Genomic DNA, 57,671 nt, shown 5'->3' with positions numbered 1-57,671 from the left:
ATTCGTAAACCATGGTTGTTCATTTTAACGATTGGACTTGGAACACTGCTCAATCCGTTAAACTCATCGATGATTTCAGTGGCATTAACACGATTACAGAATGAATTTACATTAACCTTCGCGGATGCTTCCTGGCTAATTTCTATCTTTTACCTCGCAAGCGCAGCCGGGCAGCCTGTCATGGGCAAATTGAGTGATATGTTTGGTCCGAAAAAGCTGTTTATGGCCGGGCTCATTATCGTAGCAGCCGCATCGATATTAGCTTCCTTTTCACCAAACTACCCGTTTTTATTGGGTTGCCGTGCCTTGCAGGCGATTGGGAGTTCCACTTTATTCCCCAGCGGCATGAGTATGGTTCGGACACATATTACAAAAGGACAAGGAAAAGCATTGGCTGTATTATCGATCTTTGCTTCCACATCTGCCGCTTTCGGTCCTTCTATTGGCGGATTTTTAGTCGCTTCTTGGGATTGGCATTCCATTTTCCTGATTAATTTTCCGTTTATTATTTTATCCTTTTTACTGGCTCTTTTTATTTTACCGAATACAGGACAAGGAGAATTTGAAGCAAAACGGATTGATTTCAGCGGTATCCTTCTTTTTATTATCGCGATTGTAGGATTAATTCTGTTCTTGCTTTCGCTGGATCAGAATATTCGCTGGTGGGCATTGTTGCTCTTTTTATCTGCTGCTGTCGGCTTTTACTTTTTCGAGCTTAAGCAGGAAGAACCCTTTATTGATGTCAAAGGGTTAACGAAAAATCGCTATGTTTCTTTTATTTACTTACAATTCATGAGTATTAACCTGATACATTATTGTTTCTTTTTTGGGTTTCCAACTTATCTGCAGCAGGTTCGTGAATATAGCGAGCAGCATACGGGCGTAATTATGTTGTCCCTGGCAGGATTCGGTGTCATTGTTTCGCCCTTAGCCGGCCGTCTGATTGATAAATACGGTTCTAAACTGCCGATGGTCATCGGTGCTTTCTTGCTTTTAGGCGGTACCGGTCTGCTATTAACATATAATGATGGCTCTCCTTTGATCTGGCTGGTTATTATTATGGCTGTCCTTGGCATGAGTAACGGCTTTAATAATATCTCTGCACAAACAGCACTTTATGAACATGTGGACCCAGAGGATACGGGATCCGCTTCCGGATTATTTCAAACCAGCCGCTATTTGGGTTCAATTTTATCCTCCAGCCTCCTTGGTTTAACATTTAATCGTCATTTAGATACAGAGCACCTGCATCTCGTTGCAATGGTTTGTTTTGTCTTTTGTATAGTTGTTGTGGCTCTGGCGTTTAAGCTTCCGGGGAAATTGCGGGGTAAAGACGCATAGGAAAAACAGCAATCCTCTATTTTAAAATAATGGAGGATTGCTGTTTTTAACCTTATCTGCTTCATTCACAGCGAATGTGCAGGCTTCTTTCTTTAATCATTCTGCTTAGGAAGTAATTGATAAAAATAGTAATATGCCAATTTTAAATGCACTTCCTCTGATATCTTTTGATTTCTTTTCCTTGTTTTTTGGTGACACTACGAACGTTACGAGACTTGAATAAACCTGCACTTTGTGTATAATGGAAATTAACTTCATTATATGAGAATGTTTTCTAGGGTTCCGCAATACAAATTGGTCTGGTCCGAGAGAAAACTCACAGCCTGAGCTGTGCCACGGAAGGATAAAAGCCTGGGAGAGACTGTTTATACAGTTATCTCTCAGGTTTTTTTGTTTTTTATTGGAAAGAATAAACGCGGAGGTGTTATCTACATGAATATGGTGTGGTTACAAGTAATTATCGCAGCAGTTATTGAAGTTTTTTGGGTAATCGGGCTAAAGCATGCCGATGATTTTTGGACTTGGACAGGAACAATTATCGCGATCATTCTTAGTTTCTATTTAATGATCATGGCTGGGAAGAAGCTTCCTGTTGGAACGGTTTATGCTGTTTTTGTCGGACTGGGAACAGCAGGAACAACGTTTGCAGATATTGCTTTCTTCGGCGAGCCGTTTCAGTTTATAAAGATTCTTTTGATCGCCATTTTATTAGCCGGTGTTATTGGTTTGAAGTTAGTAACGAAAGACAAAGAGACAGAAGGAGCTGAATCGTAATGGCCTGGACTTCATTAATTATCGCTGGATTATTCGAAGTAGTTGGTGTAACGATGATAAACAAGCTGCATAAAGATCGTAATTGGCAGGCATTGGTCTTACTCGTTCTTGGTTTTGGAGCCAGCTTCTTTTTCCTTTCGTACGCTATGGAAACATTGCCTATGGGGACTGCTTATGCGGTATGGACTGGTATCGGCGCCTCTGGGGGGGCAATAGCAGGAATGCTTTTTTATAATGAACCAAAGGAATGGAAGCGAATGGTGTGTATCGCCATGGTTTTAGGAGCGGCTGTCGGGTTAAAATTATTTTCGTAATGCATCTCTAAAAAATAATTTTCACTGCTTATATCAATTTATTGGTTATTAAATCTATATTCAAACTAAAATAATGCAGCCTCACTGCTTGCTCAAATATCAAAGAAGGAAGTAGTGAGGCTTTCGTTTTATCAACAAATTTAAAACCAATTAAATTTGTTGATACACCTCCCTTTTTTGATTAACTTCTTTCTCCCTTTTTTCCTGTCTTCTAAAGTGAATAAAAGAAATTGAACAAGCCAGAAAGCATGTCCCCGCTAAAAAAATAAATGCATGCTTCATGGATAAATGCTCATAAATACTCCCGCTAATTATTGGAAAAATTGTCATTCCCAGCGCATAGACAGCTTGAAAGAAGCCCATTGCAGTAGAACGCTTTTGGTCAGGAATCGACTGCATAGCACTGGAGGTCAGGAGAGAGAACAAAATTCCAGTACCTAATCCCGGTATCAGTTGTAAAAGGCAAACAAGCAAGATAGAATTTGTCTGGGGAACCAGTACACAGTAAATGCCGAGGAAGAGAAAGCTGAAACAAATCCATAACTTCATAGACATCATTGCCAGGAATTTAGTCGAAGCCAATCTGGCAAAAACGACTGCTGACAGCATATAAATAATAGACGACATACCAATAACTAGATTGGAGCCGCCCAGCTCCTGAACAATCTGGTTTGTAAAGGACATGGTGGTAGACATTTGCACACCCTGCTGCACTAATGCCAAGAAGGAAAAAAGAACTAAGCTTTTATTTGCAGTCACCTTTATTAATTCCCTGAAGGAAACGTTATTTGTGTGATGAGATGGTTTGGTTGATTGAAGAAAGAAAGCGAGTACAAAACCAATCAGTCCTGCAGCTAAACTGAAGGCACAAATCATCATCATGCCGACTTTATCATAGAGAAGCGTACTGGTTACAAAACCAAGCAGCATGCCGGCATTGTTAGCCATAATAATTCTGCTGGTGGCGCGTATCTGATCCTTTTGGTTAAAAAAGCTCATATAAAGAATCATAAAAGAAATCCAGGTGGCGCTTGCAGTTCCTGATAAAATATTCCCAAGGAAAAAGCCAATATCATCCGGCAGTAAAATCCTGCTTAGCGAGGCGCCGCCCGCAAATAAAGATCCAAGTATGATAAACAGCTTGTGATTGCTGCTAAGATCAGCCAAAATACCTACTGGCAGCCGGAGCATAAGCTGTGAAATGCCATATGCACCAATAATCATACCTACCAGATTACTAGAAATATTTACCATAATTAAGTAGGTCGTTTGATAGGGAATGTAAACATATTGCGCGAACCAGAAACAGACAACAACCCATAAAATTAACGATGCCTGCTTTTTTTGTGCATTATTCATCTTTTCATTACTCCTTCTATTTTCCAGTGAAATGTTGGGGAATTAGGTTTACGCAGCATATAATCAGGCCTTTTTCTCCTGTTTTTTAGCGGTTTCCCGATTCGTTTCCCCTGCTTTTCTAACTGCTTTAAAACAAAGATTTTTCAGTACAATCTCTATTTTCAAAGTTCTAATGCAGTATCATATCCTAAGATTAAAATTTGCACAAGCATCATTTATTTCTTCATTTTTTCCAGAAAAAAAGATTTAAAAATCGCTTGCATCGAAAATGAAAGCGTGTTAGTATATTTGCAAAGCTTCATACTGGAATACATTTGACGTGTTACTGATAATGCAGGCAAGATCAAGTGTACACTTTAATAATCATGGGAAAGCTGTGTTTTCCCCTTGAGATTATTTGTGTGCGTTTGGTCTTTTTTTGTGTCAATATGTGTTCTTCATATTTTATCCGTTGGCCAGTGGATTAATTTTTAGCGAGGGAGAAATAACATGAACTATCAACAGGTGGCACAGGACATTTTAAACAACGTGGGTGGAAAGGAAAACGTTTCTGGATTAACCCACTGCTATACACGTTTGCGTTTTACGTTATATGACACAAAAAAAGCAAACAAGGCGAATTTAGAAAAGATGGACGAGGTTATCTCGGTTGTCGAGAATAGCGGGCAGTATCAGGTTGTGATTGGAAATAAGGTGGCGGAAGTACATGATCAAATTCAACTTCTTCTGGGTGATTTAAATAAAGCGGAAAATAAAGAAGAGAATAAAGGGTCTATCGGAAGCCGAATCTTAAATACATTTACATCCATATTTATTCCGATTATCCCGGCAATTGCTGCATCCGGCATGCTGAAAGGAATTCTGGCTCTTGCGGTTATGATCGCAGCTTATTATTGGAATGTGGATATTAAAGAATACAATACGTACCGGATATTAGATGCCACCTCCAATGCTTTATTTTACTTCTTCCCGATTATGATTGGTTATGTAGCGGCGAAAGTATTTAAGGCAAATGAATTAATTGCAATGGTACTGGCAGCAACGCTATGCTACCCGGATCTGGTTGATTTAATGACAAGCGGTTCAGCCGTTACGTTTTTAGGAGTTAATGTCACATTAGCAGACTACACCTCAACGGTTATCCCGATCATTATTGCTGTATTTATCATGGCATATGTTCAGCGCTTTTTTGAACGCATCACCCCCGAGGTTTTAAAAATTATTATGGTGCCAACCTTCACGCTATTAGTGATGGTACCAGCGACATTAATTATTTTTGGACCTATCGGCATTCACTTAGGTAACTTCATCAATTGGCTATACTATATCATTATGGATATCAGTCCAACCTTATTAGGTGCTTTTATTGGCGGAATCTGGTGTGTGCTTGTTATATTCGGTGCTCACAAAGCCATTCTGCCAATTGGAATTAATGATGTGGCACAAACTGGTCAGCAGAATCTTTTAGCATTTGCAGGTGCTGCTAACTTTTCTCAGGCAGGAGCTGCTGCAGGTGTATTTTTAAAAACGAGAAATAAGAAATTAAAAACGTTATCTGCAACGGCAACCGTAACAGCACTTTTCGGAATTACCGAGCCAGCCATTTACGGGGTTAATCTTCGTCTGAAAAAACCGATGATTTATGCAGTAATCAGCGGAGCGATAGGCGGCGGTCTGATGGGCTGGGGCGGATCCTATGGCACAGCCTTTGCCAACCAGGGTTTTTTAACCATCCCGGTCTATATTGAAGCAGGGACAAAAGCATTCTTATGTTATATTATTGGTATTGCGATTGCCTTCTTTGGGGCTGCAGCGATGACGATGTTATTTGGTTTTAAGGATATTCCTGAAGAAGAGGATGCTTCGGATGAAGGCCTTGGAGACAGCGAGGAGGAAGCTCCAAGGACAGGAACAGACACAGAAGTAACTATTCCTTCGCCAGTCCAGGGAAAGCTGATTCCATTATCTGAAGTAAAAGATGAAGTTTTCTCATCAGGCGCATTAGGAGAAGGAGCAGCAGTTTATCCAACAACCGGTGAAGTGGCAGCGCCAGCCGACTGTAAAGTATCTGTTCTCTACCCGACATTGCACGCTATCGGGCTGCAGCTGGAAAATGGCGCTGAATTATTAATTCATATCGGCTTTAATACCGTGGAATTAAATGGAGATGGATTTGAAGCCCATGTGAGCGCCGGTGATGAGATACGCAAAGGGACCAAAATTGTCTCGTTTAATATAGAAGAAATTGAAGCAAAAGGCTATGATCTCACCACCCCAATGGTTGTCACCAATTCTTCGCAGTTGCAAGGTGTTTTCATTGTAGAAAGCAATACGGATAGAACTGTTTGATAAAAAATAATTAAATAATATATAGGAGTGACGATAATGAAAAATTATTTCAGCAAAGATTTCTGGTGGGGAGCCTCCTCCTCCGCCTTCCAAATTGAAGGAGCATGGGACAAAGATGGCAAAGGTAAAACGGTAGCGGATTACAATGCATTCCAAAAATCAGATGTACAAGCAGATACCAGAGTTGCCAGTGATTTCTACCATAACTATAAAGAAGATATTCTTTTAATGAAGGAACTTGGTTTAAAAGCTTACCGTTTCTCTATTTCCTGGGCGAGAATTATTCCAGATGGAGATGGAGAAGTGAATCAAAAGGGGATTGATTTCTACAACAATGTGATTGATTTCTTATTAGAGAATGATATTATTCCATTTGTGACGCTGTACCACTTTGATCTGCCATTTGCTCTGGTTGAAAAGTACAATGGCTGGGAAAGCCGTGATTGTGCTTTTGCTTTTGAAAAGTATGCAAAAACCTGTTTTGAAGCTTTCGGCGATCGTGTAAAGCATTGGCAGGTGCATAATGAACAAAATCTAATGATTCGTGTTAATATTCGCATGAATATGTATGATGTGCCAAGTGAACAGGCTGAAAAAGTGAGAGCACAAATGGATTATCATATGTTTCTAGCGCATGCGCTTGCTACGAACGCTTGCCGTGAAATGCTTCCAGATGGACAAATCGGACCGGCTGTATCCTCCACCATGACATATCCAAGCTCCAATCGGCCGGAAGATGTGTGGGCAGCCAGAATGAACGATAATTTCAAAACCAATTATGCCTTAGAAATGTATTGTTTCGGAGAGTATCCGGGATACTATAAAGAATATCTGAAGAAATGTGATATTTATCCAGAAACACAGCCAGAGGACGAAGAAATTCTCAAAGCATCAAAGCCGGATTATATCGCCGTAAACTATTACCGTACGCTGGTAGCCAGCTATCTGCCTGCCGATGATGCTCATCCATTCGGAACAAAGGAAAATGATATTGATTTCGACTTATATGGATACTTTAAAATTGAAAAGAACCCAAATCTCGAAGTAACAGATTATGGGATTCAAGTAGATCCAACCGGCTTAAGACTTTTACTAAATGATTATTATGAAAAGTATCGTTTACCGATGATTATCACAGAAAACGGCTTAGGAACTGGCGATCAGCTAACAGAAGATGGTAAAATACATGATGATTACCGGATTGAATACTTAAAAGATCATATTGCCGCATGTAATGATGCCATTTCAGATGGTGTCGAGCTGTTTGGGTATTCCCCATGGTCTGTAATGGACTTGCTAAGCTCCCGTCAAGGCTTTATGAAGCGTTATGGTCTGGTTTATATAGACAGAGAAGATTTTGATCTCAAAGAATTGCGTCGAATTAAGAAGGACAGTTTTTACTGGTATCAAGATGTTATTAAAAACAATGGATTAAATTAATCAGCAAAGGAATAGGAACGTAGCCATGCAGATCGTAAAAGTGATGAACAATTCCTTAGTATTAGCAATCAATGATTCAGGAAATGAATACATCTTAATGGGCAAGGGAATCGGATATAAGAAATCAATTGGCTGCCAGATTCAAGATTCTGAAATAGAGAAAACATTTATCCTAAAAGACAAAACCATTTTGAAGAACTTTATACAGCTGGCAAGTGAGCTGGATGATAGGTATTTTAATCTTGTAAAAGAAATCATTGAATTTGCCACAAAAGAATACGATATGGAAGTGATGGATTATTTATACCTGTCACTGTCTGACCATATTTCTTTTGTTGTCCGCAGATTTCATGAAGGAAACCTTGGAGAGAAATTTACCTATGTGGAGGTTGTGAAATATTATCCAAAGGAATATGCAGTTGGCAGATTCGCCGTAAACCTGATCAATCAAACAATGGGAATAGATCTTCCTGAAAGTGAAGCCTCTGCCATTGGAATGCATTTTGTCAATGCACGTTTAAATTCAGAATCCTATCATGAGGAAGCGCAAATTGCCAAGCTGATCGATCATATTGAAGCAATCGTTCAAAGAAAAGCGAATGCCCATTTCGATAAAGCAAGCCTTTCTTATACAAGATTTATTACGCATCTAAAGTTTTTTGCTGAGAGAATCATCAAAAATCAAATTTTTAAAGACACCGATACTGACATCCTGTTTGATCAATTGAGCCAATCAATGCAGCTGGAGAATAAGATTATTGAAAGCATTACACATTTTGTAAGACAAAAATATGCGATTGATCTGACTAGGCAGGAGAAGCTTTACTTAATCATTCATATTAATCGGATACTAAGAGATGATCCCAATAAATCATAACTGCTGTTATTAAAATCTCCTCGAGGCTTCTGCCTTGAGGAGATTTTAATATTATGGGATGAATATTAACAGGTATCGAGAACCCTTTTCTTGAATTTAACTATTTATAAATTCCCCTAAATTCATGCTAAAATCGCCTTTAACACCAGCTTATACTTATCCTTATTTACTTTACACACACTTATTTTTTACAATGGCAATGATTCCGCTCGTAACTTCTTTAATTGCCTCTATTCCCACTCTTTCCTCATCCGTGTGTGCATAAATCGAATTTCCTGGACCGAAATACAATGTATCTGTCGCATATTTAGCAAGCGTACCGCCTTCTCCCCAGCCTCCAAATACGTCAACTTTTAGTTTTCTATCCAGCTCTTTCTCAAGTATCGCCTTAAGTTGAAGAAATTTTTCTGAACTGCTATCTATTTCCATCGGCGTGCAATCCACTAAGATGTTCGTTTGATAACGGAATGCCGGATAAGTATCCTTTAGCCTTTTGGCTACAATATCAATTTCTTCTTGAAAATCATTTATGGTTTCATTGGGCAAGTATCTTTTATCAATCACAATCCTGCAATTCGCTGGTACACTATTCGCTTGTTTACCAGCTTCTATCACCCCAACATTCATTTTTGCTTCCCCTAACAGCGGATGGGAATTCTTTTTGAATTTTTCCTCTGTATACTTTTGAAATGCCTGTATAAATGCAGATGCCATGTAGATTGCATTTTCACCGAGCTCAGGCATGCTGGAATGAGCGCTTTTACCAATAAATTCTACTTCTATCCAAGCATTACCCTTTTGCGCAACCATCAGGGCTTGATCCGTTGGTTCAGATATAACACCCAAATCACAGCTTGGCAACAAGCCTCTTTCAAAAGCGGATACGGTTTGCTGTGCGTATGTCTCCTCATCCGTAGAATACATTAAGTAAACATTGCCTTTAACCTGATGGTCACAGGCATACTTAAATGCAGCGTAATTGCTTGCACTTCCTGCCTTCATATCACATGAGCCGCGGCCATATATTTCACCATCTTTTTCAATTGGGTTTAAGGGGTCTTGTAGTCCATCTAAAGATACGGTATCCAGATGCCCTTGCAATAATAAATGATACCCTTCTCCATTTTTATGATGTGCGATCAAATATGGATTTTCCGTATGGCCATCTACTATTTGAATCTCTGCGTCAGTCTCTTCTTTAATTTTATGATACATAAACGCTATTATTTTCTGTTTTCCTTCTACGGAAAAGGATTCCATGCGAATAAATTCCTTTGTTAATTCAACAGCTACGTCCTCGTACACCCTTATCCCTCCTATCCTTTTTATATTACAGGTAAATGCACCTTATATTTTCAGCTTATTATTTTTATAATCTGTTTTAATAGCTTTTACTGCTGACCAAATCAGAATAACATTAACAAAAAATAATGGCACGCCAAATAAGGAGGTCATCGATTGCATGATGCCTAATATATTCAGCTCTTCCACCGCATTTTCTAAATATAGTATGGTCACAGGCAATACCATAAAAATACATCCCCATAGTACTTTAAACCATTTATTCGGTTCCTCATTTACTTGCAGATTTTTAGATGTAATCATTGCTACCATTGTTGATACACTCGTTGCACTGGTCGCAAGGTTAAAAAAGACTAATACGATAAATACAATGATTGCTACCGTTGAAACAGGCATCGTTTTTAGTACAGCAAGGGTAGCTGCATTATTGCCCTCTGTTACTGCAATCTCTGAGAAATTCGCAATATTATTTACTTCTAATCCCATACCGTAATTCCCTAATATACCAAATGACAACCAGCAGGCTAACGGTAAACAGACGGTAACCCCTATTGCTATCTGTCTAAATGTTCTTCCATAAGATATTCTTGCTACCCATAAACCGATAGAAATGGATAAACTTAAATACCACGCCCAATAAAAGATTGTCCAATTCTGAATAAACCCTGTCTGGGCAACTGCATCCGTATAAAAACTCATCTTAACAAAGTTTGTAATATTCGTACCTACAGCCATCACAACATTATTTAAAATAAATGACTTCGGGCCTACGATAAAGACAAACAAGAAAAACGCAAGCGCTAAATAAATATTAAAATTACTTATTTTCGCCATACCTTTAGCAATTGATTTTGATGTAGCGGCAATAAAAAATGCGCAAAATGCAAAGATAATCGTAATTCTTAATGTAAGTGTATTATCTACGTTAAATAAGTCACCAATAAGCTCTCCTATAACAGAAGTTCCAAGTCCTACAGTTATTAATAAACCACCTACAAAACAAAATGTTACGACTCCATCAATGATGAGCTTGAAGAAGGAATTTTTCGTCTTTTCTTTACCCAGTACTTCCGAGCATGCTTCTGAAATTTTCATGGATTTACCCTTACGATTCCAGAGCATATACCCAATTGCTAACGATGCCGGCAAGTAAAATGCAGAGGCTGAAAAACCCCAGTGGAACATCCCATAGGCAGATGCCATTTCATATGCTTCCACAGATCTGGGCTCTATCCCAAATGGAGTAGATTCGACATAAAACATCCACTCTACAATACCGAAAATAAGTATTCCTGCGGCTAATGCAGAAGTAATAATCATTGATATCCAAGTAAAACCTTTATAATGAGGTTTCGCATCTTCTCCGCCTAATCGGATATTTCCGTATTTTGAAATTATTATAAATATAACAAATATCGTACATCCAAATCCGATTAACAAAAATGCCCATGCAAAATCTGTTGTCATCATATGAAAAAAATCATTAATTATCTTGGATGTTCCATCTGGCCAAAATACAATGGGCACGACAACACACATTAACAAGGTAATCGTTAAAGCTATTAATTTAATATCTACCTTCTTACTCAAAAGCAATTCCTCCATATTTTCTTCGTTATGTTACAGGAAGACTCTCTAAAAAAGACTAACCCTAGAAGACAATCATTTTCTGTAATTGTTTGTCGTTAAACAATTCTTATAAGCTCTAAGCGTATACCTCTATTCTGGGATCATTACTGTGTCTCATCACTATATAGTTAGATACAGATAATAAAAAGATATCCTCCTTATTATGCGGTTGAGCTTAATCCGCATTATGTAAAAATCATTCAGCCGGATGATAAGCATTAAATCTATTTTTCATTGTGAAAAATAACATTAATTGACGTTATTCAGCTGCTTTTATATAAAAACGCCCATTTGGAGAAATTGTCCAAATGGGCGTAACTCTTGATATAGTTGGTTATTAACGTTTTGAGAACTGAGGAGCACGACGGGCTTTCTTAAGACCGTATTTCTTACGCTCTTTCGCTCTAGGATCACGTGTAAGAAATCCTTCTGTTTTTAATGAAGCACGGTATTCTGGATCTGCTTGCAGTAAAGCACGTGCGATTCCGTGACGGATTGCACCTGCTTGACCAGTAAATCCTCCGCCATGTACATTTACAAGAACATCATATGTTCCTTGAGTTTCTGTAGTAGCAAGCGGCTGGTTCAAGATTAAAAGTTGTGTTTCATATGGAAAATAGTCTCTAGCATCGCGACCATTGATTGTAACGTTTCCTGTACCTGGTACTAGACGTACGCGGGCAGTTGACTTTTTACGGCGACCTGTGCCATAGTATTGTACTTGTGCCAATTCATTTACCTCCCTTTAATTATCCGCGAAGTTCGTAAACTTCTGGTTTTTGAGCTTGATGGCTATGCTCAGCGCCTCTGTATACGTGCAATTTCTTCTTCATTTTACGTCCTAAAGGTCCTTTTGGAAGCATTCCTTTGATTGCAACTTCAAGCATTTCTTCAGGATATTTTGTACGCATTTCGTATGCGTTACGTGCTCTTAATCCACCTGGATGCTGGGAATGATTATAGTACATTTTGTCATTCATTTTGTTTCCAGATAGTTCAATTTTGTCTGCATTGATGATAATTACATAATCACCTGTGTCTGCATGTGGTGTGTACGTAGGTTTATGTTTACCGCGTAAGATAGCAGCTACTTCGCTTGCTAAACGTCCTAAACGTTGTCCTTCCGCATCCACAACCAACCATTTGCGTTCGATGTTCGCTTCATTTGCCATGAAAGTTGTGCGCATGATTTTTTCCCTCCATATATCGTTCATTCTTTATTCTTCGTAATCATATTTTTATTCTTAACATAATTAGATTCCGGGGCTAATCATGGTTTAGAAATAAAATGCCATATATCATCTTATACTTTTCCAAACCAAAAGTCAAGCCTCGTATGAAAGTAATTGAAAAAATTCTTCTCTTTTTTGTGTCTATTCTTTTAATCTCCGGAATCCTTCTCTTTTTTGTGTCTATTCTTTTAATCTCCGGAATCCTTCTCTTTTTCCTGCTCATGATAGCTTACTTCCCATAAATACAGTCCATTCGGTGAAATCGTCTTTCCCAGCTGGCCTCTCTCTTTTGCAGCTAAGAGGGCTGGTATTTCCTCTGGACGCCGCTTGCCAATTCCCACGTCCAAAAGTGCACTGACCATTATCCGCACCATATTGTATAAAAATCCACTTCCACGGAAAACAAATTCAATATCGTCTTCTTTCTTCCTGCAGGATGCATGGAACAATGTACGTATTTTAGAGCCTTTTACAGACGACTTTGCAGAAGAAAAGGTGGTAAAGTCATGTGTCCCCTCTAAATGCTTACAGGCAGCTTGTATGGCTTCTATATCAAGACATTTAGGAAAGTGCAATGCATAGTTCCGGCGAAATACATCGGGGTCTTCCCGGTTCAAGACGACATAATGATATTCTTTCTGCTTAACACTGTAGCGGGCGTGAAAGGCATCATTCACTCTCTCCACATGCACTATCCGGACATCATCCGGCAGAAGTGTATTCATAGCTTGTTTCCAGTTCCGTTCAGGTATCGTTAAAGGGGTATCAAAATGAATAACCTGTCCGACTGCATGGACACCTGTATCGGTTCGACCCGAGGCCTGGATACGTATCGTTTCCCCTTTATGGATTTTAGCTAAGACTTTTTCCAGCGCCCCCTGAACAGTCCGGTGATCAGGCTGTACCTGAAAACCCGCAAATCCTGAACCATCATAAGTAATGGTGCATTTTATCCGTTCCATTTACACAGTCCCTTTCCTTTCCTTACTGTCTTAATACAAACAAGGCCGCCAGCATTAGTACAAAAGCAATCAATACCAGAATATCCTTTGTACCTACGTGCAATTCACGGAGCTTGCTTCTCCCTTCCCCGCCTTGATAACCGCGCGCTTCCATCGCCATTGCCAGGTCCTCGGCCCGTTTAAATGCACTCACAAACAAAGGAACCAATAAAGGAATAACTGCCATAATCCGATCCTTCACCGGACCTGTACGAAAATCAACACCGCGTGCCGCCTGCGCCCGGGATATTTTATCTGTTTCCTGCATCAATGTCGGAATAAACCGCAGAGAAATAGACATCATCAACGCCAGCTCATGAACAGGAAACTTAATTTTTTTCAATGGGTGAAGCATTTCCTCCATGGCATCCGTTATTTCAATCGGTGTGGTTGTCAACGTTAATAAAGAAGTCGTCAGGATAAGCAGGAAAAAGCGTAAGGAAATCGCAAAGCCTTGGATGATCCCCCCGCTGTAAATCTTAAAAAATCCCCAATCGACTACGACATTTCCTTCGTTTGTAATAATCAGATGCAGAATAAATGTGAAAATAATTAAAAACCAGACGGGCAGCAATCCTTTTAATATAAACTGTAACGGTACTTTGGAATTCAGTACACAAAGCAAAGAAAAAGCAGTTAATAGACTGTACGTCGGTACATTGTTTGCAAAAAAGACAACAATCACAAAGAAAAACACAACTGTGATTTTGGTTCTTGGGTCTAACCGGTGGATAAAGGAGTTTCCAGGAACATACTGACCAATAATTAATGCATTATTCATCCGATTCCACCTCCAGCTGCCTTTTTATCTCATTTGCTAATTCCTGCAAGGTTTGGTGCTGATAGTTTAAAGAAGTACCGAATCGTTCATTATACTGATTCAGAAAATGAATGACCTCCGGCGTATCTAATTGGACCTCCTGCAGCTTGTCTGTTTGTTTAAATACCTCAAGCGGCGGACCTTCCATATATTTTTGACCGCCATTTAAAATAATCACTTTATCCGCATAAGCGAGCGCATCCTCCATGCTATGTGTTACCAATACCGTCGTCAGTTGGCGCTCCTGATGCAGCTGATAAAACATATCCATGATTTCACGCTGTCCGCGCGGATCCAGTCCGGCAGTCGGCTCGTCCAATACAAGCACTTCTGGAGCCATCGCTAAGACGCCTGCAATGGCCACACGCCGCTTCTGTCCGCCGCTTAAATCAAACGGAGAACGCTCTAATATTTCTGCTGGCAGCCCGACGGCAGGGAGAAGCCGATCTATTCTGCGGTCAATTTCCTCCTGCTCCACATCAAAATTTTTCGGACCAAAAGCAATATCCTTCGCAACGGTTTCTTCAAATAGCTGATGCTCCGGATATTGAAACACCACACCAACTTTTCTTCTTAAATCACGGATATTCTTAGGCTTTCCTTCTGAACTCAGCAGGAAATCACCAATCGTTATCTCTCCCCTGCTCGGCAGGCTTAAACCATTTAAATGCTGGATGAGTGTTGATTTCCCAGAGCCTGTATGACCAATCACAGCAACAAACGAACCATCTTCTACTGTGAAAGAAATGTCTTCAAGGGCTTTGTGGGCAAAGGGACTATTCTCTTGATAAATATAACTTACATCTTTGAATTGAATTTCCATAATTCCTCCAACAACTCTTCGTGGTTTAATGCTGCTTCTTTTAATTCGACGCCCTGCTTCATCAGCTCATCAGTTAATTGTGCAACAAAGGGCACGTCCAAGCCAATTTCACGCAAGCTTTCCCGCTGCAGGAATAACTCTCTTGGTGTGGTTTCTTCCCAGATTTCTCCCTTATTCATCACAATCACACGATCTGCTTGAACAATCTCCTGCAAGTCATGTGTAATGGTAATCAGAGAAAGTCCTTCTGATTCCTGAATATCATTCACGGTATGCATAATTTCTTTTCTGCCTGTCGGATCAAGCATCGCCGTTGCCTCATCTAAAATCAATACTTTTGGAGCAATCGCTAAGACGCTGGCAATCGCCACTCGCTGTTTTTGCCCGCCAGACAGCCGGTGGGGTTCAGTGATTAAATAATCCTGCATACGAACGGCAGATAAGGTGCGCTGGATTCTCTCTCTCATCTCTTCTCTGGGGATTCCTCTGTTTTCCATTCCAAATGCCACATCATCTTGAACGGTTGCCCCAACAAATTGATTATCTGGATTTTGAAAGACCATCCCTACGTCTTTACGTATATCCCAGACGGTATCATCATCTACTTTTTGACCATCGACAACGATTTCCCCGTCTTTTGGCATTAATAATCCATTAAGCAGCTTGGCGATGGTTGATTTTCCAGAGCCATTGTGTCCAATAATCGCAACCCATTCGCCTTCATAAATCTCAAAGGAGACCTGATTTAACACAAGCGCTCCCTCTTCCTCATATTGAAAGGAAACATTCTTAAACTCTACTAGCTTTTTTCTGTCCATCCAGACACCCCCTTCTCCTATTGTTTATTATGTAATTTGTTTTTTCTATTATGGTTATTATTTTACCCATACCATCTGATGAAAGAAAGTATTTGTTCAAAAACTCTGGCTAATGAAGTTTGATAGCAGTTCTAGCCAACGCTCCAGAAATACACTACGCTTTCCTGTGGGCTTGTCCTCAGCCTCCTTTAAAGAAGACTTGCTGATTGGCAAACCGTCAGGCGTAGACAGAAGCAAAGTCGCGCTTATGCCCCGCAGGTAGAAAAGAAAACCGCTTTTCTGCGGGGGCTTCACACTGCGCATTCCCACGGGAGTCTCCGTGTATTTCTTCCGCTGGGTATTGACTAAAGTATTATTTAAGTTCTCTTTATCACTCAAAACTATAGCAATATTTGCAGATTTCTTTAAAGAAAAAATAAATTTATTAGCTAATTAATGGACCTAAACCAGAATTAATGATTAAGATTAAAGATAAAATATGGATTAAAACTATCTAGCGAAGGAAAAACACGGAGACTCCTATGGGAAAGCGCAATGGTTTTCGGTGGGGCGAGTAATCGCAGTCCCAGTGGGAAGACCCCGCAGGAAAAAAGTGATCTTCTTTTTTTCGAGGAGGCTGAGCGCAAGCCCATGGAAAGCGTAGTGTTTTTCCGTAGCGGTCACCACTATCAAATTTACCTCTAATTTCTCAATCATATATTTTGGTCAAGAGCCATTAATAATCATTTTCCAATACAAAAAAAGGGCTTGGATAACCTCTGAGAGAGATTGAGTCCTGCCCCTTGCCGTTTGTAGTAATTAAACCAACTCAATGATTGCCATTTTAGCGCCATCGCCTTGGCGTTCACCAAGTTTAAGAACGCGTGTATATCCACCTTGTCTATCTTCATAGCGCGCAGCAACATCATCAAATAGTTTTTGAATTACATTATTTTCTTCATCCGCTTCTTTGTTGTATAAAAATGCTGCAGCTTGACGGCGTGCATGTAAATCCCCACGCTTACCAAGAGTAATCATTTTATCTACAATCGATCTTAACTCTTTCGCTTTTGCTTCTGTTGTTTCAATGCGTTCATGAATGATTACATCAGCTGCAAGGTTGCGAAGAAGAGCCATACGACTATCTGTTGAACGTCCTAATTTTCTAGCCACGGACTATCCCTCCCTTTTTTGAAACTAGTCAGGTGACTGTTATATCAGTCATCATCTCGAAGACCTAATCCTAGATCCTCTAATTTTACTTTTACTTCTTCTAATGATTTACGTCCTAAATTACGAACCTTCATCATATCTTCTTCAGATTTATTTGCAAGCTCTTGTACAGTGTTGATGCCAGCACGTTTCAAACAGTTGTAAGAACGAACAGAAAGATCAAGCTCTTCAATAGTCATTTCCATTACTTTTTCTTTTTGATCTTCTTCTTTTTCAACCATAATTTCTACGTTCTGTGCTTCATCTGTCAAGCCGACAAAAATATTCAAATGCTCCGTAATGATTTTTGCACCTAGAGAAACTGCTTCTTCCGGGCGAATACTACCGTCAGTCGAAACATCCAATGTCAGTTTATCATAATTAGCGATTTGACCTACACGTGTGTTCTCTACTTGATACGTAACACGTGATACTGGTGTAAAAATGGAATCAATTGGAATGACACCAATTGGCTGATCATCAAAATTGTTTTCATCTGCCGGGCGATACCCGCGGCCTCTTTCAGCAGTTAACTTCATATGAAGGTTAGCTTTACTGTTTAATGTCGCAATATGAAGATCTGGGTTCATCACTTCCACATCACTATCATATGTTAAGTCTGCAGCAGTTACTGCTCCTTCTCCCTGAACATCAATTTCTAATGTCTTCGGTTCATCAGAGTAGATTTTAAGTGCAAGCTTTTTCAAATTAAGAATGATAGTAGTAACGTCCTCCACAACCCCATCAATCGTTGAAAATTCATGCAGTGCTCCATCGATATGAACAGTTGTTACAGCAGCACCTGGTAGTGAGGATAGTAAGATACGACGCAAGGAGTTTCCAAGTGTGGCACCATATCCACGTTCTAGCGGTTCAACTACAAATTTACCAAACATAGCATCATCGCTAATTTCAATCGTTTCAATTTTTGGCTTTTCTATCTCGATCATTTAACAAACCCTCCTTTAAAACGTCGAAACCCCGGCTAGACAACAAAGTCTAACCGAAATTCCTCAAATAGGCAGTTGGCGTTTCTGCTCTACCTAATAATCTTTTGTACAAACTGTCTTTGGAATCTGTTTATCTACACATGTAGATAACCGTATGTTTTATCAACCAGTATGACCAAGTTGATAAAATTCTATACGGTTAAATTAAACACGACGACGTTTTGGCGGGCGGCAACCATTATGAGGAACTGGAGTTACGTCAACAATTGCAGTAACTTCTAATCCAGCAGCCTGTAAAGAACGGATTGCAGCTTCACGACCAGCGCCAGGTCCTTTAACAGTAACTTCTAATGTTTTCATGCCGTTTTCGGTTGCAGACTTCGCAGCTGTTTCAGCAGCCATTTGTGCAGCAAACGGAGTTGATTTTTTAGATCCTTTAAAACCTAGAGCACCAGCAGAGCTCCAGCCGATAGCATTACCTTGTGTATCCGTGATTGTAACAATTGTATTGTTAAAAGTAGAACGGATATGAGCAATACCAGATTCTATATTCTTTTTCACACGACGTTTACGCGTATTTGTTTTACGTGCCATTTGTAAGCTTACCTCCTTACATTACTTTTTCTTGTTAGCCATTGTCTTACGTGGGCCTTTACGTGTACGAGAGTTATTCTTTGTCTTCTGTCCGCGAACTGGTAATCCGCGACGATGACGAATACCTCTGTAAGCACCGATTTCGATCAAACGTTTGATGTTCAAGGATACTTCACGACGAAGATCTCCTTCTGTAGTGTAGCTATCAATCGCTTGACGGATTCTTGTTAATTCGTCTTCCGTTAAATCACGGACACGAGTATCTTCAGAAACGCCTGCTTCTTTAAGGACTTCCTGTGCAGTAGTTTTTCCAATACCATAAACATATGTTAAGGAAATTACTACTCTTTTATCACGTGGAATATCAATACCTGCAATACGTGCCATAGAATGCTAGCACCTCCTATTTTTTAGCCTTGTTTTTGTTTGTGTTTTGGATTTTCACAAATTACCATTACTTTACCTTTGCGTTTGATGACTTTGCATTTCTCGCAAATTGGTTTTACAGATGCTCTTACCTTCATCATCATTACCTCCTTTTAGATCGGAGCTCGTTTATTTATAACGGTACGTAATTCGTCCTTTGGTTAAATCATACGGAGAAAGCTCAACCGTAACTTTATCGCCCGGTAAAATGCGGATAAAGTGCATACGGATTTTACCAGATACATGCGCCAATACGGTATGGCCGTTTTCAAGCTCCACTTTAAACATCGCATTTGGCAATGTATCTGTCACTGTACCTTCTACTTCAATAACATCGTCTTTCGCCATTGTGTGTGATCTCCCTTCTTCAAATCAGTTACAACCTTATCTTAATCTAGGATAAAGCTTTCGTTTCCTTTCGTGATAAGCCAGACTTGATATACTGCTCGCTTATCTTCCGGGAAACATTGAACGTACATCTGGCGCTCTATCATCAGAAGATGATTTATAAACGCACTGCTTGCTTCTTCCATTGGCCAGCGTAGGACAACCGGCCGTTCACAACCGAGATATCAATTGTACTGACCTGAATCACTATCCTGCATCATACGTACAAATTGACCCTAGCTTTTAGAAAATCAATTTGGTAACGTATATCAGCTCTCACCATCACCTAGGCAATTGTTTATTTTATATCAAAAGGTTGATGAACCAATTTTTTATCGCGTTTGATAAAAGCATTACACATTATCTCACCTATTATAACTCGCAGACCTAAGTTTTGCACCTATTCTGTCTGCTAAAAGGGGTGACTTATTTATCCAAAATGGATTCTATATCGGAGAAGACATCGTTAATATCACGATCGCCGTCCACCTTCAAAAGATATCCTTTTTCTTGATAAAAATCAAGTAATGGCTGTGTTTGCTCTACGTTAACGGCTAACCGTTTTTTCACCGTTTCAGGTTGATCATCATCTCGCTGAATTAACTGGGAGCCATCTTTATCACAAATACCTTCTGTTTTAGGAGGGTTATAAACAACGTGATAAGTTGTTCCGCAAGTCGGACAAATTCTCCGTCCAGTTAAACGCTCTACCAATTTTTCTTCTGGTACATCCACATGTATACAATAGTCGATGGTTCTATTCAAATCAGCTGTCAATTCTTCAAGTGCTTCCGCTTGAGCAATTGTGCGCGGGAATCCATCTAATAGGAAACCTTCTTTACAATCATCCTTTGCTAAGCGCTCTTTGACAATACCGATGGTTACTTCATCTGGAACAAGATTCCCTTGGTCCATATATTCCTTTGCTTTCTTGCCAAGATCCGTACCTTCTTTAATCGCCAGTCGGAACATATCCCCAGTTGAAATGTGAGGGATGTTATATTTTTCTTCGATTTTCTCGGCCTGGGTACCTTTGCCGGCACCAGGTAGCCCCATTAAGATTAAATTCATTGTTTCCCCTCGCTTTTGTAGGCAGGAAATTTACTTAATAAACCCTTTATAATGTCGCTTTACAAGCTGACCTTCTAATTGCTTCATGGTTGTTAATGCAACCCCGACAACGATGATCAAGCTCGTACCGCCGATTTGAACTGTCTGCGGCAGATTTGCAAGGCCTCCCAGGATAATTGGGAATACAGAAACAGCTGCTAAGAATAACGCACCCACAAAGGTCAATCTGCGAATAACCCTTGTTAAATACTCCTCTGTATTGTGCCCCGGACGAATACCAGGGATGTAGCCGCCTTGTCTTTGCAAGTTCTCTGACATTTGTTCTGGATTGACCTGAACAAATGTATAGAAATAGGAGAAAGCAATAATCAGTGCAACATAGATTACCATACCTACAGGTTGTGTGTAATCAAAAACGTACGTTACGATATTTGCTACCCTGTTTCCTTCAAAAAATCCAGCAATGGTCGTAGGAGCAATCATAAAGGCAATCGCAAAAATAACTGGAATTACCCCGGCTGCATTTACCTTGATCGGCAGATGCGTTGACTGTCCGCCTACTGGTGTACGATTAACCAGCTTTTTCGCATACTGTACTGGAATTTTCCGCAATGCTTCGTTTACGAAAATGATTCCAACCGTCACAGCGATAACCACTAGCACAATTAACGTTACAATAACGATATTGATAAACAATTCACTTCCCGGATTCGAGAAATATTGATTGTATATTTGGCCAGCGCCATTCGGAATAGCAGCAACGATACCAGCAAAGATAATGATAGAAATACCATTACCTACGCCGTGCGCAGTAATCTGTTCACCTAACCACATAAGAAAAGCTGTTCCACCTGTTAATACGATAGCAATCGTTAAGAATTTGATGACGCCAGGATCCTGAATCAGTAATCCGCCTGCCATGGCATTAAAGCCGATGGACATAGCAATTGCCTGAACAAATGCTATACCAATCGCCGCATAACGTGTGACCTGAGCGATTTTCTTCCGACCCATTTCTCCTTGCTTCTTCCATTCAGCAAACTTCGGAACAACATCCATTTGCAACAGCTGCATGATAATTGACGCGGTGATGTAAGGCATAATCCCCATTGCAAAAATAGAGAAGTTTTCTAACGCCCCACCACCAAAGGTATTGATGAAACCAAACATATTCTGCTGGTCCATCATAAACCCAATTGCCGATTGATCAGTAAATGGCACGGTAATAAACGTACCAATACGGAATATAATAAGCATTAGCAGTGTAAATATAATTTTATTTCTTATATCTTTCACACGTAAAAAATTGGAGAGTGTCTGAAACAAATTAGATCACCTCAGATTGACCGCCCGCTGCCTCGATTGCTTCTTTCGCAGATGCAGAGAACTTATGAGCTTTTACAGTCAGTTTCTTTTCTAATTGACCTTTTCCAAGAACCTTAATCCCAGCATTCAATTTGCTTACGACACCAGTTTCTAACAATAGCTCTGGAGTAACTTCAGTTCCATCTTCAAAGCGATTAAGTGTATCCAGGTTTACAATTGCATATTCTTTACGGTTAATATTTGTAAAACCGCGCTTCGGCAAACGTTGGAATAAAGGCATTTGACCACCTTCAAAACCAAGTCTTACACCGCCGCCAGAACGTGCTTTTTGACCTTTATGTCCACGACCAGAAGTTTTTCCGTTACCTGAAGAAGTTCCGCGACCTACACGGTTTCTTTCTTTACGAGTTCCTTCTGCTGCTTTTAATTCATGAAGTTTCATGCGAGCACCTCCTCTTCACAATAAATTTATTAAACTTCTTTAACTGTCAATAAGTGGGACACTCTGTTAACCATACCGCGAACGGCTGGAGTATCTTCACGTACAACCGATTGACGAATTTTCTTTAACCCTAACGCTTCAACAGTTTTACGTTGAACGTCACTGCCTCCGATAACACTGCGAGTGAGGGTTATTTCTAATTTTTTAGACATAGTGATTCCCTCCTTATCCTAACAGTTCTTCAACAGACTTTCCACGTAATTTCGCTACGTCCTCAGCTGTTTTTAAATTAGTTAAACCGTTCAATGTAGCACGGATAACGTTAATTGGTGTGTTGGATCCTAATGATTTTGTCAGGATATCACCTACACCAGCAAGCTCTAAAATCGCACGTACTGGACCACCGGAGATAACTCCAGTACCTTCAGAAGCAGGCTTCATCAATACGTTACCAGAACCAAACTGACCATGGATTTGGTGTGGAATGGTTGTGCCTACGATTGGTACAGTAATTAAGTTTTTCTTCGCATCATCTACTGCTTTTTTAATAGCTTCAGGTACTTCTTGTGCTTTACCAGTACCGAAACCTACATGACCGTTCTTGTCACCTACAACTACTAATGCTGCAAAGCGGAAACGACGTCCACCTTTTACAACCTTTGCAACACGGTTGACCGTAACAACACGTTCTTCAAGATCTAATTTGCTCGGATCAATATTCGTAATCATTATAGATGGTTACCTCCTTTTACTTTTAAAATTCAAGGCCTTCCTCGCGAGCTGCCTCTGCTAAAGCTTTGATTCGTCCATGATATAAATAACCACCACGATCAAATACAATAGATTTATATCCTTTGTCAATTGCACGTTTTGCAACAGCTGCCCCAACTGCTTTCGCAGCGTCGACATTGCTTCCGTTGATTTCAAGCTCTTTATCAACTGTAGAAGCACTTGCCAGGGTTACGCCATTGGCATCATCGATCAATTGAGCATAAATGTTTTTGTTTGAACGATACACATTTAAACGTGGACGTTCTGCAGTTCCTGATAATGTTCTGCGTACACGGTTGTGACGCTTTTTACGGATAACATTTTTGTCAGGCTTTGTGATCATCTGGGTCACTCCTTTCTCGGGCTAAAAAACTTACTTAGCAGTTTTACCTTCTTTACGACGTACATATTCATCCGCATATTTGATTCCTTTACCTTTATAAGGCTCTGGCGGGCGGATTGCTCGGATATTAGCAGCAACTGCTCCTACTAATTCTTTATCGATACCTTTAACAACGATTTGTGTGTTTTTAGGTACTTCAATTTCAATACCGTCAATTGGGTCAAGTTCAACAGGATGTGAATAACCAGCGTTAACAACTGTTTTGTTACCCTGCTTTTGAGCACGGTAACCAACACCGTTGATTTCCAATGATTTTTCAAAACCTTTACTTACTCCAACTACCATGTTATTGATTAAGCTGCGAGTAGTACCATGCAGTGCTCGGTGTTCTTTATGATCACTCGGGCGCTCCAAAGTTACGATATTACCCTCAACGTTAACTTTAATATCTGGATGAAAATCTCTTGTTAATTCACCCTTTGGTCCTTTAACTGTCAGTGTAGTTCCGTTGAATTTCAACTCTACACCTTCTGGAATTTCAATAGGCTTAAGTCCGACACGAGACATTCTCTGCACCTCCTCTGATAAATTATAGTTCTTACCAAACGTACGCTAGTACTTCTCCGCCAACTGCCTGAGAACGAGCTTCTTTGTCAGAAAGCATTCCGTTAGAAGTTGATACGATAGCAATGCCAAGTCCGTTCAATACACGTGGTACTTCATTTGCTTTAGCATATACGCGTAAACCTGGTTTACTGATACGTTTGATTCCTGTGATAACTCTATCTTCGTTTGCACTATATTTTAAGAAGATACGTAATATACCTTGTTTGTTATCTTCAACTAACTCATAATCCTTTACATAGCCTTCACGTTTCAGGATATCAGCGATCTCTTTTTTAATTTTAGAAGCAGGAAGCTCTAATTGTTCATGTTTAACCATGTTCGCATTACGAATGCGAGTAAGCATATCTGCAATTGGATCTGTCATAACCATTACTAATTACCTCCTTCCCGAATCGGGGATTACCAACTTGCTTTTTTGACACCAGGAATTTGACCTTTATAGGCAAGTTCACGGAAACAAATACGGCAAAGTTTAAATTTACGAATTACTGAATGCGGGCGACCACAGCGTTCGCAACGAGTGTACTCTTGTACTTTATATTTTTGCGGGCGCTTTTGTTTCGCTATCATAGATTTTTTAGCCAAAATTTTCCCTCCTTGTATTAGCTCATGACTACTTTTGGAAAGGCATGCCCAGCCCAGCTAAAAGTTCACGAGCTTCTTCGTCAGTGTTAGAAGTTGTTACAATAACAATATCCATACCACGAACTTTATTGACTTTATCGTAATTAATTTCTGGGAAAATCAACTGTTCTTTCACACCTAAAGTGTAGTTTCCACGACCATCAAATGCTTTTTTAGAAATACCGCGGAAGTCACGTACACGTGGAAGAGATACAGCAATCAGTTTTTGCAAGAAGTCATACATGCGTTCTCCACGCAAAGTAACTTTTGCACCAATTGGCATTCCTTCACGAAGACGGAAACCTGCGATGGATTTCTTAGCACGAGTAATCAATGGTTTTTGACCAGAAATTAAAGCTAATTCTTCAACAGCACTATCCAATGCCTTAGAGTTTTGTACTGCGTCACCAACACCCATGTTGATTACGATTTTCTCTATTTTAGGTACTTCCATTACGGAATCATAATTGAATTTATTCATTAAAGATGAAGTGATTTCATCATTATACTTTTGTTTTAATTCGTTCATGTGTTAGCCCTCCTTTCACAGAAAAACTTATTTATCTAATGCTTCACCGGATTTTTTTGCAATACGGATTTTTTTACCATCTTTTATTTCATAGCCAACACGAGTTGGTTCTCCGGACTTCGGATCGATTGGCAATACATTAGAAACATGAATTGGAGCTTCGATATTCAAGATTCCGCCTTGCGGATTATCTTGAGATGGCTTCGCATGTTTTTGGATCATGTTCACACCTTCTACTAATACGCGCTCTTTCTTCGGAAATGCTTCTAATACAGTGCCTTCTTTACCGCGGTCTTTGCCGGATAACACTTTGACTTTATCACCTTTTTTTACATGCATGCTTTACGCACCTCCTTGATGAGGAAATTTCTTCTTATAAAACTTCTGGAGCTAGAGATACGATTTTCATGAATTGAGCCTCACGTAATTCACGTGCAACAGGTCCGAAGATACGAGTTCCTCTTGGACTTTTATCATCACGGATAATTACGGCAGCATTTTCATCAAAACGGATGTAAGAACCATCTTTACGACGAGCACCAGATTTAGAACGTACAATCACTGCCTTTACAACGTCGCCTTTCTTGACAACGCCCCCTGGTGTTGCTTGTTTGACCGTGCAAACAATTACATCACCAATGTTGGCAGTTTTGCGACCGGAACCGCCTAATACTTTAATGGTTAATACTTCACGAGCACCAGAGTTATCTGCAACCTTCAAACGAGTTTCTTGTTGAATCATAACACTGTGACCTCCCTTCGGATACCTTCCGAGCGAACTTTATTAAATAATTACCGCTTCTTCTACTACTTCTACTAAACGGAAACGTTTTGTAGCTGATAGCGGGCGAGTTTCCATGATTTTTACAACATCACCAGTTTTTGCAACATTGTTTTCATCATGTGTTTTAAATTTCTTAGAATACTTAACACGTTTTCCATAAAGCTTATGGAATTTGTAAGTTTCAACTAAAACTGTAATAGTTTTATCCATTTTGTCGGATACAACACGACCAGTATAAACTTTACGATCATTACGTTCAGACATTGAGGTTAACCTCCCCTCTGGAATCTTTAGTTATTTGCACTTAGTTCGCGCTCGCGAACAACGGTTTTAAGACGAGCAATTGATTTGCGTACTTCACGGATACGTGCAGTGTTTTCCAATTGACCAGTAGCTAATTGGAAACGTAAATTAAATAACTCTTCTTTCAACGTTTTAACATTTTTTTCAATTTCGGCAGTGGTTAAATCTCTGATTTCTTTAGCCTTCATTGCTTTCACCACCAATTTCTTCACGTTTTACGAATTTCGTTTTAATAGGTAATTTATGTGCTGCAAGGCGAAGTGCTTCACGAGCTACCTCTTCAGATACACCTGCAATTTCAAACATAATTTTACCAGGCTTTACTACTGCTACCCATCCTTCTGGAGCACCTTTACCGGAACCCATACGAACCTCTAAAGGCTTTGCAGTGTAAGGTTTGTCTGGAAAGATTTTGATCCAAACTTTACCGCCACGTTTCATGTAACGAGTCATTGCAATACGCGCTGCCTCGATTTGGCGGCTTGTAATCCAAGAAGCGTCAAGTGCTTGTAAACCATATTCTCCGAAAGAAACAGTTGTACCGCCTTTTGCTTGGCCTCTCATTTTACCACGATGTTGTCTACGATATTTAACACGTTTAGGCATTAACATAGTAATGAGCCCCCTCCCTTATTTATCGGTTTTTGTTGGAAGGACTTCTCCACGATAAATCCATACTTTAACACCTAATTTACCATACGTAGTATCAGCTTCTGCTGTACCATAGTCAATGTCAGCACGTAAAGTATGAAGTGGTACTGTTCCTTCACTGTAATGTTCTGCACGAGCGATGTCCGCACCGCCTAGACGTCCAGATACTTGTGTTTTGATTCCTTTAGCTCCAGCACGCATCGCACGTTGGATAGCTTGCTTTTGAGCACGACGGAATGAAATACGATTTTCTAATTGACGAGCAATATTATCAGCAACAAGGGTTGCATCAATATCTACTTTTTTGATTTCAACGATATTGATATGAACTCGTTTGCCAGTTAAGTTGTTTAAAGATTTACGTAAAGCTTCAACTTCGGATCCGCCTTTACCAATGACCATACCTGGTTTACCAGTATGGATAGTAATGTTTACACGGTTTGCTGCACGTTCAATTTCAATAGAAGAAACAGCAGCCGTTTTAAGACGTCCTTCAAGATATTCTCTGATTTTAATATCTTCATGCAGTAAGTCTGCATAGTCTTTCCCAGCGTACCATTTAGACTCCCAGTCCTTAATGACACCTACGCGAAGACCTGTTGGATTAACTTTTTGACCCACTGACTATCCCTCCTTCTTTTCGTTTACCACAACTGTGATGTGGCTGGTACGTTTATTGATTCTGCTTGCACGTCCTTGTGCACGTGGACGGAAACGTTTCAAAGTAGCTCCTTCGTTCACATATGCTTCAGATACTACTAAATTGTCTGCATCCATTTCATAGTTATGCTCTGCGTTCGCAACAGCAGAATTTAATACTTTTTCTACGACTGGAGAAGCTCCGCGCTGTGTATGTTTTAAAATAGCGATTGCTTCGCCAACCTCTTTTCCTCGAATTAGATCTACAACTAAACGAACCTTACGAGGAGCAATACGAACTGATTTCGCAACGGCTTTAGCTTGCATGCCTGGTACCTCCTCTCATTTAACGTCTTGTTTTTTTATCGTCACCAGCGTGTCCTCTGTACGTACGAGTTGGTGCGAATTCACCTAATTTATGACCGACCATATCTTCCGTGATATATACTGGCACATGCTTACGTCCATCATATACTGCAACGGTATGACCAACAAATTGCGGGAAAATTGTTGAGCGACGAGACCAAGTTTTTATTACTTGCTTCTTGTCTTCTGTGTTCAATACTTCAATTTTCTTCATTAGATGGTCATCTGCAAAAGGTCCTTTTTTCAAACTGCGACCCATGGATAAGCCTCCTTCCAGGGATTAGAGACGGGTGCTTTAGCCCGCCCGTTTTTCCGTTTATTTTTTACGTCTACGAACGATATACTTATCAGATGGTTTATTACGTTTACGTGTTTTGTAACCAAGTGTTGGTTTGCCCCAAGGTGACATTGGTGATTTACGTCCGATTGGCGCGCGTCCTTCACCACCACCATGCGGGTGATCATTAGGGTTCATAACAGAACCGCGAACAGTTGGACGGATACCTTTCCAACGGGAACGACCAGCTTTACCTACACGGATAAGTTCATGTTCAATGTTACCGACTTGACCAATTGTAGCACGGCAAGTTGTTAATACTAAACGAACTTCTCCAGAAGCAAGGCGTACAAGTGTATATTTTTCTTCGCGTCCCAAGATTTGAGCTTCTGCACCAGCAGAACGAGCAATTTGGCCTCCGCGTCCCGGTTTTAATTCGATATTGTGGATAACAGTACCTACTGGAATGCTTCCAAGCGGTAATGCGTTACCTGTTTTAATATCTGCATTTTCACCAGATTCAATTACTTGCCCTACTTTAATATTTTTCGGAGCAAGGATATAACGTTTCTCCCCATCAGCATAATGGATTAATGCAATGTTTGCTGAACGGTTAGGATCGTATTCGATTGTAGCAACGCGTCCTGGCACACCATCTTTATCGCGTTTGAAGTCGATAATACGATATTGGCGCTTATGACCGCCGCCGTGATGACGAACCGTTAATTTCCCTTGATTGTTACGTCCACCACGTTTAGATAATGGAGCTAAAAGGGATTTCTCAGGGGTATTCGTAGTAATCTCTGCAAAGTCTGATCCAGACATATTACGTCTACCATTTGAGGTTGGTTTATACTTTTTAATCGCCATCGTTGTCCCTCCTTTTAGTTTGGAATATATTCATTCATATAATTAAGCCTCAAAGAAATCTAAATCTTCACTATCTGCCGATAATTGAACGATAGCTTTTTTACGGTCCGGACGATATCCACCGTAGCGGCCCATTCGCTTAAATTTACCTTTAAGGTTCATTGTGTTTACTTTTTCTACTTTCACACCAAAGATTGTTTCTACAGCATCTTTGATTTCTGTTTTGTTCGCTTTAACAGCTACTTCAAACGTGTATTTCTTCTCTGCCATTAAGTCAGCAGAATTCTCTGTAATGACAGGGCGTTTAATTACATCGCGTAGATCTTTCATTATGCGAGCACCTCCCCTGCTTTTTCAGCTGCATCTTTAGTGATGATCAGCTTGTCATGCGTAAGCAAGTCAAGTACATTTAATTCTTCTACAGTTAATACCTTTACGTTTTGCAAGTTGTTTGCAGAGCGGGCAACTGTTTCGTCTTTCTCAGAAAGAACAACAAGTGCTTTCTCTTCAACTTTAAGTCCGTTTAAGATATTTACAATTTCTTTTGTTTTTGGAGCATCGATTGTGATTGCTTCTAAAACAAATAAGCTTTCTTCTTTTACTTTAGAAGATAATGCTGACTTTAACGCTAAGCGACGAACTTTCTTTGGTAATTTATAGCTATAGCTGCGTGGAGTGGGTCCGAAAACAGTTCCACCGCCAACCCATTGTGGTGAGCGGATAGATCCTTGACGTGCACGGCCAGTTCCTTTTTGGCGCCATGGTTTGCGGCCTCCGCCACGAACTTCTGAACGATTTTTAACAGCATGTGTACCTTGACGTAAAGATGCACGTTGCATAACAACCGCTTCATGAAGTACATGTGTGTTTGGCTCGATACCAAAAACAGCGTCATTTAATTCGATTTCTCCAACATTACTTCCATCCTGTTTTAAAAGTGCTACTTTAGGCATGACATATCCTCCCTTCGTTTGTGTGATTAGTTACCTTTTACTGCACTTGTAATTTTTACGTAAGATTTTTTTGCACCAGGGATATTTCCTTTGATCAGAAGTAAATTCTTTTCAGTATCTACACTGACAACTTCAAGGTTTTGAATTGTTTTTTGTTCAGAACCCATATGACCTGGTAATTTTTTACCTTTGAAAACACGCATTGCATCAATTGCAGCCATCGCACCTGGAGCTCTATGGAAATGAGAACCGTGTGTTTTTGGTCCGCGTTGTTGATTGTGACGTTTGATAGCACCTTGGAATCCTTTCCCTTTAGATGTTCCTGTCACATCGATTTTTTCACCGGCTTCAAAGATATCAACATTGATTTCTTGACCAACTTCATAGTTGTCAACCTCTGCGCCACGGATTTCACGAACGTAGCGCTTAGGGGCAGTGCCTGCTTTCTCAGCATGACCTTTCTCCGCTTTGTTTGTACGTGATTCCTTTTTATCAGCAAAACCGATTTGCAACGCTTCGTAACCATCATTTTCTAATGTTTTCTTTTGCAACACAACATTTGCCTCAGCTTGAACAACTGTTACTGGTACAAGTTCTCCATTTTCAGAGAAAAGCTGAGTCATGCCGATTTTACGACCTAAGATTCCTTTCGTCATCCGTTACACCTCCTGTATTTAAAACGAATTATAATTTGATTTCAATATCTACACCAGATGGAAGATCTAAACGCATCAGCGCATCAACCGTTTTTGGTGTAGGCTCAAGAATATCGATCAGACGCTTGTGCGTACGCATTTCGAACTGTTCACGAGCATCTTTGTACTTATGAACCGCACGCAACACTGTATAAACAGCTCTTTCAGTCGGCAATGGAATCGGACCAGACACTTTTGCTCCGGAACGTTTTGCAGTTTCCACAATTTTCACAGCAGACTGATCTAAAATGCGGTGATCGTATGCTTTTAAACGAATTCTGATTTTCTCTTTTGCCATCATTTTCCCTCCTTCTCGCCTATATTATTATAGACATTCTCCGCGAAAATTCCTTAACACACCGCCATGGCAAAGGGGCCGGGTGTGCCAACAACCTTCCGCATCATCGCATTAATTGGTCAACTACATTAGTATAACAAATATCTTTGACCTTAGCAAGCTTATACATAGCTATCTACAAGTTTGCACATTTTTATATTATACATAGCATCTAGTATGATTGCAAGCTTATTTTAAAAGTTTTTTTATTTCCTTATATAATATCAGAAATTCTGCTTGTTCTTACGCTAAAAACTTTTAAATAAAACAAAGAATAAGCGGAATCGGCTGTTTTACCGTTCCGCTTCACAATGTTATATAATCTTTCTATTATAATAGTAGAAACCCGATCGCAATCGGAATAAAGGTAAACAGCAGAATCATGACACAAAAGCCCATAATATCCCGAATCTTCAACCCGGCAATAGCAAGTACAGGCAGGGCCCAGAATGGCTGTATCATATTTGTCCAGGCATCTCCCCAGGCAACTGCCATGGCTGTTTTCGCTGTATCTGCTCCAGTTTCAAGCGCTGCTTGTATCATGATAGGACCTTGCACAGCCCATTGTCCGCCTCCGGAAGGTACTAATGCATTAACAATGCCCGCGCTGAGAAATGTAAAGATGGGAAGTGTATATTCGGTTGAGAAACTGACAAACCATAATGAGATCTTATCTGATAATCCAGATGCCACCATCATCCCCATTATTCCAGCGTAGAATGGAAACTGTATAATAATTCCCCCGGCATTTTTCACACCTTTCCCCACCGTTTCCAGAAAACGTCTTGGTGTTTTATGAAGAAGAATCCCTAAGAAAAGAAAAATAAAATTGATAATATTAATATTCAGATCAAACCCATTTGCAACGAAATGATAACCAATAAAAAGAAGTCCCATCATGCCAATCAGAAGAGATAAGGCCCGGCTGTTCTCCAGCCTTTCTGCCGGTGTTACCGGCTGATGAACTTCCGCTTCCGTTTCCTCTTCGGATTCTTCCTTCCATAATGAAGGGTCGATTTTACCTATCGGATCCGCTCCCTTTAATAAGTACCGATTAAAAAGCGGGAGTGTAATTAATAAGGTAATGACAATAAACAGGTTAAATGAACTGAACAATGTCTCCGTTACAGGAATTATTCCAATAGCATCTTCTAAAAAATGCCCTGGTGTGGCAATAAGCAGCGGTACGGATCCGGAAAAACCGCCATGCCAGATGACCATACCGCTGTAAGCACTGGCGATCAGTATCCGATAGTCCACTGCAGGAACCCGCTTTGCCACATGAACAGCAAACAATGCACCGACAACAAGTCCAAAGCCATAGTTTATTAAACAAGCAATCAAAGCTACGAATGTTACCAGCATCACCGCTTGCCCCGGTGTTTTTGCTGCTTTGCTGAATTTCGCTAAAAAACCTTTCACAACAGGTGTACTCGCTAAAATATATCCTGTCACAACCACCAGTGACATTTGCATCCCAAATTCAAGCAGATCCCAAAAACCCTCTCCCCAATACGTTATCATTTCCATCGGGCCGCTGCTTGTTATAGAGACACCCAGTAAGTAAACCAAAATCGTTAAAATAATAGCAAATAAAAAAGCATCTGGTAAATATCTCTGTACCACCCTGTCAAAGAATCTCGTTAGAACCTTCAATCCAACTCCCCCTTGTATGCTGCTATATTATCAGCTGCAACGCTCCCCCAACAAAATTGACGCTCCAATTTCTTCTATAGTATATTCTGACATGCCGCTTCTTTAGCACGATTTCTATAGAATAAAGCGAAGTTTCCAACAGCCGGGAGGTTATTCCGCTTTCTTTGCAGCATTAAAAACACCTGCGATGATAACTTGGCTGTCAGGTTCGTGTTCTAACGATACCTTTAGTAAATACCCAAAGATGCCAAAATGATTGCTGCTGCGATTGCCAAAATAGGAATAGCTACCGCTACCACAAAAATATCCTTATAGCTGTCTTTATGCGTCATCCCTGTAATGGTAAGCAGGGTTAGCACTGCACCATTGTGCGGCATCGCATCCAGACCGCCTGACGAAAGAGATGCAATTCGATGGAATGCTTCCGGATCAATACCCGAACTGAGCGCCAGCTCATAATATCTCTCCCCTAATGCCTCCAGCGCGATTCCCATCCCGCCTGAAGCAGAGCCTGTGGATCCGGCTAAAACATTTACAGCAATGGCTTCAGAAATCAAAGGGTTTCCTTTCACTCCCATTAACAGCGCAGTCAACCGATCAAAGCCCGGCACTGCCTGAACAACCGTACCAAACCCTACAGCAGCGCTGGTATTTACAATGGCTGTAACAGAACCTACTGCACCGCTATTAATTGCTTTTACAAATCCTTTGAATTTCGTAATATTCAATAGAAGCAGCAGGATAATTCCGGACAATAAAGCAATCACAATATCCCATTGAAAAATATTCAATGTTACCACAACGGTCACTAACGGTAAGATGGATAATATAAAATGAGGTGCTGACCCTTCTACCTGTACAATTTTATTATCTTTTGGTTCCGTATAGCCCTCTCCCTTTGCAGTCAGCTGCTTTTCTCTCCATCTCATGTAACCATAACCACCAACAGCCATAATAATTGCTGCTGTTATTCCCATAATCGGAGCTGCCATCGCATTCGTATTAAAATATGGAACCGGAATTAAGTTTTGAATTTGAGGAGTTCCGGGAATAGCTGTCATTGTAAATGTAAAAGCCCCTAATGCGACAGTACCTGGAATCAGACGTCTGCTGATATTCGCCTCCTGGAATAATGTCAGCGCTAATGGATAAACAGCAAACACGACAACGAATAAACTGACCCCTCCATAGGTTAAAACCGCACAGGAAACAAGCACCCCCAGTATAGCTCTTTTCGTGCCGATTACTTTTGTTAATGCAATAGCAACGGACTTCGCCATCCCCGTGTCTTCCATCAGCTTGCCAAAGACTGCTCCAAGCATAAACACAGGAAACCATTGCTTAGCAAAATTAACAAACCCGCTCATATACGTGTCTGTATACGCCTCTAAAAGATCCAGACCTCCCGTGAGCGCCACTACTCCTGCCGCAATAGGCGCTATCCAAATAATAGACCATCCTAAATAAGCAAGAACCATTAGCACAACTAAGCCTAATATAATCCCAAACATGCATACCCCTCCATTTCTCTCTTTTTTGTCGCTATACAAATCAGAAAGGACAAATCAATTTACCGCAAAATAAATTGCCCTCTCATAGCAGAGAAGAACTATTCTTGATGTATCATTTCAGGTTAACCCTCAATAATCATCGCAATCCCCTGCCCTCCCCCAATACAAAGGGAGGCAATGCCATATTTCTTCCCGCTTCGTTTCAGCTCCTTTGCCAATGTGTAGAGCACCCTTGTTCCACTGGCTCCAATCGGGTGACCCAAAGCGATAGCGCCCCCATTGACATTGACCTTTTCCCGATCTAAGCCAAGCACTTTTTCAACAGCTAAATACTGGGCAGCAAATGCCTCATTTACTTCTATTACATCTATATCATCCAAGGTAAGATTGGCTTTTTTCAAGGCCTGCTTTATCGCAGGCACCGGCCCAATTCCCATATATTCCGGTTCCACGCCCGCAACTCCCCAGGATACGATTCTTGCCAGAGGCTTTACCTGATGCTGCTCTACGTAGTGCTCATCGGCTACAATAACTGCTCCAGCGCCATCATTAATCCCGCTGGCATTCCCTCCTGTCACCGTTCCATCCTTCTTAAAAGCACCCTTGAGCCCCGCAAGCTTCTCCACCGTCGTATTCTCACGGATATGCTCATCCGTATTTACAACTGTTGTTCCTTTTATGGACGTTAACTCCACCGGAATGATTTCCTCCTCCAGCTTTCCTGCTTTTTGTGCTTTTGCAGCCCGTTGATGACTCAAACAAGCATATACATCCTGCTCTTCACGGGAAATATGATATTTCTCAGCTAAATTCTCTGCAGTAACCCCCATCCGCGAACCAATATATTCATCGGTTAAAGCTGCCCAAAGCATGTCATCCACCTGAGGTGTTTTTAATTTTGTCCCAAACCTGCTGCCCCTTAATGCATAGGGAGACTGACTCATATTTTCTACTCCTCCAGCCAGTGCCACACTTGCCTCGTTGAGTAAAATGGATTGCACGGCCGAGACGACAGACTGCAGGCCGGAACCGCATAAACGGTTGACCGTCAAAGCAGGACTGGCTAACGGCAGCCCTGCCTGCAGGGCTATATGTCTGGAAAGATAGGGCGCATTCTTTTCGGAATGAATGACATTTCCCAAAACGCTCAGATCAATAGCGTCGGCCGGTATTCCGCTGCGGCGAATCGCCTCCTTACTTACAGCTATACCTAATTCAGCAGGACCGATATCCTTCAAACTGCCTCCGAATGTGCCAAAGGGCGTTCTTGCACCTTCGATCAAATAAACATTTGTCATTTTTTTCTCACCTCTTCTTTTTATTATTGGGCTGTATAGCCGCCATCTAATGCAATTGCCTGACCCGTAACCCCCTTTGCTTTATCACTGGCTAAGAACATGACATAATCCGCCACCTCCTGCACATCTAAAAGCCGTTTTTGCGGCACCAATGGGTATAATACTTCTTCCAGTACTTTTTCAATTGGCACACCACGATTTTTTGCCAAATCCTCAAACTGTCCGCGTACCAGCGGCGTGTCGACATATCCAGGGCAAATCGCATTCACCGTAATCCCATCTGCCGCTCCTTCTAAAGCAGACACCTTGGTCAAACCGATTACCCCATGCTTGGCACTGTTATAAGCCGCCTTCCCCGCAAAACCAATCAGCCCATTAATCGAAGCCATATTAATAATCCGTCCAAAGCCCTGCCTTTTCATCAGCGGGAAAATAAGCTTGGTTGCCATAAATGGAGCAACCAGCATGACCTTTGTCATAAACTCAAACTTTTCAGTCGGAAAATCTTCAATAGCAGATACATGCTGTAACCCTGCATTGTTAATTAAAACGTCGATTCTGCCATACTTTTCTTCTGTGTAATCCAAAGCCTGTTTAAGCTCTTCTTCACTGGTAACATCGCATTTCAGCCCAATACAGTCATGGCCCTTCTTCTTTAAATCCTCCGAAGCCTCCATTACCTTCTCTTCATTCACATCTGACAAAGCTACCTTTGCACCGTTTTTTGCAAACGCACGGCCAATTTCATACCCAATGCCGCTTGCTGCACCTGTTATAAAAACTACTTTATTTTCTACCATATATAATCCCCCTCGCAATACTAGCCCTTAATAAAGTTTCATTTTATATCCAATCATACCAGCTTTCCGGCGGAGAGGTTAATAAGCTCCCGTTTGCAAATGCTCACTAATTCGAAGCTCAGCTTCTGTTGACACGATAACCTCTTCTGCCGTCCAGCCTTCCGCTACTTCAACAAGCAAAAGACCGTCTTCCTTCACATCAATCACCGCCCGATCGGTAATAATTCGATTGACGACCTGTTTTCCGGTTAAAGGCAAGCTGCATTTTTTTAAAATCTTTGGCTCATTATGCTTATTAACATGGTCCATAATAACAACGATTTTTTTCGCTCCATGAACAATATCCATTGCTCCGCCCATGCCTTTGATCATTTTTCCCGGAATCATCCAGTTTGCCAAATCCCCGGCTTCAGAAACTTCCATACCTCCCAGGATAGCAAGATTTAAATGTTCTCCCCGTATCATTGCAAATGACTCCGCATTACTAAAATAGGATGCTCCGTTTTGAGCTGTAACCGTTTCTTTCCCGGCATTAATCAAATCCGGATCAACCTCCGTTTTTAAAGGAGACTTTCCTATCCCGAGCAGCCCATTTTCTGATTGAAGGACAACTTGCTTCCCTTCCTGAATGTAGTTGGCAACCATGGTAGGCATTCCAATCCCTAAGTTAACGTAGTAACCGTTTTCAATTTCCTTTTCAGCTCTTCTGGCTATTCTTTCTCTGACAGATGCCTTTTCTAATTGTTTAACCATTTCTTTCACCCTCCTTGAGCTCGTTTACATTTCCTGCCGTAATGTCAGTCTTTCAATTCTTTTCTCCTGCTTCCCTTCAATCATTCCCTGAACATAGATTCCCGGCGTATGAACATGATCTGGATCGATAGAACCTGTTTCAACCAGCTGCTCCACCTCTGCGATGGTTACTTTTCCTGCAGCAGCCATCATCGGGTTAAAATTTCTCGCTGTCTTGTTGTAGACTAAATTTCCGGCATCATCTCCGACAGCGGCTCTGATTAAGCTGAAATCTGCCTTTAATGCAGTCTGCAGCAAATATTCTTTTTGATCAAAAATACGTACCTCTCCATTTTCAGCAACAGGGGTTCCGACTCCAGCCGGTGTATAAAACGCAGGAATACCTGCCCCGCCTGCCCGAATCCGTTCTGCCAGCGTACCCTGAGGTGTTAATTCTACCTCTAACTCTCCTGCCAGCACCTGCCGCTCAAATTCTTTATTTTCTCCAACATAGGAACCAATCATTTTATCTATCTGCTTATTTTTTAAAAGTAATCCCAGTCCCCAGTCATCTACGCCACAATTATTTGATATAACTGTAAGGTGTTTAACCCCTGAATCCACCAAAGCCAAAATAAGGTTCTCCGGAATACCGACCAGCCCAAACCCTCCTACCATAATCGTGGACCCATCCTGAATATTTTTTACAGCGTCTTCAAAAGATGTATAAATTGTTTTCATCTGCATCTCACCCCTCCACAGTACAGTAGCAAAAAACATGCCAAAAATAATTAAACAGAAGAATAGAGGATAACCAACGAAATAAGCCGATAAGCAGAAGGCCTGCATTCCAGATTTATGGAATACAGGCCTTCTGCTATTATCTACGTATTTGTAAGCACTTACATGGATAGGGTTTTAATTTTTCCGGATTTACGGAATCTATTCCACGTTTCTGGAATCTATAAGCCATACTTTTTTATTTTCTCATAAAAACTCGACTTGCCGATTCCAAGTAAGTCAGCAGCTTTCATCTTGTCTCCATTCGATTTTTGGATAGCATGTATCACAGCTTGTTCTTCTGCTCTACTCAAAATTTCTTTCAGCCCCATGCCTTCTTCCGTTATATAGATGCTTTGCTGCATATGATCAGGCAGATCTTCTAATTCAATCATTTCCGTATTGGTCAGATGTACTGCAGATTCAATCACATTCTCCAGCTCGCGGACGTTTCCCGGCCAATCATAGTGCATAAAGAAATGCATTACCGCATCACTGAAGCTGACTACTCGTTTCCCTATACGCTGTGTGATTTTCCTCAGCAAAAACTTCGCCGTTACCCGGATATCTTCCGCTCTCTCCTTTAGCGGAGGAATTTTAATGGAAATTACATTGATCCGGTAATAAAGATCCTCCCGAAAACGGTTTTCCTTTATCAGCTCTTCAATTGACTGATTGGTTGCAGAGATAATTCGGACATCGATTTTCTGTGTCTTTTCCGTTCCAACCGCTTCAATCTCTCCTTCTTGCAGGGCACGAAGAATTTTTACCTGTGCCGTTAATGGCATATCTCCGATTTCATCCAGGAAGAGTGTTCCGCCATCAGCCAGTTGAAATTTCCCTCGTTTTCCTTCTTTTTTAGCACCGGTAAATGCGCCGCCTTCATAACCAAATAATTCAGACTCCAGCAAATCTACCGGGATAGCCGCACAGTTCACTTTTATAAATGGCTTGGCACTGCGTTCGCTCAAATGATGGATACTATGTGCAAATAGCTCCTTTCCTGTTCCGCTGCCTCCCTCTAATAATATTGAAGCATCACCAGATGAAACCCTTTTGATCTTTTCCTTAATATCATTTATTTGGACCGAACTGCCGACAATATCATTTAATGAATAAGTCGCCCCTCTTGGATTTCGCAGCTTTTTCTGATAGTTTTCAATTTCTAATAACAACGCCTTCACATGGGAGTTCATTTTCTTCCATTCTTCAGTATCTTTGTACAGCACAGTCCCGACAGCTCCAACTAGGTTTCCTTCAGCAAACAGCGGGATACGATTTGCAATCATATGATTCCCTTTTATATACTGCAGATCTGCAATTTCTTCTGTCCCCGTCTCTGCGACAATATGCATTCTTGTATTTTCAATAACCTCGGTGACATGCTTACCCAGCACATCATCTAATGCTACTTCAATGAAATCACAGTAATTTTTATTTAAATAAGTAATCAATCCCTCTCGGTTGACGACAACAAAGCAAAAATTGGTTTTTTCAAATACAGCTTCGATAATCTCTTCTCTGTACTTATTATTAAAAAGCATCTTCTCTCTCCCATCACAAAACCCCTGATTATATCTCCAATTCGGTAACACGTATTTTCATTAACTGCTCTTTTATCATAACAAATTCATATCTGTTGAAGGAGTTGTTTTTTATATCGTATGGTGGTTACACCTCAGACTTATTCCTTCATTACCTATTGCTACCTAAAGCGCACAATAAATAAAAACTAAAAATAATAATCAATAATAAATGAAATATATTGATATAAAACGAAAACTGTATTACTATTAATTTAATACTCATTCTATTTGTTCTCTTTAAAAGCGCCTTCTGAATGATGTATTTCGTGATCGTTATTTCGTTTTACAGATAAAAATTCTAAAGGAGTTGGCAGTTATGAATCAGTTCATTCAAGAATTTCTGCATGTTACCGAGTCCGCAGCACTTGCAACATATCCTTGGATCGGCACGGGAAATAAAATAGAAGCTGATCAGGCAGCTACAGATTCGATGCGTACCCAGCTAAATAAAATCCATATGGACGGGGAAATCGTTATCGGAGAAGGAGAAATCGATGAAGCGCCTATGCTGTTTATCGGTGAAAAGGTGGGCACCGGACACGGAGAAGGCATCGATTTGGCTGTTGATCCAATTGACGGGACTACTTCTACTTCTAAAGGAAAAAATAATGCAATTGCCGTTATTGCTATTGCAAAGAAAGGTACACTGCTCCATGCTCCTGATATGTATATGGAGAAGATTGTAACTGGTCCTGAAGCAGCCGGTAAAATTAATATTGATTTTCCTCTGGAGAAAAACTTGCGTATCATTGCAGAGGCCAAAGGAAAGAAGCTAAAAGAATTAAAAATAATTACACAGGATAGAGAAAGACACAACCACTGGGTGGAAGAGGCACGTGCTTTAGGTGTTCGAACAGAATTGTTTGAAGAGGGCGATATTATCCCTGCCATTTCAACATGTATACATCGCCAAGGCAACGCTGACTTATTTATTGGCATCGGCGGTGCACCCGAAGGCGTTTTGGCAGCAGTCGGAGTAAAAAGCTTAGGCGGAGAAATGCAGGCAAGGTTGCTTCCGAATACAGATGAGCAGTGGAATCGTTGCGTATCCATGGGAATCGTCCGCCCTAATGAAGCACTTTCTCACCATCAGCTGGTCAATACAGATGAATGCGCTTTTATCGCTACGAGTATAACCAGCAATATGCTTTCACAGGGAATTGAAAATAATCAAGATGTCTTTATTACACATTCTATCGTTTTAAATGGATTAGATAAATGCTTTCGCCATATCGCAACAGAGCACCCTAAAGTTACTGTATAATATAAAAAAGAACCTTCGATAATCAGCTGATAATTTATCGAGGGTTCTTTTTTATTAGGAACAGAAAGACAACGTCGTCACGCTGCCTCCCTGTATGAAAAGCATTTATTATTTTTCGATAGTGGATACAACGCCAGATCCAACTGTACGTCCACCTTCACGGATAGAGAAACGAGTTCCGTCTTCAATCGCGATTGGTGCAATAAGTTCTACTGACATTTCGATGTTATCTCCAGGCATTACCATTTCAGTTCCTTCTGGAAGCGTGATTACTCCAGTTACATCCGTTGTACGGAAGTAGAACTGTGGACGGTAGTTAGAGAAAAATGGAGTATGACGTCCACCTTCATCTTTTGATAATACATAAACTTCTGCTTTGAAGTTTGTATGTGGAGTGATTGAACCAGGCTTAGCTAGTACTTGTCCACGGTTGATATCTTCACGGGAAACACCACGAAGCAGTGCACCAATGTTATCACCAGCTTCAGCATAGTCAAGAAGCTTACGGAACATTTCTACTCCAGTTACAGTAGTTTTAGAAGATTCTTCGTTGATACCGATGATTTCTACTTCGTCTCCAACGCGAACTTCTCCACGCTCAACACGGCCTGTAGCAACAGTACCACGACCAGTGATAGAGAATACGTCCTCAACTGGCATCATGAATGGTTTATCTGTATCACGTTCTGGAGTTGGAACATATTCGTCCACTGCAGCCATTAATTCAACAATTTTTTCTTCATACTCTTCATCGCCTTCAAGTGCTTTAAGAGCAGAACCTGCGATAACTGGTACATCATCACCAGGGAAATCATATTCAGATAATAAATCGCGAACTTCCATTTCTACTAATTCAAGCAGCTCTTCATCGTCTACCATATCTGTTTTGTTAAGGAATACTACGATAGAAGGTACCCCAACGTTACGAGATAATAGGATATGCTCACGAGTTTGTGGCATTGGGCCATCAGCAGCAGATACTACAAGGATAGCTCCGTCCATTTGTGCAGCACCAGTAATCATGTTTTTAACATAGTCAGCGTGACCTGGGCAGTCAACGTGTGCATAGTGACGAGTTTCTGTTTCGTACTCTACGTGAGAAGTTGCGATTGTAATTCCGCGTTCTTTCTCTTCTGGAGCACCATCAATTTGGTCATAAGCCATTGCAGTGCCATCACCATTTCTTTTTGCCATTACTGTAGTGATTGCAGCAGTTAAAGTTGTTTTACCATGGTCAACGTGACCAATTGTTCCAATGTTTACGTGACTTTTCGAGCGGTCGAATTTTTCTTTAGCCATTTATAGTTCCTCCTTTAAATATATAGCAATTTTTTATGTGCCAGGAAATCGTTAAAAATTTCCCAGCCTTTATTAAATGTTATACGTCAGATTGAAGAAAAAATCAATTATTGACCTGCATTTTTCTTGATAATTTCTTCTGTAATGCTTTTAGGTGTTTCTTCATAATGGTCAAAGTGCATGGTGTACACTCCGCGACCTTGTGTGTTTGAACGTAATGCAGTTGCATAACCAAACATTTCAGCAAGCGGTACGAACGCTTTAACTACCTGGGCAGTTCCGCGTGCTTCCATACCTTCTACACGTCCACGACGAGATGTTACATCACCCATGATGTCTCCCATATATTCTTCTGGGACAACAATTTCTACTCTCATCATTGGTTCAAGCAGAACTGGGTTACATTTGTTTTTAGCAGCTTTAAGTGCCATAGAAGCAGCTACTTTAAACGCCATTTCGTTGGAATCGACATCATGATAGCTTCCATCATATAATGTAGCTTTTACGTCGATTAATGGATATCCGGCAAGGACACCATTATCCATGGATTCTTCGATACCTTGTTGAACAGCCGGGATGTATTCACGAGGAACAACACCACCAACGATATTGTTAACAAATTCAAATCCAGCGCCTTCTTCGTTTGGCTCAAATTTAACCCAAACGTGACCGAACTGTCCGCGTCCACCAGACTGACGTACGAATTTACCTTCTACTTCAGCAGCAGCACGGAATGTTTCTCTGTAAGAAACTTGTGGAGCACCAACTTGTGCACCAACTTTAAATTCACGTTTTAAACGATCAACAATGATATCTAAGTGAAGCTCACCCATACCAGAGATGATTGTTTGCCCAGTTTCAGGGTTTGTTTCTGTACGGAAAGTTGGATCCTCTTCTGCAAGTTTAGCAAGAGCAATTGCCATTTTATCTTGGTCTGCTTTTGTTTCTGGTTCAATCGCAACCGAGATAACCGGCTCAGGGAATTCCATAGACTCAAGAATAACAAGATCCTTTTCGTCGCATAGTGTATCACCTGTTGAAGTATCCTTCAAGCCTACCGCTGCAGCAATTTCGCCAGCATATGCAACCGAAATCTCTTCACGGGAGTTTGCGTGCATTTGCAGGATACGTCCAATACGCTCACGCTTATCTTTTACAGAGTTCTTCACGTAAGAACCTGATTTAAGTGTACCAGAGTACACACGGAAGAATGTTAATCTACCAACATAAGGGTCTGTCATTACTTTAAATGCCAATGCAGAGAATGGACCCTCATCAGAAGATTGACGAGTTACTTTTTCTTCTGTTCCCGGAACAATACCTTCAATTGGAGGTACGTCTGTTGGAGCAGGAAGATAATCGATAACCGCGTCCAGCATTAACTGAACACCTTTGTTTTTAAATGCAGAACCGCAAAGTACCGGATAAAAATCAACATTCAACGTAGCTTGACGAATTGCATTTACAAGCTCCTCTTCAGAGATTTCTTCTCCTTCAAGATACTTCATCATAAGCTCTTCATCTGTTTCGGCTACGCCTTCAATCAAGTTAGCACGCAGCTCTTCCGCTTGGTCTTTCAATTCATCAGGAATTTCAGTTGTTTCTGATTTCTGCCCTAAATCATCTAAATAGATGTGAGCTTCCATCTTAATCAAGTCGATAATTCCGTTAAATTCATCTTCAGCACCAATTGGCATTTGAATTGGATGTGCGTTTGCACCAAGGCGTTCTTTTAATGTATTCGTTGAATACAAGAAGTCAGCGCCTGTTTTATCCATTTTGTTAATAAAAACAATACGAGGAACACCGTATGTTGTCGCTTGACGCCATACTGTCTCCGTTTGTGGTTCTACACCTGATTGTGCATCAAGTACAGTTACCGCACCATCAAGTACACGAAGGGAACGCTCAACTTCAACAGTGAAGTCCACGTGTCCAGGTGTATCGATAATGTTTATACGATGGTCATTCCAAGCAGCAGTTGTTGCAGCGGAAGTAATCGTGATTCCACGCTCCTGCTCTTGTTCCATCCAGTCCATTTGTGAAGCACCCTCGTGGGTTTCACCAATTTTATGAATACGTCCTGTATAGAAAAGAATACGCTCAGTAGTTGTTGTTTTTCCCGCATCAATGTGCGCCATAATACCGATATTACGTGTCTTTTCCAAGGAGAACTCTCTAGCCATGTATTCTTCTCCTTCCTATAAAAAGCTTTTGTTAGATTTATATTACCAACGGTAGTGAGCGAATGCTTTGTTCGCTTCTGCCATTTTATGCATATCTTCTCTTCTCTTAACAGCAGCTCCTGTGTTATTAGAAGCATCAAGAATTTCATTAGCAAGACGTTCTTCCATTGTTTTTTCTCCGCGCAGACGGGAATAGTTAACAATATAACGTAATCCTAAAGCTTGACGACGTTCTGGACGAACCTCCACTGGTACTTGATAGTTTGAACCACCAACACGGCGGGCGCGTACTTCAAGTACTGGCATAACATTTTTCATTGCCTGCTCAAAAACTTCCATTGCGTTTTGGCCGCTTCTTTCAGCAACTAATTCAAACGCATTATAAAGGATTTTTTGTGCTTTACCACGCTTACCATCAATCATAATTTGATTAATGAGACGTGTAACTAATTTTGAGTTATAAAGCGGATCTGGTAATACATCACGCTTTGGTACTGGACCTTTACGAGGCATTGTACATCCTCCTTTCCTTCATATGAGTAATTTTATTTATTTTTTCTGTTTCGGTTTTTTCGTTCCGTATTTTGAACGACCTTGCATACGGCCTTCTACTCCAGCAGTATCAAGTGCACCACGTACGATGTGATAACGTACCCCAGGCAAGTCTTTTACACGACCGCCGCGGATAAGAACAACACTGTGCTCCTGCAGATTGTGACCAATTCCAGGAATGTATGCAGTTACCTCCATATTGTTAGACAAACGTACACGCGCATATTTACGAAGTGCAGAGTTTGGTTTCTTAGGAGTCAGTGTACCTACACGAGTACATACACCACGCTTTTGCGGAGCGTTCTCATCAGTCATTTTCTTTTTAAAGCTGTTATAACCTTTATTAAGTGCTGGTGAGTCAGATTTCTTTGACTTTGACACACGGCCTTTACGCACTAACTGATTAATTGTTGGCATTGCATTTTCCTCCTCTCAATTTCAATTTAGTAATCAAATAACAACCTTTTGTAATACCACACATCCAGGTGGTTCATTTTTAGTGATAAAAAAATCTCTCACAAATCAATGCGAAAAATGATTTACCTTATACTCAGATTGTTTTTTGTTATTATAATTTAGCATAAACCGAAGTTCCGATTAGGCTCTGCTCTGAAAATTACTTTTGCAAGCATAATCAGAAGCACCTTGAATATAGTACCACCCTCAATATTGTTTGTCAATATATTCATGGTATTTTTTTAGACTGCTTTCAAAAATAGCGCACTTATTTATTATCAGGAGGGAGAGGCCCCCTCCTGATTGCATATTATACTCTTTGAGTGCTTTCTTCGTCTGCGACTTCTTCATCTGATTCCGGCGCATCAAGCTCTGCTTCTAACGTACGGTATTGAGGCATCCCTGTACCAGCTGGAACAAGTTTACCAATGATAACATTCTCTTTTAAGCCGAGAAGTTCATCGCGTTTTCCTTTAATAGCAGCATCTGTCAAGACACGAGTCGTTTCTTGGAAGGATGCAGCTGATAAGAAGGAATCTGTTTCAAGCGATGCTTTGGTAATACCAAGTAATACCGGGCGTCCTGTTGCAGGCTCTGTACCTTCTTTAAATACCTTGTGATTTGCATCTCGGAATTGGTGCAGTTCAAGCAGGGAACCTGGCAATACTTCTGTATCTCCAGAGGATACAACACGGATTTTACGAAGCATCTGGCGAACCATTACCTCCACGTGTTTGTCTCCAATTTCTACCCCTTGCATACGATATACACGCTGTACTTCCTTCAGCAAGTAGTCTTGAACACCTTCTACACCTTTCACTCGAAGAAGTTCTTTTGGATCAACGGAACCTTCTGTAAGCTCTTGACCGGCTTCCACTTGATCTCCTTCTTGAACTTTCATACGGGCGTTGTAAGGAACGGCATAGCTGCGCTGTTCTACATTCCCTTGGATAACAATTTCTTGTTTATCCTTCACTTCCTTCATTTCCAGAACGGTACCGGCAACTTCTGTAATGACTGCCTGCCCTTTTGGATTACGGGCTTCAAACAACTCTTGTATACGCGGTAAACCTTGTGTAATATCGTCTCCGGCAACCCCGCCTGTATGGAAGGTACGCATTGTCAGCTGTGTACCCGGCTCACCGATAGATTGAGCTGCGATAATTCCAACCGCTTCCCCAACCTCTACGTCGGAGCCTGTAGCTAAGTTACGGCCATAACATTTCTGACATACGCCATGTTTTGTGTTACAAGTGAAGGCAGTACGAATAATGACTTCCTCGATACCGGCTTCCACAATAGCTTTTGCCTGGTCTTCGTGAATAAGTTCATTTTTCTCGACAATGACTTCTCCTGTTTCCGGATGTGCCACATTCTCGAATGCCGTTCTGCCAATCAAACGATCTAGAAGCGGTTCAATCACTTCTGAGCCGTCTACGAGTGCAGCAACCTTCAAGCCGCGATCCGTTCCGCAATCTTCCTCACGAATGATAACATCCTGTGCCACATCTACAAGACGGCGGGTCAAGTAACCTGAATCGGCTGTTTTCAGTGCTGTATCGGCAAGACCTTTACGAGCCCCGTGCGTGGAAATAAAGTATTCCATTACTGTTAGTCCTTCACGGAAACTTGATTTGATTGGGATTTCAATGATTTTACCAGATGGGTCAGCCATCAATCCACGCATACCAGCAAGCTGGGTGAAGTTTGATGCGTTACCACGGGCACCGGAATCACTCATCATATAAATTGGATTTCGGTTGCTCAATGAGCCCATCAAGCGATCCTGAATAACATCTTTCGCTTCTGACCAGATGGCAATAACACGGTCATAACGCTCTTCTTCTGTAATCAGACCACGACGGAATTGTTTTAACACTTTATCTACTTTCGATTGTGCTTCATCTAAGATACCCTGTTTTTCAGCAAGTACAACGATATCTGAGATACCAACTGTCATACCGGCTTTTGTAGAGTAGCTGAAGCCTAAATCTTTCATACGGTCAAGCATTTTAGAGGTTTCCGTGATTTTGAATCGCTTGAATACCTCAGCAATAATATCACCTAAGAAGCCTTTCTTAAATGGCTTAACCTCTTCACGGTTTTTAATTTCCTCTTTAATGTCTGTACCAGGATCAATAAAATAATTTTCTGGTGTTTTTTCTTCTAAATTCCCTTTTGTAGGTTCATTCATGTAAGGGAAAGAATCCGGAAGAATTTCATTAAAGATCAGCTTACCAACTGTTGTTAACAATAGCTGGCTATTTTGTTTTTCTGTAAATGTTTTATTGTTTAAGCTGGATGCTTGCACTGCAATGCGTGTATGCAGGTGAGCATACCCAGTTTGATAAGCAATTAATGCTTCGTTTGTATCTTTGAAGTAAGAACCTTCTCCAACAGCACCTTCACGCTCTAAGGTAAGGTAGTAGTTTCCAAGTACCATATCCTGTGATGGTGTAACAACTGGTTTCCCGTCTTTCGGGTTAAGAATGTTTTGTGCTGCCAGCATTAAAATTCTTGCTTCTGCCTGAGCCTCTGCTCCAAGCGGAACGTGTACTGCCATTTGGTCTCCATCAAAGTCAGCGTTATATGCGGTACATACAAGCGGATGCAGACGGATGGCACGGCCATCGACCAATGTAGGTTCGAATGCCTGAATACCTAATCTGTGAAGCGTTGGTGCACGGTTAAGCAGTACCGGGTGTTCTTTAATAACGTCCTCCAGAACATCCCATACATCAGGGTGCACTCTTTCAATTTTTCGCTTCGCTGATTTAATGTTATGCGCAAGACCTCTGGATACGAGCTCTTTCATAATGAATGGTTTGAACAGTTCTAATGCCATCTCTCTTGGCAGACCACACTGGTACATTTTCAAATGCGGTCCAACAACGATAACGGAACGACCGGAATAGTCAACACGTTTACCTAACAGGTTTTGACGGAAGCGCCCCTGCTTCCCTTTCAGCATATGAGAAAGAGATTTCAACGGACGGTTACCTGGTCCTGTTACCGGACGGCCGCGACGGCCATTATCGATCAAGGCATCTACAGCTTCCTGAAGCATCCGTTTTTCGTTCTGAACGATAATGCTTGGAGCACCTAAATCGAGCAGACGTTTTAAACGGTTATTACGGTTGATTACACGACGGTAAAGGTCATTTAAATCTGAAGTAGCGAAACGTCCGCCGTCTAATTGAACCATTGGACGAATTTCTGGAGGGATAACCGGAAGAACATCTAAAATCATCCAGCTTGCTTCGTTTCCAGAATTACGGAATGCTTCCATTACTTCCAAGCGTTTGATTGCACGAGTACGACGCTGACCATGAGCTGATTTCAACTCTTCACGCAGTGCATCCACTTCTTTTTCTAAATCAAGATCTTGCAATAATTTGCGAATAGCTTCTGCTCCCATTTGAGCTTTGAAGTTATTGCCATATTTATCATAATAAGAGCGGAACTCTTTTTCAGACAGCAATTGCTTTTTCTCAAGCGGCGTGCTTCCCGGATCTGTTACGATATATGCAGCAAAATAGATAACTTCCTCTAATGCACGGGGAGACATATCCAATACTAATCCCATACGGCTTGGGATACCTTTGAAGTACCAAATGTGTGATACCGGTGCAGCAAGTTCAATATGTCCCATACGTTCGCGGCGCACTTTCGCTTTGGTCACTTCTACGCCACAGCGGTCACAGACAACACCTTTGTAACGAACGCGTTTATATTTACCACAGTGACATTCCCAATCCTTCTGCGGGCCAAAGATACGCTCACAGAATAAACCGTCTTTTTCTGGTTTTAACGTACGATAGTTAATTGTTTCTGGTTTTTTCACTTCACCGTAAGACCAAGAACGAATCTTTTCTGGTGAAGCAAGCCCTATTTTCATGTACTCAAAATTATTTACATCCAACAAGGGGCAATCCTCCCTTTTACAAGTTAAGAAAGTTTGAGAAAACCTGGCTTATCGTCATGTCTCGGCGAAAGTCGGGGATTTTCTTAAATCAGGTTTCGTTTTTATAGAAAGCGCAGAATGGTTCTAAGGAAAAGGAACTCCTACGTAACCCGCATCTGCGGGCAACGTAGAAGTCACCCTGACACGTGAGAAGTGAACCATTACTGCACAAATTTTTATTGATTAAGCGGTTCTTCCACTTCAATGTTAAGCTTCGTGGATGTTTGGCCTTCCTCATCTTCCAGTTCACGCATATCAATCTCATCTTCGTTACTGGAAAGCATCTTCACGTCCATACCAAGACTTTGAAGTTCTTTGATGAGTACTTTAAATGACTCAGGAACACCCGGCTCTGGCGCATTATCCCCTTTTACGATTGCTTCATAGGTCTTCACACGTCCAACGGTATCATCTGATTTAACCGTTAAGATTTCTTGAAGTGTGTATGCAGCACCGTAAGCTTCCAATGCCCAAACCTCCATCTCACCAAAACGCTGTCCGCCGAATTGTGCTTTACCGCCAAGCGGCTGCTGCGTTACGAGAGAGTAAGGTCCAGTTGAACGAGCGTGCAGCTTATCATCAACCATGTGTGCAAGTTTAATCATATACATGACACCTACAGATATGCGGTTGTCAAAAGCTTCTCCTGTACGGCCATCATAAAGAACGGTTTTCGCATCTCTCGGCATGCCGGCTTCTTCAAGTGTTTCCCAAACATCTTCTTCTGTGGCTCCATCGAATACCGGACTTGCTACATGCAATCCGAGCTGTCTCGCAGCCATTCCTAAATGCAGCTCAAACACCTGTCCGATATTCATACGTGATGGTACCCCTAATGGGTTCAACATAATGTCAATTGGTGTACCGTCCGGCAAGAATGGCATATCCTCTTCCGGTAAGATTTTGGAGATAACCCCTTTATTACCGTGACGCCCTGCCATCTTATCGCCTTCATGAATTTTACGTTTTTGAACAATATATACACGAACTAGCTGATTCACACCTGGTGGTAACTCATCGCCATCTTCACGATTAAAGATTTTCACATCTAAGACGATGCCGTCGCCGCCATGAGGAACGCGCAGGGAAGTATCTCTTACTTCACGCGCCTTCTCACCGAAAATCGCATGTAATAAGCGTTCTTCTGCGGAAAGCTCTGTCATTCCTTTTGGTGTTACTTTTCCTACAAGAATATCACTGTCTGTTACTTCTGCACCGACACGGATAATTCCTTGTTCATCAAGGTTTTTAAGCGCATCTTCCCCAACGTTAGGAATATCTCTTGTGATTTCTTCAGGCCCCAGCTTCGTATCGCGGGATTCTGATTCAAATTCTTCAATGTGAATAGAAGTATATACATCATCTTTTACAAGACGTTCGCTCATAATGATAGCATCCTCGTAGTTATAACCTTCCCAAGTCATAAAACCTACAAGAACGTTTTGACCTAATGCTAATTCACCGTCTTCCATAGAAGGACCATCTGCAAGAACTTCTCCTTTTGTCACACGTTCTCCTTCTGCAACAATCGGGCGCTGGTTATAGCAAGTTCCCTGGTTAGAACGTTTGTATTTCTGTAAACCATAACGATCTAAATCGCCTTCTACTTCTTTTCCATCTACTTCTGAAATGCGGCGCACCATAACGGTTTTGGCTTCCACACGCTCGACAATTCCATCATGACGGCAGATAACAGCAGCACCAGAGTCTTTCCCGTTGACATATTCCATACCAGTTCCAACAATTGGCGCCTTTGGATTCATCAAAGGAACAGCCTGACGTTGCATGTTTGCTCCCATTAGTGCACGGTTGGAGTCATCATTTTCCAAGAATGGAATACATGCAGTCGCTGCGGATACAACCTGTTTTGGTGATACGTCCATATAATCAATTCGATCGCGTGACACAATAATGTTATCTTCACGGAAACGAGCGATAACTTCATCATTCACAAAGAAGTTATCATCATCTAATTGTGAGTTAGCCTGTGCAACAATATAATTATCTTGTTCATCCGCTGTCAGATAATCAATCGTATCTGTTACTTTCCCAGTTTCAGGGTCAACACGACGATATGGTGATTCAATAAAACCAAACTTATTCACTCGCGCATAACTGGACAGCGAGTTAATAAGACCGATATTCGGCCCCTCTGGCGTCTCAATCGGACACATACGGCCATAGTGAGAATAGTGAACGTCACGTACTTCGAATCCGGCACGCTCACGTGTCAAACCACCTGGTCCAAGTGCTGACAGACGACGCTTATGCGTTAATTCGCCCAACGGATTGGTCTGGTCCATAAACTGTGATAGCTGTGAGCTTCCAAAGAATTCTTTAATGGATGCAATAACCGGACGAATATTGATCAATTGCTGTGGTGTTACGCTGGAAGTGTCCTGGATAGACATTCTTTCACGAACAACACGCTCCATACGGGATAATCCGATACGGAATTGATTTTGAAGTAATTCGCCGACCGAACGCAGACGGCGGTTCCCCAAGTGATCAATATCATCTGTGTCCCCTACTTGATGAAGCAGATTAAAGAAATAACTGATAGAAGCTAAAATATCAGCTGGTGTGATATTTTTAATTTCTTTTGTTACTTCCCCATTTCCGATAACAGTTAGTTCACGTTCTCCGTTCGGATCGGTTGGATCAAGAATTTTCACAGATTGTACTGTGATTTCTTCTTCCAGCACACCGTCATGCGGAGTGATTGCTTTGTCTCCGAAACGATCTTCTTCGCGCTCAAGATATGGAAGAATCTTATCTAATAATTTTCTTTCCAAACGGTCGCCTTTATTCGCAATGACTTCTCCAGTTTCAGAATCAACAACAGGCTCTGCAAGCACTTGGTTGAATAAACGATTCTTGATATGGAGTTTTTTATTCATTTTATAACGTCCCACATGCGCTAAATCATAACGTTTCGGGTCAAAGAAGCGAGATACTAATAGACTCTTCGCATTATCTACTGTCGGCGGTTCGCCAGGGCGAAGTCGCTCGTAGATTTCTAAAAGAGCTTTCTCTGCATTCTCTGTGTTATCTTTTTCTAACGTATTTCGTAAATATTCGTTTTCGCCTAACAAATCAACAATCTCTTGATCTGTACCAAATCCTAAAGCTCTTAACAGAACAGTAATTGGTAATTTACGAGTACGATCAATACGGACATAGGCAACATCTTTTGCATCTGTTTCAAACTCTAACCATGCTCCACGGTTTGGAATAACTGTTGTTGCAATGCCGCGTTTCCCATTTTTATCAATTTTTTCGTTGTAATAAACACTCGGTGAACGCACAAGCTGTGATACAATAACACGCTCTGCGCCATTGATAATAAATGTTCCTGTGTCTGTCATTAATGGGAAATCACCCATAAATACTTCTTGTTCCTTTACTTCTCCGGTTTCATTATTGATTAAACGAACCTTCACGCGAAGGGGAGCATTGTATGTCACGTCTCTTTCTTTTGCTTCGTCTACAGGATATTTCGGATCACCCAAACTATAATCCACAAACTCAAGTGATAGATTTCCTGTAAAGTCTTCAATCGGAGAGATATCCTGGAACATCTCCCTTAAACCTTCTTCTAAGAACCATTCATAAGAAGCGGTTTGAATTTCGATTAGGTTAGGTAATTCTAACACTTCATTAATACGTGCATAGCTCCTGCGTTGGCGGTGCCGTCCATACTGAACTAGTTGACCTGTCAACTGCTTCACCCCTTAAATCATCCATTTTAGTAGTTGTTTCTACAAAATGTAACTCATATTTAAAAGAACGTCTGAATAAATCATCTGTTCTTTAAAAAATAAAACTATAAACTCATTATCCTATCATTCGCATCCTTTATCACTTTCCCTCTCTATGGCTTATTTTTCATAAAGATAAAACTTTCTTTTCGCTCATTGAAAAATATAGCCTTTCCAAGGATGTTGTGATTTTAGATTGTGCAGATGAAAGAATTTTGATAAACTATAGAAAAGCGATTTGTCGAACCTTTGTTTTTCCCGATTCTACAAGCCTTTCCCATTTATAAAGATTTTATACGTCCAGCCTGGAAAAATGCGCTAGGCAAACGTACCCTAATCTTAGCATCTTCCAATCTTAGCATATCCCCATTTATTAGTCAAACTTTTTCGCTCGCAATATAAAATAACCTTTTTTCTTTACCACTACTTCTACATTACCAAAAATCTCTTCCAGTTTATCTTTCGCAGATGGCGCTCCCTGCTTTTTCTGAATAACCGCCCATAAATCTCCTTGATTGGATAAATGACCCCAGGCTTCTTCAAAAATAGCATGCACCACTTTCTTTCCAGCACGTATCGGCGGGTTTGTCACAATGGAAGCAAATCTTTTTTCATGTAATTGCTGATATAAATCACTTTGAAGAATCGTTGTATTGGAGATTTTATTGATTTCTGCATTTTTTCGGGCCAATTCCACAGCACGTTCATTCACATCAACCATAAAAATCTCTCTGTTTGAAAAGTCGGAGGCTAAGGATAAGCCGATTGGCCCGTATCCGCATCCCACATCTAATATTGGTCCATCAACCTCGGGCTCCTGAAAAGATTCAATAAGCACCCTTGATCCAAAATCCACTTCATTTTTTGAAAAGACGCCAACATCACTCGTAAATTGAAACGTCTTCCCCCGCAGGTCAAAAGACCAGCTTTGCGGCAGCGATTTTGCTTGAGGCTGTTTAGAATAATAATGCTCCATCATATGGATCCGCACCCACTTTATATGAATTAAGAAAAATACCTGGGCCGCGATCGTACACTTCCTAATCATAGGGCGATGTTCGTTACAGCCAAAACCACTAACTTACATCTAGTACAAGCAACCCAAATGTTTTCTGATTTAAAAAAAGGCCACCTGTTCAACTAAAAAACATTCTCGTATATAAACTTGAACTTTTTCTAGTGACAAAAGTGACCTTTATGGTTTCGTGATAAAAGAGCCCGCCTAAAATACGACGAGCTCTTTTTCTTATATTTGCTAAATTATTTAACTTCTACAGAAGCACCAGCTTCTTCAAGTTTACCTTTAATTTCTTCAGCTTCTTCTTTAGATGCTCCTTCTTTAATTGCTTTAGGAGCGTTATCTACTAAGTCTTTCGCATCTTTCAAGCCAAGTCCAGTGATTTCACGAACTGCTTTAACAACTTTGATCTTAGATGCACCAGCATCGTTAAGAACAACGTCAAATTCTGTTTTTTCTTCTTCAGCAGCACCGCCGCCAGCAGCACCTGCTGCAGCAACTGGAGCAGCAGCTGTTACGCCGAACTCTTCTTCGATTGCTTTTACTAAATCGTTTAATTCAAGTACAGTCATTTCTTTAATTGCACTGATCATTTCTTCGTTTGTCATGATTAAAATCCTCCTAATAATAAGTTTGTTTTTATTTGTAAGCAAGCATATGGTTTTATCATAAATTTACTCTTAAGCTAGAGATATAGCTGTCCAGCTCCGAGCGCCAAACTTTAGAGATTTCACGTCGCACCCTACGATAAAGCAGACTTACTGATTGGCAAGCCGACAGGCGAAGGCAGAAGTAAAGTCGCACTTATGCCCTGCGGGTGAAAGTCATCATCGGTTCGTTACCTCACCGTGATTCCTTTATCTCAGGTACGCCGCTCCAATCTCTACGTTTTTAAACGGGCGCTCTGCACTTTTCGTTATTAAACCGGTTGGTGTATTATGCACCTTGTTCTTCTTTTTGCTCTGCAACAGCTTTTGTAGCATAAGCAAAGTTGCGGATTGGAGCTTGAAGTACGCTAAGCAGCATAGATACCATACCTTCGTAGTTTGGCAGGTCTGCAAGCTCTTTGATTTGTTCAAGTGAAGCAACGCTTCCTTCAATAACACCGCCTTTAATTTCTAAGGCATCATGGTCTTTACTGAAGTTATTCAAGATTCTCGCTGGAGCTACTACATCTTCACTGAATGCAATGGCATTCGGTCCAGTTAAGACTTCACTAAGCTCATTCAGTTCTACAGATTCTACCGCACGGCGAACCATCGTATTTTTATATACTTTGAATTCAACACCTGCTTCACGAAGTTCTTTACGAAGTGCAGTAACCTCTGAAACGTCAAGACCGCGATAGTCAACTACTACTGCAGATTGGCTATTGCGAAACTTATCTGCGATTTCCTCTACTAATTGTTTCTTCTGTTCAATAATCCCTGACATCTTTCCACCTCCTAATAACAGTCCCTATTATTACACCGTTCGAACGTGCTTTTCTATTAAAAAAGCTCCCATGCAGACATGAGAGCTTACTTAGATTGGCAAAACGGTTTGCCTTTCTATAAATAAACACCTCGGCAGGCTGATTAAGCTCTCAAGAGCCCCTGCTGTCTACGGTATAACATTCGATTTTATTAAACCGAAAATTAGTATATCGAACGTTGGCTTAAAAGTCAACTACTAATTAACGGAAGTTTGAAACGTCAACTTTGATTCCTGGTCCCATTGTAGATGCAATAGAAGCATTTTTAAGGTAAGTTCCTTTAGAAGACTGAGGTTTCACTTTCACAAGCTGATCTGCAAGCGCAGCAAAGTTTTCTACTAATTTCTCGTCACCGAAAGAAATTTTTCCGATTGGAACATGGATATTAGCAGATTTATCAACGCGATATTCTACTTTACCAGCTTTAATGTCTTGAACAGCTTTTTCTACTTCAAAAGTTACTGTTCCTGTTTTAGGGTTTGGCATTAAACCTTTTGGTCCTAAAACACGGCCTAATTTACCTACTTGAGCCATCATATCCGGAGTAGCAACAATCACATCAAAATCGAACCATCCTTGGTTGATTTTATTAATATAATCTTCTTCTCCAACATAATCTGCACCAGCAGCTTCTGCTTCTTTCGCTTTCTCACCTTTAGCAAATACAAGAACGCGTTGTGTTTTACCAGTACCATGCGGTAAAACCATTGCTCCGCGGATTTGTTGATCTGCTTTTTTAGGATCTACACCAAGACGAAAAGCAGCTTCTACTGATTCATCAAAGTTTGCTTTTGCAGTCTTTTTTGCAAGCTCTACAGCTTCTTTTATTTCATATGCTTTTGTACGATCAATCTGCTTTAAAGCTTCTTGATGTTTTTTACCATATTTAGCCATATTAATTATATCCTCCTCTTTTGTGGTTATAACGGTTGTACCTCCCACGAGACAAGAGAATTACTCTTGTCCAGCACGCGAATCATCTATCGATTTATTCTTCTCCCGAATAAGGCTGCGGATGAAAACAGCCGCAACCTTTTAACTACAAAACGTTTGTCTACGGAATACTGAATCAGTCTTCGATGGTGATTCCCATACTGCGCGCAGTACCTTCAACCATGCGCATTGCCGCATCAACATCAGCTGCATTTAAATCCGGCATTTTTGTTTCAGCGATTTCTTTTACCTGGTCGCGTTTTACAGTAGCGACTTTGGTTTTGTTAGGTTCACCTGAACCAGACTCGATTCCAGCTGCTTTTTTAAGTAGCACTGCTGCCGGCGGAGTCTTTGTAACAAATGTAAATGAACGATCCTCGAATACAGTGATTTCTACAGGGATAATTAAACCTGCTTGTTCTTGTGTTCGAGCGTTAAATTCTTTACAGAATCCCATAATGTTAACACCTGCTTGACCTAGAGCCGGCCCAACCGGTGGTGCTGGATTTGCTTTTCCCGCAGGAATTTGCAATTTTACTAATTTGATTACTTTTTTAGCCACGAGACACACCTCCTTAAAGTCCGTGATGTGGTAATAGGGTCTCTTATTTTATTTACCCTCCCACTCATTTCCTGTTCCCCTTTTAATTGAGAACAAGAATAACAAAAGAATCTTAGCATGAATTTGTGAAAAAAGCAAGCCTTGATTCTTGAAAATACCTTACTCCGCAGAACTTGTCTATGCTGCTGTCATATTCCTGCTGGTTTGAAAAACTTATGAAAGCTTGTCTACTTGGGAGAAATCCAGTTCAACTGGTGTCTCTCTTCCAAACATATTCACATGTACTTTCAGTTTTTGCTTATCTGTATCAATTTGTTCAATCGTTCCTGTGAAATCTGCAAATGGACCGTCTGTGACACGAACACTTTCTTTAATCTCAAAGTCAACTTGAACAGTTGGTTCGCTGACACCCATTCTTTTCAGCACAACGTCTACTTCATCCGGCAATATCGGTGTCGGCTTTGCGCCGTGTCCGCTGGAGCCTACAAATCCGGTAACGCCAGGAGTGTTTCGTACCACGTACCACGAGTCGTCTGTCATCACCATTTCTGTTAAAACATAGCCCGGGAAAGATTTTTTCTTTACCATTTTTTTCTTGCCGTCT

The 57,671-nt window shown here is 40.8% G+C and carries 64 protein-coding genes, 1 riboswitch and 1 other annotated feature (2 of these 66 cut by a window edge); of the genes, 7 read left to right on the top strand and 57 right to left on the bottom strand.

The features are described 5' to 3' along the window. The 3 genes from MKY65_RS00910 to MKY65_RS00900 form a co-directional block, all read left to right on the top strand. Positions 1-1,341 carry the 3' portion of an MFS transporter gene (locus tag MKY65_RS00910; protein ID WP_339181451.1) on the top strand. Its footprint begins 12 nt before the window's first position, so the window shows 1,341 of its 1,353 coding nt (coding positions 13-1,353); its start codon lies off the left edge, out of view; its stop codon occupies positions 1,339-1,341. Between the two features lie 263 nt (positions 1,342-1,604). Then, a riboswitch (guanidine-I (ykkC/yxkD leader) is annotated at positions 1,605-1,701 on the top strand. Positions 1,702-1,773: 72 nt separating this feature from the next. Continuing rightward, the gene (locus MKY65_RS00905; RefSeq protein WP_042530862.1) at positions 1,774-2,115 is read left to right on the top strand and encodes a multidrug efflux SMR transporter; all 342 of its coding nucleotides are present in this window, start codon (positions 1,774-1,776) and stop codon (positions 2,113-2,115) included. Beyond that, the gene (locus MKY65_RS00900) at positions 2,115-2,429 is read left to right on the top strand and encodes a multidrug efflux SMR transporter (RefSeq protein WP_042530860.1); all 315 of its coding nucleotides are present in this window, start codon (positions 2,115-2,117) and stop codon (positions 2,427-2,429) included. Before MKY65_RS00905 ends, MKY65_RS00900 begins: the two co-directional genes overlap by 1 nt. Before the next feature lie 150 nt (positions 2,430-2,579). Here the strand turns inward: MKY65_RS00900 and MKY65_RS00895 are convergent, their stop codons facing one another. Continuing rightward, entirely contained in the window at positions 2,580-3,788 is a 1,209-nt protein-coding gene (locus MKY65_RS00895; RefSeq protein ID WP_339181449.1) for an MFS transporter, read from the bottom strand. 489 nt (positions 3,789-4,277) lie between these two features. Between MKY65_RS00895 and MKY65_RS00890 the strand changes: the two genes are divergently transcribed. Genes MKY65_RS00890 through MKY65_RS00880 form a run of 3 tightly spaced genes read left to right on the top strand, consistent with a single transcriptional unit; the run spans position 4,278 to position 8,454 of the window. Next, on the top strand, positions 4,278-6,137 hold the full coding sequence (locus MKY65_RS00890) for a beta-glucoside-specific PTS transporter subunit IIABC (RefSeq protein ID WP_339181447.1): 1,860 nt from the start codon (positions 4,278-4,280) through the stop codon (positions 6,135-6,137). Positions 6,138-6,173: 36 nt separating this feature from the next. Continuing rightward, a complete protein-coding gene (locus MKY65_RS00885; RefSeq protein ID WP_256705484.1) occupies positions 6,174-7,577 on the top strand; it encodes a glycoside hydrolase family 1 protein in 1,404 nt (467 codons plus the stop codon). Positions 7,578-7,602: 25 nt separating this feature from the next. Then, positions 7,603-8,454: a PRD domain-containing protein gene (locus tag MKY65_RS00880; protein ID WP_339181445.1), complete on the top strand. Its 852-nt coding sequence runs from the start codon at positions 7,603-7,605 to the stop codon at positions 8,452-8,454. Positions 8,455-8,625: 171 nt separating this feature from the next. Here MKY65_RS00880 and MKY65_RS00875 read toward each other — a convergent pair whose 3' ends face one another. The 44 genes from MKY65_RS00875 to MKY65_RS00660 all read right to left on the bottom strand — a co-directional run bounded on the left by MKY65_RS00875 (position 8,626) and on the right by MKY65_RS00660 (position 39,556). After that, positions 8,626-9,759 carry a M20/M25/M40 family metallo-hydrolase gene (locus tag MKY65_RS00875; RefSeq protein ID WP_339181442.1) on the bottom strand — a complete coding sequence of 378 codons (1,134 nt, stop codon included), beginning with the start codon at positions 9,757-9,759 and terminating at the stop codon, positions 8,626-8,628. A 42-nt stretch (positions 9,760-9,801) separates the two neighbouring features. Beyond that, complete coding sequence (locus MKY65_RS00870) at positions 9,802-11,346, bottom strand: BCCT family transporter (protein ID WP_339181441.1); 1,545 nt, start codon at positions 11,344-11,346, stop codon at positions 9,802-9,804. Positions 11,347-11,722: 376 nt separating this feature from the next. After that, positions 11,723-12,115, bottom strand: a complete 393-nt coding sequence (rpsI, locus tag MKY65_RS00865) for a 30S ribosomal protein S9 (protein ID WP_042530842.1) — start codon at positions 12,113-12,115, stop codon at positions 11,723-11,725. A gap of 19 nt (positions 12,116-12,134) precedes the next feature. Beyond that, positions 12,135-12,572, bottom strand: coding sequence for a 50S ribosomal protein L13 (gene rplM, locus MKY65_RS00860; RefSeq protein ID WP_339181438.1), 438 nt, complete (start codon positions 12,570-12,572; stop codon positions 12,135-12,137). Positions 12,573-12,805: 233 nt separating this feature from the next. Further along, positions 12,806-13,579, bottom strand: a complete 774-nt coding sequence (truA, locus tag MKY65_RS00855) for a tRNA pseudouridine(38-40) synthase TruA (protein ID WP_339181436.1) — start codon at positions 13,577-13,579, stop codon at positions 12,806-12,808. Between the two features lie 22 nt (positions 13,580-13,601). Beyond that, positions 13,602-14,399, bottom strand: a complete 798-nt coding sequence (locus MKY65_RS00850; RefSeq protein ID WP_193064176.1) for an energy-coupling factor transporter transmembrane protein EcfT — start codon at positions 14,397-14,399, stop codon at positions 13,602-13,604. Then, positions 14,392-15,261 carry an energy-coupling factor ABC transporter ATP-binding protein gene (locus MKY65_RS00845; RefSeq protein ID WP_339181434.1) on the bottom strand — a complete coding sequence of 290 codons (870 nt, stop codon included), beginning with the start codon at positions 15,259-15,261 and terminating at the stop codon, positions 14,392-14,394. Before MKY65_RS00845 ends, MKY65_RS00850 begins: the two co-directional genes overlap by 8 nt. Further along, positions 15,237-16,079: an energy-coupling factor ABC transporter ATP-binding protein gene (locus MKY65_RS00840; RefSeq protein WP_042530833.1), complete on the bottom strand. Its 843-nt coding sequence runs from the start codon at positions 16,077-16,079 to the stop codon at positions 15,237-15,239. Before MKY65_RS00840 ends, MKY65_RS00845 begins: the two co-directional genes overlap by 25 nt. Before the next feature lie 798 nt (positions 16,080-16,877). Beyond that, positions 16,878-17,231 (bottom strand): 50S ribosomal protein L17, encoded by a 354-nt coding sequence (rplQ, locus tag MKY65_RS00835; RefSeq protein ID WP_042530831.1) that lies wholly within the window; start codon positions 17,229-17,231, stop codon positions 16,878-16,880. A 44-nt stretch (positions 17,232-17,275) separates the two neighbouring features. After that, positions 17,276-18,220 carry a DNA-directed RNA polymerase subunit alpha gene (locus tag MKY65_RS00830; RefSeq protein ID WP_042530829.1) on the bottom strand — a complete coding sequence of 315 codons (945 nt, stop codon included), beginning with the start codon at positions 18,218-18,220 and terminating at the stop codon, positions 17,276-17,278. Positions 18,221-18,424: 204 nt separating this feature from the next. Continuing rightward, positions 18,425-18,814: a 30S ribosomal protein S11 gene (gene rpsK / locus MKY65_RS00825; protein WP_042530827.1), complete on the bottom strand. Its 390-nt coding sequence runs from the start codon at positions 18,812-18,814 to the stop codon at positions 18,425-18,427. A 21-nt stretch (positions 18,815-18,835) separates the two neighbouring features. Continuing rightward, positions 18,836-19,201 (bottom strand): 30S ribosomal protein S13, encoded by a 366-nt coding sequence (rpsM, locus tag MKY65_RS00820; protein ID WP_042530825.1) that lies wholly within the window; start codon positions 19,199-19,201, stop codon positions 18,836-18,838. 23 nt (positions 19,202-19,224) lie between these two features. Further along, positions 19,225-19,338 (bottom strand): 50S ribosomal protein L36, encoded by a 114-nt coding sequence (rpmJ, locus tag MKY65_RS00815; RefSeq protein ID WP_010095733.1) that lies wholly within the window; start codon positions 19,336-19,338, stop codon positions 19,225-19,227. Between the two features lie 31 nt (positions 19,339-19,369). Next, positions 19,370-19,588, bottom strand: coding sequence for a translation initiation factor IF-1 (gene infA / locus MKY65_RS00810; protein ID WP_040985051.1), 219 nt, complete (start codon positions 19,586-19,588; stop codon positions 19,370-19,372). A 465-nt stretch (positions 19,589-20,053) separates the two neighbouring features. Further along, positions 20,054-20,698, bottom strand: coding sequence for an adenylate kinase (locus tag MKY65_RS00805; protein WP_042530822.1), 645 nt, complete (start codon positions 20,696-20,698; stop codon positions 20,054-20,056). 30 nt (positions 20,699-20,728) lie between these two features. Beyond that, a complete protein-coding gene (gene secY, locus MKY65_RS00800; RefSeq protein ID WP_339181430.1) occupies positions 20,729-22,024 on the bottom strand; it encodes a preprotein translocase subunit SecY in 1,296 nt (431 codons plus the stop codon). A 1-nt stretch (position 22,025) separates the two neighbouring features. Next, positions 22,026-22,466, bottom strand: coding sequence for a 50S ribosomal protein L15 (rplO, locus tag MKY65_RS00795; RefSeq protein WP_339181428.1), 441 nt, complete (start codon positions 22,464-22,466; stop codon positions 22,026-22,028). A 29-nt stretch (positions 22,467-22,495) separates the two neighbouring features. Next, positions 22,496-22,678, bottom strand: a complete 183-nt coding sequence (rpmD, locus tag MKY65_RS00790; RefSeq protein ID WP_042530815.1) for a 50S ribosomal protein L30 — start codon at positions 22,676-22,678, stop codon at positions 22,496-22,498. A gap of 13 nt (positions 22,679-22,691) precedes the next feature. Further along, a complete protein-coding gene (gene rpsE / locus MKY65_RS00785; RefSeq protein WP_139089182.1) occupies positions 22,692-23,192 on the bottom strand; it encodes a 30S ribosomal protein S5 in 501 nt (166 codons plus the stop codon). Positions 23,193-23,220: 28 nt separating this feature from the next. Continuing rightward, on the bottom strand, positions 23,221-23,580 hold the full coding sequence (rplR, locus tag MKY65_RS00780) for a 50S ribosomal protein L18 (RefSeq protein WP_339181427.1): 360 nt from the start codon (positions 23,578-23,580) through the stop codon (positions 23,221-23,223). Between the two features lie 30 nt (positions 23,581-23,610). After that, positions 23,611-24,147, bottom strand: coding sequence for a 50S ribosomal protein L6 (rplF, locus tag MKY65_RS00775; RefSeq protein ID WP_042530810.1), 537 nt, complete (start codon positions 24,145-24,147; stop codon positions 23,611-23,613). 31 nt (positions 24,148-24,178) lie between these two features. Further along, a complete protein-coding gene (gene rpsH, locus MKY65_RS00770) occupies positions 24,179-24,577 on the bottom strand; it encodes a 30S ribosomal protein S8 (RefSeq protein WP_042530808.1) in 399 nt (132 codons plus the stop codon). 29 nt (positions 24,578-24,606) lie between these two features. Then, positions 24,607-24,792: a type Z 30S ribosomal protein S14 gene (locus MKY65_RS00765; protein ID WP_010652082.1), complete on the bottom strand. Its 186-nt coding sequence runs from the start codon at positions 24,790-24,792 to the stop codon at positions 24,607-24,609. Positions 24,793-24,820: 28 nt separating this feature from the next. After that, positions 24,821-25,360 carry a 50S ribosomal protein L5 gene (gene rplE, locus MKY65_RS00760; protein ID WP_042530805.1) on the bottom strand — a complete coding sequence of 180 codons (540 nt, stop codon included), beginning with the start codon at positions 25,358-25,360 and terminating at the stop codon, positions 24,821-24,823. 27 nt (positions 25,361-25,387) lie between these two features. Then, positions 25,388-25,699, bottom strand: a complete 312-nt coding sequence (rplX, locus tag MKY65_RS00755) for a 50S ribosomal protein L24 (protein ID WP_042530803.1) — start codon at positions 25,697-25,699, stop codon at positions 25,388-25,390. Between the two features lie 34 nt (positions 25,700-25,733). Beyond that, positions 25,734-26,102, bottom strand: a complete 369-nt coding sequence (rplN, locus tag MKY65_RS00750; RefSeq protein WP_040985075.1) for a 50S ribosomal protein L14 — start codon at positions 26,100-26,102, stop codon at positions 25,734-25,736. A gap of 42 nt (positions 26,103-26,144) precedes the next feature. Beyond that, entirely contained in the window at positions 26,145-26,408 is a 264-nt protein-coding gene (gene rpsQ / locus MKY65_RS00745; protein WP_042530801.1) for a 30S ribosomal protein S17, read from the bottom strand. Between the two features lie 26 nt (positions 26,409-26,434). Then, complete coding sequence (gene rpmC, locus MKY65_RS00740; protein WP_042530799.1) at positions 26,435-26,635, bottom strand: 50S ribosomal protein L29; 201 nt, start codon at positions 26,633-26,635, stop codon at positions 26,435-26,437. Continuing rightward, positions 26,625-27,059: a 50S ribosomal protein L16 gene (gene rplP / locus MKY65_RS00735; RefSeq protein ID WP_042530797.1), complete on the bottom strand. Its 435-nt coding sequence runs from the start codon at positions 27,057-27,059 to the stop codon at positions 26,625-26,627. Before rplP ends, rpmC begins: the two co-directional genes overlap by 11 nt. An 18-nt stretch (positions 27,060-27,077) precedes the next feature. Beyond that, on the bottom strand, positions 27,078-27,719 hold the full coding sequence (gene rpsC / locus MKY65_RS00730; protein WP_152657748.1) for a 30S ribosomal protein S3: 642 nt from the start codon (positions 27,717-27,719) through the stop codon (positions 27,078-27,080). Positions 27,720-27,722: 3 nt separating this feature from the next. Continuing rightward, positions 27,723-28,064: a 50S ribosomal protein L22 gene (gene rplV, locus MKY65_RS00725; protein ID WP_042530793.1), complete on the bottom strand. Its 342-nt coding sequence runs from the start codon at positions 28,062-28,064 to the stop codon at positions 27,723-27,725. Positions 28,065-28,083: 19 nt separating this feature from the next. Next, positions 28,084-28,362: a 30S ribosomal protein S19 gene (gene rpsS, locus MKY65_RS00720; protein WP_042530791.1), complete on the bottom strand. Its 279-nt coding sequence runs from the start codon at positions 28,360-28,362 to the stop codon at positions 28,084-28,086. Positions 28,363-28,419: 57 nt separating this feature from the next. Further along, complete coding sequence (gene rplB / locus MKY65_RS00715; protein WP_339181417.1) at positions 28,420-29,250, bottom strand: 50S ribosomal protein L2; 831 nt, start codon at positions 29,248-29,250, stop codon at positions 28,420-28,422. 42 nt (positions 29,251-29,292) lie between these two features. Further along, positions 29,293-29,580 (bottom strand): 50S ribosomal protein L23, encoded by a 288-nt coding sequence (gene rplW / locus MKY65_RS00710; protein ID WP_042530787.1) that lies wholly within the window; start codon positions 29,578-29,580, stop codon positions 29,293-29,295. After that, positions 29,580-30,203: a 50S ribosomal protein L4 gene (gene rplD, locus MKY65_RS00705; protein WP_042530785.1), complete on the bottom strand. Its 624-nt coding sequence runs from the start codon at positions 30,201-30,203 to the stop codon at positions 29,580-29,582. Before rplD ends, rplW begins: the two co-directional genes overlap by 1 nt. Positions 30,204-30,229: 26 nt before the next feature. Beyond that, positions 30,230-30,859 carry a 50S ribosomal protein L3 gene (gene rplC / locus MKY65_RS00700; RefSeq protein ID WP_042530784.1) on the bottom strand — a complete coding sequence of 210 codons (630 nt, stop codon included), beginning with the start codon at positions 30,857-30,859 and terminating at the stop codon, positions 30,230-30,232. 28 nt (positions 30,860-30,887) lie between these two features. Further along, on the bottom strand, positions 30,888-31,196 hold the full coding sequence (gene rpsJ, locus MKY65_RS00695; protein ID WP_042530782.1) for a 30S ribosomal protein S10: 309 nt from the start codon (positions 31,194-31,196) through the stop codon (positions 30,888-30,890). 369 nt (positions 31,197-31,565) lie between these two features. Then, entirely contained in the window at positions 31,566-32,891 is a 1,326-nt protein-coding gene (locus MKY65_RS00690; RefSeq protein ID WP_339181414.1) for a short-chain fatty acid transporter, read from the bottom strand. Between the two features lie 227 nt (positions 32,892-33,118). Further along, a complete protein-coding gene (locus MKY65_RS00685; protein WP_339181411.1) occupies positions 33,119-34,402 on the bottom strand; it encodes a GntP family permease in 1,284 nt (427 codons plus the stop codon). Between the two features lie 122 nt (positions 34,403-34,524). Continuing rightward, a complete protein-coding gene (locus MKY65_RS00680) occupies positions 34,525-35,700 on the bottom strand; it encodes a thiolase family protein (protein WP_339181410.1) in 1,176 nt (391 codons plus the stop codon). 23 nt (positions 35,701-35,723) lie between these two features. Continuing rightward, positions 35,724-36,500, bottom strand: coding sequence for a 3-hydroxybutyrate dehydrogenase (locus MKY65_RS00675; protein ID WP_339181408.1), 777 nt, complete (start codon positions 36,498-36,500; stop codon positions 35,724-35,726). 78 nt (positions 36,501-36,578) lie between these two features. Then, positions 36,579-37,253 carry a 3-oxoacid CoA-transferase subunit B gene (locus MKY65_RS00670; RefSeq protein ID WP_339181406.1) on the bottom strand — a complete coding sequence of 225 codons (675 nt, stop codon included), beginning with the start codon at positions 37,251-37,253 and terminating at the stop codon, positions 36,579-36,581. Positions 37,254-37,277: 24 nt separating this feature from the next. Then, positions 37,278-37,973 (bottom strand): CoA transferase subunit A, encoded by a 696-nt coding sequence (locus tag MKY65_RS00665; protein ID WP_339185065.1) that lies wholly within the window; start codon positions 37,971-37,973, stop codon positions 37,278-37,280. Positions 37,974-38,194: 221 nt separating this feature from the next. Next, positions 38,195-39,556, bottom strand: a complete 1,362-nt coding sequence (locus tag MKY65_RS00660) for a sigma 54-interacting transcriptional regulator (protein ID WP_339181404.1) — start codon at positions 39,554-39,556, stop codon at positions 38,195-38,197. Positions 39,557-39,914: 358 nt separating this feature from the next. On the opposite strand from MKY65_RS00660, the gene glpX reads away from it, so the two are divergent. Then, the gene (gene glpX / locus MKY65_RS00655; protein ID WP_339181401.1) at positions 39,915-40,862 is read left to right on the top strand and encodes a class II fructose-bisphosphatase; all 948 of its coding nucleotides are present in this window, start codon (positions 39,915-39,917) and stop codon (positions 40,860-40,862) included. A gap of 108 nt (positions 40,863-40,970) precedes the next feature. On the opposite strand, the gene tuf is transcribed toward glpX, so the two are convergent. The 12 genes from tuf to nusG all read right to left on the bottom strand — a co-directional run. After that, positions 40,971-42,161, bottom strand: a complete 1,191-nt coding sequence (gene tuf, locus MKY65_RS00650) for an elongation factor Tu (RefSeq protein ID WP_042530767.1) — start codon at positions 42,159-42,161, stop codon at positions 40,971-40,973. Positions 42,162-42,268: 107 nt separating this feature from the next. Further along, a complete protein-coding gene (gene fusA / locus MKY65_RS00645) occupies positions 42,269-44,347 on the bottom strand; it encodes an elongation factor G (protein ID WP_339181397.1) in 2,079 nt (692 codons plus the stop codon). A 42-nt stretch (positions 44,348-44,389) separates the two neighbouring features. Then, positions 44,390-44,860: a 30S ribosomal protein S7 gene (gene rpsG, locus MKY65_RS00640; protein ID WP_040985105.1), complete on the bottom strand. Its 471-nt coding sequence runs from the start codon at positions 44,858-44,860 to the stop codon at positions 44,390-44,392. 36 nt (positions 44,861-44,896) lie between these two features. Continuing rightward, positions 44,897-45,316 (bottom strand): 30S ribosomal protein S12, encoded by a 420-nt coding sequence (rpsL, locus tag MKY65_RS00635; RefSeq protein ID WP_042530761.1) that lies wholly within the window; start codon positions 45,314-45,316, stop codon positions 44,897-44,899. A 349-nt stretch (positions 45,317-45,665) separates the two neighbouring features. Beyond that, entirely contained in the window at positions 45,666-49,280 is a 3,615-nt protein-coding gene (gene rpoC, locus MKY65_RS00630) for a DNA-directed RNA polymerase subunit beta' (protein WP_042530759.1), read from the bottom strand. A gap of 215 nt (positions 49,281-49,495) precedes the next feature. Beyond that, positions 49,496-53,041 carry a DNA-directed RNA polymerase subunit beta gene (gene rpoB, locus MKY65_RS00625; RefSeq protein ID WP_339181393.1) on the bottom strand — a complete coding sequence of 1,182 codons (3,546 nt, stop codon included), beginning with the start codon at positions 53,039-53,041 and terminating at the stop codon, positions 49,496-49,498. Between the two features lie 412 nt (positions 53,042-53,453). Further along, entirely contained in the window at positions 53,454-54,059 is a 606-nt protein-coding gene (locus tag MKY65_RS00620; protein WP_339181391.1) for a class I SAM-dependent methyltransferase, read from the bottom strand. A gap of 281 nt (positions 54,060-54,340) precedes the next feature. Further along, complete coding sequence (rplL, locus tag MKY65_RS00615; RefSeq protein ID WP_042530753.1) at positions 54,341-54,706, bottom strand: 50S ribosomal protein L7/L12; 366 nt, start codon at positions 54,704-54,706, stop codon at positions 54,341-54,343. Positions 54,707-55,034: 328 nt separating this feature from the next. Continuing rightward, positions 55,035-55,532, bottom strand: coding sequence for a 50S ribosomal protein L10 (rplJ, locus tag MKY65_RS00610; protein WP_339181389.1), 498 nt, complete (start codon positions 55,530-55,532; stop codon positions 55,035-55,037). Positions 55,533-55,581: 49 nt separating this feature from the next. Further along, positions 55,582-55,724 (bottom strand) — a sequence feature (ribosomal protein L10 leader region). A gap of 49 nt (positions 55,725-55,773) precedes the next feature. Beyond that, positions 55,774-56,466 (bottom strand): 50S ribosomal protein L1, encoded by a 693-nt coding sequence (gene rplA, locus MKY65_RS00605; RefSeq protein WP_339181387.1) that lies wholly within the window; start codon positions 56,464-56,466, stop codon positions 55,774-55,776. A gap of 175 nt (positions 56,467-56,641) precedes the next feature. Further along, positions 56,642-57,067: a 50S ribosomal protein L11 gene (rplK, locus tag MKY65_RS00600; protein WP_042530747.1), complete on the bottom strand. Its 426-nt coding sequence runs from the start codon at positions 57,065-57,067 to the stop codon at positions 56,642-56,644. A gap of 213 nt (positions 57,068-57,280) precedes the next feature. Then, on the bottom strand, positions 57,281-57,671 hold the 3' portion of the coding sequence (gene nusG, locus MKY65_RS00595) for a transcription termination/antitermination protein NusG (protein WP_042530745.1). Its footprint extends 146 nt past the window's final position; the window shows 391 of its 537 coding nt (coding positions 147-537); its start codon lies beyond the right edge, outside the window; it ends in the stop codon at positions 57,281-57,283.

The organism is Oceanobacillus sp. FSL W7-1293 (assembly GCF_037969815.1).
Classification (GTDB): Bacteria; Bacillota; Bacilli; order Bacillales; family Amphibacillaceae; genus Oceanobacillus; species Oceanobacillus oncorhynchi.
The sequence above is the reverse complement of the archived record's forward strand: the minus strand, read 5'-3'. Positions and strand labels throughout refer to the sequence as shown.

Coding starts and splice junctions, on each gene's coding strand:
- rplB (WP_339181417.1), bottom strand. CDS start 29,250: ATGGCGATTAAAAAGTATAAACCAACCTCAAATGGTAGACGTAATATG.
- rplO (WP_339181428.1), bottom strand. CDS start 22,466: ATGAAACTTCATGAATTAAAAGCAGCAGAAGGAACTCGTAAAGAAAGA.
- infA (WP_040985051.1), bottom strand. CDS start 19,588: ATGGCGAAAGACGATGTTATTGAAGTAGAAGGTACAGTGACAGATACA.
- MKY65_RS00890 (WP_339181447.1), top strand. CDS start 4,278: ATGAACTATCAACAGGTGGCACAGGACATTTTAAACAACGTGGGTGGA.
- MKY65_RS00660 (WP_339181404.1), bottom strand. CDS start 39,556: ATGCTTTTTAATAATAAGTACAGAGAAGAGATTATCGAAGCTGTATTT.
- rplD (WP_042530785.1), bottom strand. CDS start 30,203: ATGCCTAAAGTAGCACTTTTAAAACAGGATGGAAGTAATGTTGGAGAA.
- MKY65_RS00670 (WP_339181406.1), bottom strand. CDS start 37,253: ATGGTTAAACAATTAGAAAAGGCATCTGTCAGAGAAAGAATAGCCAGA.
- MKY65_RS00805 (WP_042530822.1), bottom strand. CDS start 20,698: ATGAATTTAATCTTAATGGGGCTACCTGGTGCCGGCAAAGGTACCCAG.
- MKY65_RS00895 (WP_339181449.1), bottom strand. CDS start 3,788: ATGAATAATGCACAAAAAAAGCAGGCATCGTTAATTTTATGGGTTGTT.
- rpsH (WP_042530808.1), bottom strand. CDS start 24,577: ATGGTTATGACAGATCCAATTGCAGATATGCTTACTCGCATTCGTAAT.
- rpsJ (WP_042530782.1), bottom strand. CDS start 31,196: ATGGCAAAAGAGAAAATCAGAATTCGTTTAAAAGCATACGATCACCGC.
- rpsG (WP_040985105.1), bottom strand. CDS start 44,860: ATGCCTCGTAAAGGTCCAGTACCAAAGCGTGATGTATTACCAGATCCG.
- rpmC (WP_042530799.1), bottom strand. CDS start 26,635: ATGAAGGCTAAAGAAATCAGAGATTTAACCACTGCCGAAATTGAAAAA.
- rpsK (WP_042530827.1), bottom strand. CDS start 18,814: ATGGCACGTAAAACAAATACGCGTAAACGTCGTGTGAAAAAGAATATA.
- MKY65_RS00880 (WP_339181445.1), top strand. CDS start 7,603: ATGCAGATCGTAAAAGTGATGAACAATTCCTTAGTATTAGCAATCAAT.
- rplR (WP_339181427.1), bottom strand. CDS start 23,580: ATGATCACAAAGCCTGACAAAAATGTTATCCGTAAAAAGCGTCACAAC.
- MKY65_RS00830 (WP_042530829.1), bottom strand. CDS start 18,220: ATGATCGAGATAGAAAAGCCAAAAATTGAAACGATTGAAATTAGCGAT.
- MKY65_RS00665 (WP_339185065.1), bottom strand. CDS start 37,973: ATGAAAACAATTTATACATCTTTTGAAGACGCTGTAAAAAATATTCAG.
- rplE (WP_042530805.1), bottom strand. CDS start 25,360: ATGAACGAATTAAAACAAAAGTATAATGATGAAATCACTTCATCTTTA.
- rplC (WP_042530784.1), bottom strand. CDS start 30,859: ATGACGAAAGGAATCTTAGGTCGTAAAATCGGCATGACTCAGCTTTTC.
- rplW (WP_042530787.1), bottom strand. CDS start 29,580: ATGAAAGATCTACGCGATGTAATTAAACGCCCTGTCATTACAGAGAAT.
- rpsL (WP_042530761.1), bottom strand. CDS start 45,316: ATGCCAACAATTAATCAGTTAGTGCGTAAAGGCCGTGTGTCAAAGTCA.
- glpX (WP_339181401.1), top strand. CDS start 39,915: ATGAATCAGTTCATTCAAGAATTTCTGCATGTTACCGAGTCCGCAGCA.
- rplJ (WP_339181389.1), bottom strand. CDS start 55,532: ATGTCAGGGATTATTGAACAGAAGAAACAATTAGTAGAGGAAATCGCA.
- rplV (WP_042530793.1), bottom strand. CDS start 28,064: ATGCAAGCTAAAGCCGTTGCGAAATCAGTTCGTATTGCTCCTCGTAAG.
- MKY65_RS00850 (WP_193064176.1), bottom strand. CDS start 14,399: ATGAATAATGCATTAATTATTGGTCAGTATGTTCCTGGAAACTCCTTT.
- truA (WP_339181436.1), bottom strand. CDS start 13,579: ATGGAACGGATAAAATGCACCATTACTTATGATGGTTCAGGATTTGCG.
- MKY65_RS00905 (WP_042530862.1), top strand. CDS start 1,774: ATGAATATGGTGTGGTTACAAGTAATTATCGCAGCAGTTATTGAAGTT.
- rpsM (WP_042530825.1), bottom strand. CDS start 19,201: ATGGCACGTATTGCAGGTATTGATATTCCACGTGATAAAAGAGTAGTA.
- tuf (WP_042530767.1), bottom strand. CDS start 42,161: ATGGCTAAAGAAAAATTCGACCGCTCGAAAAGTCACGTAAACATTGGA.
- rplM (WP_339181438.1), bottom strand. CDS start 12,572: ATGCGCACAACTTTCATGGCAAATGAAGCGAACATCGAACGCAAATGG.
- rpsQ (WP_042530801.1), bottom strand. CDS start 26,408: ATGTCTGAACGTAATGATCGTAAAGTTTATACTGGTCGTGTTGTATCC.
- rpmD (WP_042530815.1), bottom strand. CDS start 22,678: ATGTCTAAAAAATTAGAAATAACCCTCACTCGCAGTGTTATCGGAGGC.
- rpmJ (WP_010095733.1), bottom strand. CDS start 19,338: ATGAAGGTAAGAGCATCTGTAAAACCAATTTGCGAGAAATGCAAAGTC.
- MKY65_RS00840 (WP_042530833.1), bottom strand. CDS start 16,079: ATGGACAGAAAAAAGCTAGTAGAGTTTAAGAATGTTTCCTTTCAATAT.
- MKY65_RS00685 (WP_339181411.1), bottom strand. CDS start 34,402: ATGTTTGGGATTATATTAGGCTTAGTTGTGCTAATGGTTCTTGCTTAT.
- MKY65_RS00845 (WP_339181434.1), bottom strand. CDS start 15,261: ATGGAAATTCAATTCAAAGATGTAAGTTATATTTATCAAGAGAATAGT.
- rplL (WP_042530753.1), bottom strand. CDS start 54,706: ATGACAAACGAAGAAATGATCAGTGCAATTAAAGAAATGACTGTACTT.
- MKY65_RS00620 (WP_339181391.1), bottom strand. CDS start 54,059: ATGATGGAGCATTATTATTCTAAACAGCCTCAAGCAAAATCGCTGCCG.
- rplX (WP_042530803.1), bottom strand. CDS start 25,699: ATGCATGTAAAAAAAGGTGATAAAGTCAAAGTGTTATCCGGCAAAGAC.
- MKY65_RS00885 (WP_256705484.1), top strand. CDS start 6,174: ATGAAAAATTATTTCAGCAAAGATTTCTGGTGGGGAGCCTCCTCCTCC.
- rplP (WP_042530797.1), bottom strand. CDS start 27,059: ATGTTAATGCCTAAACGTGTTAAATATCGTAGACAACATCGTGGTAAA.
- MKY65_RS00675 (WP_339181408.1), bottom strand. CDS start 36,500: ATGGTAGAAAATAAAGTAGTTTTTATAACAGGTGCAGCAAGCGGCATT.
- rpsS (WP_042530791.1), bottom strand. CDS start 28,362: ATGGGTCGCAGTTTGAAAAAAGGACCTTTTGCAGATGACCATCTAATG.
- MKY65_RS00680 (WP_339181410.1), bottom strand. CDS start 35,700: ATGACAAATGTTTATTTGATCGAAGGTGCAAGAACGCCCTTTGGCACA.
- rplN (WP_040985075.1), bottom strand. CDS start 26,102: ATGATTCAACAAGAAACTCGTTTGAAGGTTGCAGATAACTCTGGTGCT.
- MKY65_RS00900 (WP_042530860.1), top strand. CDS start 2,115: ATGGCCTGGACTTCATTAATTATCGCTGGATTATTCGAAGTAGTTGGT.
- rplA (WP_339181387.1), bottom strand. CDS start 56,466: ATGGCTAAATATGGTAAAAAACATCAAGAAGCTTTAAAGCAGATTGAT.
- fusA (WP_339181397.1), bottom strand. CDS start 44,347: ATGGCTAGAGAGTTCTCCTTGGAAAAGACACGTAATATCGGTATTATG.
- rplF (WP_042530810.1), bottom strand. CDS start 24,147: ATGTCTCGTGTCGGACTTAAGCCTATTGAAATTCCAGAAGGTGTAGAG.